The sequence below is a fragment of the Microvirga medicaginis genome, from assembly GCF_052658925.1.
Map to the genome: position 1 here is coordinate 54,550 of NZ_JBQWEL010000006.1, position 56,490 is coordinate 111,039.

53 protein-coding genes and 1 tRNA gene (2 of these 54 cut by a window edge) are annotated in these 56,490 nt (G+C 62.8%); 31 read left to right on the forward strand and 23 right to left on the reverse strand.

What is annotated here, in order from left to right; translation table 11 throughout:
• On the reverse strand, positions 1-306 hold the 5' portion of the coding sequence (locus ACUXUR_RS10115) for a methylated-DNA--[protein]-cysteine S-methyltransferase (RefSeq protein ID WP_445502372.1). 555 nt of this gene lie to the left of the window's left edge; only the first 306 of its 861 coding nucleotides appear in the window; the start codon lies at positions 304-306; its stop codon lies off the left edge, out of view.
• A 1,007-nt stretch (positions 307-1,313) separates the two neighbouring features.
• Positions 1,314-1,826 carry a DUF2244 domain-containing protein gene (locus tag ACUXUR_RS10120; RefSeq protein ID WP_445502373.1) on the reverse strand — a complete coding sequence of 171 codons (513 nt, stop codon included), beginning with the start codon at positions 1,824-1,826 and terminating at the stop codon, positions 1,314-1,316.
• A gap of 20 nt (positions 1,827-1,846) precedes the next feature.
• Between ACUXUR_RS10120 and nth the strand changes: the two genes are divergently transcribed.
• Complete coding sequence (nth, locus tag ACUXUR_RS10125; RefSeq protein WP_445502226.1) at positions 1,847-2,590, forward strand: endonuclease III; 744 nt, start codon at positions 1,847-1,849, stop codon at positions 2,588-2,590.
• Positions 2,591-2,638: 48 nt separating this feature from the next.
• Here nth and ACUXUR_RS10130 read toward each other — a convergent pair whose 3' ends face one another.
• A complete protein-coding gene (locus ACUXUR_RS10130) occupies positions 2,639-2,887 on the reverse strand; it encodes a hypothetical protein (RefSeq protein WP_445502227.1) in 249 nt (82 codons plus the stop codon).
• A 3-nt stretch (positions 2,888-2,890) separates the two neighbouring features.
• Positions 2,891-3,688 carry an undecaprenyl-diphosphate phosphatase gene (locus tag ACUXUR_RS10135; RefSeq protein WP_445502228.1) on the reverse strand — a complete coding sequence of 266 codons (798 nt, stop codon included), beginning with the start codon at positions 3,686-3,688 and terminating at the stop codon, positions 2,891-2,893.
• Between the two features lie 176 nt (positions 3,689-3,864).
• On the opposite strand from ACUXUR_RS10135, the gene ACUXUR_RS10140 reads away from it, so the two are divergent.
• Positions 3,865-4,557 (forward strand): glutathione S-transferase family protein, encoded by a 693-nt coding sequence (locus tag ACUXUR_RS10140; protein ID WP_445502229.1) that lies wholly within the window; start codon positions 3,865-3,867, stop codon positions 4,555-4,557.
• Positions 4,558-4,610: 53 nt separating this feature from the next.
• The gene (queG, locus tag ACUXUR_RS10145; protein ID WP_445502230.1) at positions 4,611-5,768 is read left to right on the forward strand and encodes a tRNA epoxyqueuosine(34) reductase QueG; all 1,158 of its coding nucleotides are present in this window, start codon (positions 4,611-4,613) and stop codon (positions 5,766-5,768) included.
• Here queG and olsB read toward each other — a convergent pair.
• Positions 5,765-6,691 carry a l-ornithine N(alpha)-acyltransferase gene (olsB, locus tag ACUXUR_RS10150; protein WP_445502231.1) on the reverse strand — a complete coding sequence of 309 codons (927 nt, stop codon included), beginning with the start codon at positions 6,689-6,691 and terminating at the stop codon, positions 5,765-5,767. The genes queG and olsB overlap by 4 nt on opposite strands.
• A gap of 132 nt (positions 6,692-6,823) precedes the next feature.
• On the reverse strand, positions 6,824-8,359 hold the full coding sequence (locus ACUXUR_RS10155; protein WP_445502232.1) for a YifB family Mg chelatase-like AAA ATPase: 1,536 nt from the start codon (positions 8,357-8,359) through the stop codon (positions 6,824-6,826).
• Positions 8,360-8,754: 395 nt separating this feature from the next.
• Between ACUXUR_RS10155 and ACUXUR_RS10160 the strand changes: the two genes are divergently transcribed.
• Complete coding sequence (locus tag ACUXUR_RS10160; protein ID WP_445502233.1) at positions 8,755-9,210, forward strand: response regulator; 456 nt, start codon at positions 8,755-8,757, stop codon at positions 9,208-9,210.
• Between the two features lie 9 nt (positions 9,211-9,219).
• Here the strand turns inward: ACUXUR_RS10160 and mutS are convergent, their stop codons facing one another.
• Positions 9,220-11,946 carry a DNA mismatch repair protein MutS gene (mutS, locus tag ACUXUR_RS10165; RefSeq protein WP_445502234.1) on the reverse strand — a complete coding sequence of 909 codons (2,727 nt, stop codon included), beginning with the start codon at positions 11,944-11,946 and terminating at the stop codon, positions 9,220-9,222.
• Between the two features lie 149 nt (positions 11,947-12,095).
• On the opposite strand from mutS, the gene ACUXUR_RS10170 reads away from it, so the two are divergent.
• The 3 genes from ACUXUR_RS10170 (at position 12,096) to hrpB (ending at position 17,741) form a co-directional block, all read left to right on the forward strand.
• Positions 12,096-14,387 (forward strand): NADP-dependent malic enzyme, encoded by a 2,292-nt coding sequence (locus ACUXUR_RS10170; RefSeq protein ID WP_445502235.1) that lies wholly within the window; start codon positions 12,096-12,098, stop codon positions 14,385-14,387.
• A 226-nt stretch (positions 14,388-14,613) separates the two neighbouring features.
• Positions 14,614-15,234: an HAD family hydrolase gene (locus ACUXUR_RS10175; RefSeq protein ID WP_445502236.1), complete on the forward strand. Its 621-nt coding sequence runs from the start codon at positions 14,614-14,616 to the stop codon at positions 15,232-15,234.
• 41 nt (positions 15,235-15,275) lie between these two features.
• Positions 15,276-17,741, forward strand: coding sequence for an ATP-dependent helicase HrpB (gene hrpB / locus ACUXUR_RS10180; RefSeq protein WP_445502237.1), 2,466 nt, complete (start codon positions 15,276-15,278; stop codon positions 17,739-17,741).
• A gap of 124 nt (positions 17,742-17,865) precedes the next feature.
• Here the strand turns inward: hrpB and ACUXUR_RS10185 are convergent, their stop codons facing one another.
• The 4 genes from ACUXUR_RS10185 to aroA form a co-directional block, all read right to left on the reverse strand.
• Complete coding sequence (locus ACUXUR_RS10185; protein WP_445502238.1) at positions 17,866-18,243, reverse strand: methylglyoxal synthase; 378 nt, start codon at positions 18,241-18,243, stop codon at positions 17,866-17,868.
• A gap of 9 nt (positions 18,244-18,252) precedes the next feature.
• Positions 18,253-19,056, reverse strand: coding sequence for a DUF1194 domain-containing protein (locus tag ACUXUR_RS10190; RefSeq protein WP_445502239.1), 804 nt, complete (start codon positions 19,054-19,056; stop codon positions 18,253-18,255).
• 77 nt (positions 19,057-19,133) lie between these two features.
• On the reverse strand, positions 19,134-19,757 hold the full coding sequence (gene cmk, locus ACUXUR_RS10195) for a (d)CMP kinase (RefSeq protein WP_445502240.1): 624 nt from the start codon (positions 19,755-19,757) through the stop codon (positions 19,134-19,136).
• Positions 19,758-19,764: 7 nt separating this feature from the next.
• Positions 19,765-21,111 carry a 3-phosphoshikimate 1-carboxyvinyltransferase gene (gene aroA / locus ACUXUR_RS10200; RefSeq protein ID WP_445502241.1) on the reverse strand — a complete coding sequence of 449 codons (1,347 nt, stop codon included), beginning with the start codon at positions 21,109-21,111 and terminating at the stop codon, positions 19,765-19,767.
• A 172-nt stretch (positions 21,112-21,283) separates the two neighbouring features.
• Between aroA and ACUXUR_RS10205 the strand changes: the two genes are divergently transcribed.
• The 3 genes from ACUXUR_RS10205 (at position 21,284) to ACUXUR_RS10215 (ending at position 24,182) form a co-directional block, all read left to right on the forward strand.
• Entirely contained in the window at positions 21,284-21,661 is a 378-nt protein-coding gene (locus ACUXUR_RS10205; RefSeq protein WP_445502242.1) for a TIGR02300 family protein, read from the forward strand.
• Between the two features lie 82 nt (positions 21,662-21,743).
• Positions 21,744-21,819: transfer RNA gene (locus ACUXUR_RS10210), tRNA-Ala, on the forward strand.
• A 161-nt stretch (positions 21,820-21,980) separates the two neighbouring features.
• On the forward strand, positions 21,981-24,182 hold the full coding sequence (locus ACUXUR_RS10215) for a malate synthase G (RefSeq protein ID WP_445502243.1): 2,202 nt from the start codon (positions 21,981-21,983) through the stop codon (positions 24,180-24,182).
• 35 nt (positions 24,183-24,217) lie between these two features.
• On the opposite strand, the gene ACUXUR_RS10220 is transcribed toward ACUXUR_RS10215, so the two are convergent.
• Together ACUXUR_RS10220 and pxpB are read right to left on the reverse strand one after the other, a co-directional pair.
• The gene (locus tag ACUXUR_RS10220) at positions 24,218-25,252 is read right to left on the reverse strand and encodes a 5-oxoprolinase subunit C family protein (RefSeq protein WP_445502244.1); all 1,035 of its coding nucleotides are present in this window, start codon (positions 25,250-25,252) and stop codon (positions 24,218-24,220) included.
• Entirely contained in the window at positions 25,249-25,971 is a 723-nt protein-coding gene (gene pxpB / locus ACUXUR_RS10225; protein WP_445502245.1) for a 5-oxoprolinase subunit PxpB, read from the reverse strand. Before pxpB ends, ACUXUR_RS10220 begins: the two co-directional genes overlap by 4 nt.
• Before the next feature lie 218 nt (positions 25,972-26,189).
• Between pxpB and ACUXUR_RS10230 the strand changes: the two genes are divergently transcribed.
• Positions 26,190-26,975, forward strand: coding sequence for a 3-hydroxybutyrate dehydrogenase (locus tag ACUXUR_RS10230; protein ID WP_445502246.1), 786 nt, complete (start codon positions 26,190-26,192; stop codon positions 26,973-26,975).
• Between the two features lie 142 nt (positions 26,976-27,117).
• Here the strand turns inward: ACUXUR_RS10230 and pip are convergent, their stop codons facing one another.
• Positions 27,118-28,062 (reverse strand): prolyl aminopeptidase, encoded by a 945-nt coding sequence (pip, locus tag ACUXUR_RS10235; protein ID WP_445502247.1) that lies wholly within the window; start codon positions 28,060-28,062, stop codon positions 27,118-27,120.
• A 168-nt stretch (positions 28,063-28,230) separates the two neighbouring features.
• Here pip and ACUXUR_RS10240 point away from each other — a divergent pair, with 168 nt between their 5' ends.
• From ACUXUR_RS10240 to ACUXUR_RS10255, 4 genes are all read left to right on the forward strand, one after another.
• Positions 28,231-29,304 carry an extracellular solute-binding protein gene (locus ACUXUR_RS10240; protein ID WP_445502248.1) on the forward strand — a complete coding sequence of 358 codons (1,074 nt, stop codon included), beginning with the start codon at positions 28,231-28,233 and terminating at the stop codon, positions 29,302-29,304.
• A 69-nt stretch (positions 29,305-29,373) separates the two neighbouring features.
• A complete protein-coding gene (locus ACUXUR_RS10245; RefSeq protein ID WP_445502249.1) occupies positions 29,374-30,459 on the forward strand; it encodes an ABC transporter ATP-binding protein in 1,086 nt (361 codons plus the stop codon).
• A complete protein-coding gene (locus ACUXUR_RS10250) occupies positions 30,456-31,325 on the forward strand; it encodes an ABC transporter permease (protein ID WP_445502250.1) in 870 nt (289 codons plus the stop codon). Before ACUXUR_RS10245 ends, ACUXUR_RS10250 begins: the two co-directional genes overlap by 4 nt.
• Before the next feature lie 6 nt (positions 31,326-31,331).
• Positions 31,332-32,171, forward strand: a complete 840-nt coding sequence (locus ACUXUR_RS10255; protein ID WP_445502251.1) for an ABC transporter permease — start codon at positions 31,332-31,334, stop codon at positions 32,169-32,171.
• A gap of 143 nt (positions 32,172-32,314) precedes the next feature.
• Here the strand turns inward: ACUXUR_RS10255 and ACUXUR_RS10260 are convergent, their stop codons facing one another.
• The 6 genes from ACUXUR_RS10260 to ACUXUR_RS10285 are packed head-to-tail and all read right to left on the reverse strand — an operon-like array spanning position 32,315 to position 38,619.
• Positions 32,315-33,382 (reverse strand): dipeptidase, encoded by a 1,068-nt coding sequence (locus tag ACUXUR_RS10260; RefSeq protein ID WP_445502252.1) that lies wholly within the window; start codon positions 33,380-33,382, stop codon positions 32,315-32,317.
• 34 nt (positions 33,383-33,416) lie between these two features.
• Entirely contained in the window at positions 33,417-34,193 is a 777-nt protein-coding gene (locus ACUXUR_RS10265) for an ABC transporter ATP-binding protein (RefSeq protein ID WP_445502253.1), read from the reverse strand.
• Between the two features lie 2 nt (positions 34,194-34,195).
• A complete protein-coding gene (locus ACUXUR_RS10270; RefSeq protein ID WP_445502254.1) occupies positions 34,196-35,032 on the reverse strand; it encodes an ABC transporter ATP-binding protein in 837 nt (278 codons plus the stop codon).
• Positions 35,029-35,961, reverse strand: a complete 933-nt coding sequence (locus ACUXUR_RS10275; RefSeq protein ID WP_445502255.1) for an ABC transporter permease — start codon at positions 35,959-35,961, stop codon at positions 35,029-35,031. The genes ACUXUR_RS10270 and ACUXUR_RS10275 overlap by 4 nt, the downstream gene beginning before the upstream one ends.
• The gene (locus ACUXUR_RS10280) at positions 35,961-37,001 is read right to left on the reverse strand and encodes an ABC transporter permease (protein WP_445502374.1); all 1,041 of its coding nucleotides are present in this window, start codon (positions 36,999-37,001) and stop codon (positions 35,961-35,963) included. The genes ACUXUR_RS10275 and ACUXUR_RS10280 overlap by 1 nt, the downstream gene beginning before the upstream one ends.
• 22 nt (positions 37,002-37,023) lie before the next feature.
• On the reverse strand, positions 37,024-38,619 hold the full coding sequence (locus ACUXUR_RS10285) for an ABC transporter substrate-binding protein (protein WP_445502256.1): 1,596 nt from the start codon (positions 38,617-38,619) through the stop codon (positions 37,024-37,026).
• A 205-nt stretch (positions 38,620-38,824) separates the two neighbouring features.
• On the opposite strand from ACUXUR_RS10285, the gene argH reads away from it, so the two are divergent.
• Entirely contained in the window at positions 38,825-40,225 is a 1,401-nt protein-coding gene (gene argH, locus ACUXUR_RS10290; RefSeq protein ID WP_445502257.1) for an argininosuccinate lyase, read from the forward strand.
• Between the two features lie 6 nt (positions 40,226-40,231).
• Here the strand turns inward: argH and ACUXUR_RS10295 are convergent, their stop codons facing one another.
• Positions 40,232-41,032 (reverse strand): class I SAM-dependent methyltransferase, encoded by an 801-nt coding sequence (locus tag ACUXUR_RS10295; RefSeq protein WP_445502258.1) that lies wholly within the window; start codon positions 41,030-41,032, stop codon positions 40,232-40,234.
• Between the two features lie 247 nt (positions 41,033-41,279).
• Between ACUXUR_RS10295 and ACUXUR_RS10300 the strand changes: the two genes are divergently transcribed.
• Positions 41,280-41,714 carry an Hsp20 family protein gene (locus ACUXUR_RS10300; RefSeq protein ID WP_047187701.1) on the forward strand — a complete coding sequence of 145 codons (435 nt, stop codon included), beginning with the start codon at positions 41,280-41,282 and terminating at the stop codon, positions 41,712-41,714.
• Positions 41,715-41,740: 26 nt separating this feature from the next.
• Positions 41,741-42,007: a BQ00720 family protein gene (locus ACUXUR_RS10305; RefSeq protein ID WP_445502259.1), complete on the forward strand. Its 267-nt coding sequence runs from the start codon at positions 41,741-41,743 to the stop codon at positions 42,005-42,007.
• A gap of 22 nt (positions 42,008-42,029) precedes the next feature.
• Here ACUXUR_RS10305 and ACUXUR_RS10310 read toward each other — a convergent pair whose 3' ends face one another.
• A complete protein-coding gene (locus ACUXUR_RS10310; protein WP_445502260.1) occupies positions 42,030-42,791 on the reverse strand; it encodes an alpha/beta hydrolase in 762 nt (253 codons plus the stop codon).
• Between the two features lie 78 nt (positions 42,792-42,869).
• Here ACUXUR_RS10310 and ACUXUR_RS10315 point away from each other — a divergent pair, with 78 nt between their 5' ends.
• The 6 genes from ACUXUR_RS10315 (at position 42,870) to pheT (ending at position 49,288) form a co-directional block, all read left to right on the forward strand.
• Positions 42,870-44,114, forward strand: coding sequence for a glycosyltransferase family 4 protein (locus ACUXUR_RS10315; protein ID WP_445502261.1), 1,245 nt, complete (start codon positions 42,870-42,872; stop codon positions 44,112-44,114).
• Positions 44,115-44,244: 130 nt separating this feature from the next.
• Positions 44,245-44,775: a translation initiation factor IF-3 gene (gene infC, locus ACUXUR_RS10320; protein WP_445502262.1), complete on the forward strand. Its 531-nt coding sequence runs from the start codon at positions 44,245-44,247 to the stop codon at positions 44,773-44,775.
• Positions 44,776-44,976: 201 nt separating this feature from the next.
• Positions 44,977-45,177 (forward strand): 50S ribosomal protein L35, encoded by a 201-nt coding sequence (rpmI, locus tag ACUXUR_RS10325; protein WP_009494553.1) that lies wholly within the window; start codon positions 44,977-44,979, stop codon positions 45,175-45,177.
• Positions 45,178-45,219: 42 nt separating this feature from the next.
• Positions 45,220-45,588, forward strand: a complete 369-nt coding sequence (rplT, locus tag ACUXUR_RS10330; protein WP_047187696.1) for a 50S ribosomal protein L20 — start codon at positions 45,220-45,222, stop codon at positions 45,586-45,588.
• A 178-nt stretch (positions 45,589-45,766) separates the two neighbouring features.
• Positions 45,767-46,849, forward strand: a complete 1,083-nt coding sequence (gene pheS / locus ACUXUR_RS10335; RefSeq protein ID WP_445502263.1) for a phenylalanine--tRNA ligase subunit alpha — start codon at positions 45,767-45,769, stop codon at positions 46,847-46,849.
• A 15-nt stretch (positions 46,850-46,864) separates the two neighbouring features.
• Positions 46,865-49,288, forward strand: coding sequence for a phenylalanine--tRNA ligase subunit beta (gene pheT / locus ACUXUR_RS10340; protein WP_445502264.1), 2,424 nt, complete (start codon positions 46,865-46,867; stop codon positions 49,286-49,288).
• A 195-nt stretch (positions 49,289-49,483) separates the two neighbouring features.
• Here pheT and ACUXUR_RS10345 read toward each other — a convergent pair whose 3' ends face one another.
• On the reverse strand, positions 49,484-50,278 hold the full coding sequence (locus tag ACUXUR_RS10345; protein ID WP_445502265.1) for a HesA/MoeB/ThiF family protein: 795 nt from the start codon (positions 50,276-50,278) through the stop codon (positions 49,484-49,486).
• A 155-nt stretch (positions 50,279-50,433) separates the two neighbouring features.
• Here ACUXUR_RS10345 and ACUXUR_RS10350 point away from each other — a divergent pair, with 155 nt between their 5' ends.
• From ACUXUR_RS10350 to ACUXUR_RS10380, 7 genes are all read left to right on the forward strand, one after another.
• Positions 50,434-51,438, forward strand: a complete 1,005-nt coding sequence (locus ACUXUR_RS10350) for a BMP family lipoprotein (RefSeq protein WP_445502266.1) — start codon at positions 50,434-50,436, stop codon at positions 51,436-51,438.
• 126 nt (positions 51,439-51,564) lie between these two features.
• Positions 51,565-53,088 carry an ABC transporter ATP-binding protein gene (locus ACUXUR_RS10355; protein ID WP_445502267.1) on the forward strand — a complete coding sequence of 508 codons (1,524 nt, stop codon included), beginning with the start codon at positions 51,565-51,567 and terminating at the stop codon, positions 53,086-53,088.
• The gene (locus ACUXUR_RS10360) at positions 53,088-53,522 is read left to right on the forward strand and encodes a VOC family protein (RefSeq protein WP_445502268.1); all 435 of its coding nucleotides are present in this window, start codon (positions 53,088-53,090) and stop codon (positions 53,520-53,522) included. The genes ACUXUR_RS10355 and ACUXUR_RS10360 overlap by 1 nt, the downstream gene beginning before the upstream one ends.
• Positions 53,519-54,622, forward strand: a complete 1,104-nt coding sequence (locus ACUXUR_RS10365; RefSeq protein ID WP_445502269.1) for an ABC transporter permease — start codon at positions 53,519-53,521, stop codon at positions 54,620-54,622. The genes ACUXUR_RS10360 and ACUXUR_RS10365 overlap by 4 nt, the downstream gene beginning before the upstream one ends.
• Before the next feature lie 2 nt (positions 54,623-54,624).
• Positions 54,625-55,530 (forward strand): ABC transporter permease, encoded by a 906-nt coding sequence (locus tag ACUXUR_RS10370; protein ID WP_445502270.1) that lies wholly within the window; start codon positions 54,625-54,627, stop codon positions 55,528-55,530.
• A 2-nt stretch (positions 55,531-55,532) separates the two neighbouring features.
• Positions 55,533-55,937, forward strand: a complete 405-nt coding sequence (locus tag ACUXUR_RS10375; RefSeq protein WP_445502271.1) for a cytidine deaminase — start codon at positions 55,533-55,535, stop codon at positions 55,935-55,937.
• 9 nt (positions 55,938-55,946) lie between these two features.
• On the forward strand, positions 55,947-56,490 hold the 5' portion of the coding sequence (locus ACUXUR_RS10380) for a purine-nucleoside phosphorylase (protein ID WP_445502272.1). It continues 263 nt past the right edge of the window; the window shows 544 of its 807 coding nt (coding positions 1-544); it begins with the start codon at positions 55,947-55,949; its stop codon lies beyond the right edge, outside the window.

Below are 56,490 nucleotides of genomic sequence, written 5' to 3' on the forward strand. Positions count from 1 at the left end.
CATGGCCTCATGGGTCACGAAAAGATCGTGCAGCCGGGCAGGACCTGAGAGCCCGACCTCGTAGGTGGCATCCAGCACGCTCGCGGAATCAGCCAGAAGCGCCTTGGCGTTGTCCAGGGTGATCGCCTGGAGAAAGGCTTTGGGGCTCAAACCCGCCCAGCGCCGGAAGAGATGATGCACATGGGTGGTGGATAGTCCCACATGATCCGCAATCGCTTCCAGCGAAGGCTGCTCCCGCCAGCGCTCGGAGATGAATGCAATGATCCGGCGCACCCGCTCGTAATCGGTTTGAGGCTCCTCCGGCATCGTGAGGTGGCCGGGTTCGATGGTGATGTCGCGCAAGGTGTCGAGCATGGCGTGTTTCCTCTTGGGTCGCACTCTAGGCGGTCTGAGGAAGAGGCGACACCCGATTTCTGTCGTCTTCACACCGCTGCTTGGCGAGGGCAGGCGGGTTCAGAAGAGCGCGCGGTTCTTGAGAGAGTGCGGCTTTCTCCAGAGAACTGGGGCAGCCCTCCCCAGGTGGAGGGCTGGGTGAGGGCCAGTGCAAACCGATTTAAGGTGCGCTCACAACCCCACCCCCCATCGCCTCCCCACCGCAAGTCGGGTGTTCCCGACTTGCGCAAGAGAAAGCCCATCTCGGGAACACCCGAGATGGGAAGTCGGGTGTTCCCGGCTTGCGCAGGAAAGAGCAGGCCTCGGGCAAGCCCGAAGCCTTTGGGGAGGGTTGCAGCGCCTCCCGGATCCCAAGTCGCGCAGCCGCTCTCCGCGTCACAGCTTACTCTTCCCGTCATGGCCGGGCGTGTCCCGGCCATCCCGATTGGAACAGCGCCGCACCGTAGCGGGATCCCCGGCCCACGGCCGGGGATGACGCGAGAGGCTGCGGCAGGCGGGAGGACGCAGCCGGAACGTGTTCTTACTTTGTTCTTGACTTTGGGCCTAATCTGAACTATGTTGCATCTGTCCTGACCTACCGGGGGCGCGCTCGCGAGGCGTCGTGACTGCGGGGTCGGGAGCGGTCCCGTGCGGGAGGTCAACGCAGCCTCCGGTGACGGGAGGCCCAGGCTGTGCAAGTCGGGCTCGGATCGGTCACAAGCCGCCCGCAGGTCGAGACGCGACCGCTGCGGTGTCCGCTTGCGGCGGTTGACGGAGCCGGTGCCGCCTGTCCGCCTAAAAGAACCGTGCGCGAGGAGCCGCCTGGCTCTTCACACACCTCACAGATCGAGCCGGACCGCTTCCTCGCGCCCCCTCGACTGCTCACCCTCGGAACGCCACCGGCCCCGAGGATGCTGCCGCTTGGCTCTTTGACATCCCGCTCAATAACCCCGCTTCACATCCGACAGGGCACGGCTGATGGCGTCGGCCAAGGTCTCGCGCTCCTCTGGAGAGAGATCGCGGGCGATCACCACGTGTTCGTTGCGGGATGTCAGCGCCAGCTTCTGCAGGCCGAATTCTTCATCCGTCTCCCGATCGAGGCGGGTCCAGAGCGGGTTGAATTGCCACTCGCGCGTCTCGCCCCGCTCGCTGACCTTGCGGAGGAGAAGGCGGATCGGGGTGAGTTCCAGAAGCTCGAAGGCCTGGGCTTGGCGGTAGCTGATGCGGAAGGCGATGTAGAGACCGAGGAAATCGAGGCCGAAGAAGCCCGCGACGGGCCAGAAACCCATGATCACGAAGGGCATGCTGGCGATGACGGTGGTCAGGCACACCAGCGTCATCACGATCTTGAACCCTTGAGGGTTCAAGGACCGGTGGGGGCGAATGACGGCCGAGAACACCGGCTTCTCGAGCCGGTCGGCTTCGTCATCAAATGTCGCCTTGCTGCCTGCCATGGTCCAGATATAACGCAGGAATGTCTGATCTGAAGCCGTCACCCCGCCGTACAACGAAGCCCAAATCAAGTCCCGCCGTTCCGGCCAAGGCCGTTGCCAAAGCGGTCCGCTCGCGGAGTCCCAAGCCTGTTGACCGGGCCACCATGATCGAGATCTTCCGGCGTCTCAAGGAGGCCAATCCGGAGCCGAAAGGCGAACTCGATTATACCAATTCCTATACGCTGCTCGTCGCCGTGGCGCTCTCGGCTCAGGCAACGGACGTCGGGGTCAACAAGGCGACGAAAGAGCTGTTTCGCGTTGCGGATACGCCGCAGAAGATGCTGGCGCTCGGCGAGGAGGGGCTTCGTCGGCACATCAAGACGCTGAACTTCTTCAACACGAAGGCGAAGAACGTCATGGCGATGTCGAAGCGCCTCGTCGAGGAGTTCGAAGGCAAGGTGCCGAACTCCGTCGAGATCCTGGAGACCCTGCCGGGCGTGGGGCGCAAGACCGCGAGCGTGGTGGTCAATATCGCCTATGGCGATCCGCGCATTGCCGTCGACACGCATATCTTCCGTGTCGCCAACCGCCTGCCGCTCGTGATCACCAAGACGCCCCTTGAGACGCAAGTCGCGCTGGAGAAGCTGATCCCGAAGGAATATCTGCTCCACGCCCATCACTGGCTGATCCTGCACGGGCGCTACATCTGCAAGGCGCGCAGGCCCGAGTGCTGGCGCTGCCCGGTCAACGACCTCTGCCGCTATCCGGATAAGACGATTCCGTAGGATTCTCTCCCGACGCGCACGACATCCCTCATGTCATAAAGAGGTTGGCTAAGGCTTGAGGCAGCGCGGCGCTTGGCGCACGCAGGCGATGCCGGGCGTCGAGCAGGCGAGACCCTGCGGGGTCCGGGCGCAGACGATGCAGCCATCGGTCCATTCGGAGCAGCTGGGCTCACGGACTGCGCCTTGTCCGGCCTCGGGCATCTCTGCGAAAGCGCCTGCGAGCACGGCTAGCATCGTTACGGCCAGAGCCACGAGGATGGCGAGCACAACGGCGAGAGCCTCGTCACGCGCCAGCATGGCTCACCCGAAGGCGATGAGGCCGGCCAATCCGGCCGCGCCAAGGATGATCCGCCACCAGGCGAAGGGCGTGAAGCCGTGGCGGGACACGTAATCCAGCAGCATCTTCACCACGATCACGGCCGCGATGAAGGCGGCGATGAAGCCCACGACGATGGTGACGGCGTCGTCTGCCGACAGGATCTTATAGTTCTTCAGGAGGTCATAGGCGAAGGCACCCGCCATGGTGGGCATGGCCAGGAAGAAGGAGAATTCCGCTGCCGCCCGCTTCGAAGCCCCCATCAGCATGGCGCCCACGATGGTGGCGCCCGAGCGGGACACGCCGGGAATCATCGCGAGGCACTGGAGAAAGCCGATCTTCAGGTACATGGGCAGAGGGAACCGGGTGGCATCGTCCCGGGTCGCTTCCAGAGGCATGCGGTCGACCAACAGGAGCACGAAGCCGCCCGCGATCAGGGTCATGCACACGATCCAGGGATCGAAGAGCACTTCCTTGATGAAGCCGTGCAGCACAGCGCCGATGAGGGCCGCCGGCAGGAAGGCCACCACGACGCCAATGACGAAGCGCCTGGCATCCGGATCGTAAGGCAGGGCCTTGGCGATGGTCCAAAGCTTATTGAAATAGACTGAGAGGATCGCAAGGATCGCGCCCAGCTGGATCAGGACCTCGAAGGTCTTGCCCGTGGATTCGAATCCTAAGAAATGTCCCAAGAGCAGAAGGTGCCCGGTGGAGGAGACCGGCAGGAATTCAGTCAGCCCCTCGACGAGACCGAGGAAGAGCGCCTCGATAATGTTTGCCATCGTTGAAAATCCTTAAGCCGGCGCCAGATGCAGGGCGCTCCCGCACGTGTCAAGAAAGCATTGCAAACGCAAGGCCGTCTTCATGCGTCTGGGGCATGAGATTCACCAAAATTCCTTACCGCCCGTTAACGAAGCAAGGCCTTATTCTCGCCGCTTGTTTCGCATCTGACATTTTCATGGCCACCCTGCATTCCTATCCCTTTTGCCCGCATTCGCGGTTCGCACGCCTGATCTTGGCGGAGACGAGCCTTGAGCCGGATCTCGTCGAGGAGAAGCCGTGGGATCGGCGCATCCCGTTCCTGGAGATCAACCCGGCCGGCACTCTCCCGTTACTGGTGGACGATAACGGCTTGGCCGTTCCGGGGGCGCGGGGAATTGCGGATTACCTGGACGACGTAAAGGGAGAGGCGCTGAAGGACCGCAGGCTTTTGCCGCAGGGTCTGGAGCAGCGGGTCGAGGTTCGCCGTCTGCTCGACTGGTTCCTGGGCAAGTTCCACGAGGAGGTCTCGGGCTACCTTGCCACAGAAAAGATCTACAAGCGGTTCATGCCCATCGAACTGGGCGGCGGTCCGCCGGACATGAGCGCGATTCGCGCTGCGCGGGCCAATGTGCGATATCACTTGAAATATATCGGTTTTCTGATTTCCAAGCGGAATTGGCTGGCCGGCGACCAGATGACCTATGCGGATCTGGCGGCGGCTGCCCATCTCTCGGTAGTGGATTATCTCGGCGACGTGCCATGGGAAGAGGACGAAACGGCGAAGCATTGGTACGCCCGGGTGAAATCCCGGCGGTCGTTTCGCGCGCTTCTGGCGGACCGGGTGCCGGGTATGGCGCCGGCGGATCATTACGACAACCTGGATTTCTAGAGTGTGATCAGAACAAGCAAGAGCCGGTGGTTCGTCCGGATCATGCAGCGAGCGTGAAAAGTAACGGCGAAGCCTTGAAGCGCGCGTTCGTCGAACGCGCCAAGCAGATCGGCTTCGATACGATCCGCATCGCGGCCCCGGATTCCATTCCACGCGCACCGGAGCGCCTGAAAGCGTGGCTGGAGGCGGGCCATCACGGTTCCATGGACTGGATGGTGGAAACGGCCGAACGCCGCGCCGATCCGCGCATGCTCTGGCCCGAGGTGCGCAGCATCATTCTGCTCGGCGTCAATTATGGTCCCACGAGCGATCCGCTGGCCGCACTTTCGCAGAAGGATTGCGGCTCGATCTCGATCTATGCCCGCAACCGTGACTATCACGATGTGATCAAAGGCAAGCTGAAGGAGATCGCAGGCTTCCTCGCCGCCAGGGCTTCATCCGACGTGAAGGTGTTCGTGGACACGGCGCCCGTGATGGAGAAGCCTCTGGCGGAAGCAGCAGGACTCGGCTTCCAGGGCAAGCATACGGTCATCGTCTCGCGTGAATTCGGCAACTGGCTGTTCTTGGGCGCCATCTTCACCACGGCGGAACTGCCTGTCGATGAGCCGGAACGCAACCATTGCGGCTCGTGCCGCCGCTGCCTCGACATCTGCCCAACCCATGCGTTTCCTGCACCGTTCCAGCTCGATGCACGACGCTGCATTTCGTATCTGACCATCGAGCATAAGGGGCACATTCCGGAGGAGCTGCGCCCCGGCATCGGCAATCGGATCTTCGGTTGCGACGATTGCCTTGCCGTCTGCCCCTGGAATAAGTTCGCCCAAGCAAGCCGCGAGGTGAAGCTGATGCAGCGCGACGATCTCGCGGTTCTGCCGCTTTCCGAGCTTGCACGTCTCGATGATCCGAGCTTCCGCACCCGCTTCTCAGGGACCCCGATCAAACGTACGGGACGCGATCGGTTCATCCGCAATGTGCTGATCGCCATCGGCAATTCCGGCGACCCTGCTCTGGCGGATGAAGCCGTACGGCTTCTCGACGATCCATCGCCGCTTGTACGCGCCATGGCGGTGTGGGCCATTGGCCGATTGCTCCCGGCTGAAATGGTTGCGTCTCTCAACTCGGGCCGCTTCGCGCAGGAAAGCGATCCGGACGTGCGCGAGGAATGGATGCGTGTTCTGAAGGCTGAGGTGCGCGAGAATGCCGTTCTTTAGGCAGCGTGACGGTTCGCAGTCGGGCCGAAATGGTCGATGTAGCGCGGGTTGATGGCGGAGACGGGCAGGATGACGAGAACATCCGTCGTGCCGAACTGCTTATCGATCACAGCGCCCGTACCGAATGTTGCCCCAAGGCGCAGATAGCCCTTGATCAGTGGCGGCAGTGCATGCAGCGCGGCCTTCGGGTCAACGGACTCCTTCGGCAGAAGGTCCATGCGCGTGAAGCGCTCCGGCAGCGCGCGTGCCTGCCATTCGGCGGGGGCAGCGGCGTAATGATGCAGAAAGCTCAGAGGCAGCGCGAGATCTTTCGGATTCGTGCCCTCAAGGCTCGCGCATCCGATCATCACGTCGATCTTGTAGTGCAGAACGTAAGTCCAGATGCCGTGCCACAGCAGTTCGACCGTGCGCTTGTTGCGATAGGGCTCGAGCACGCAGGAGCGGCCGAGTTCGAGGAAGCGCAAGGAGGAATGCGCCTTCAGCAGAGGTGCGATGTCGTATTCGCCACGGGAGTAGAAGCCCTGGTGGCGCTCCGCAATATCCTGGCGCAGCAGGCGATAGGTGCCCACCACCTTTGGCTTCGCGCTGCGCAGAGGCCCGGCCTTCGCAGCATGATCGAGCACGAGAAGATGATCGCAGATCCAATCGTACTCATCGACGTCGCGGCGCGAGAGTACGGCGGCTCCCTGCGGTGTGGCGGACATTTCTTCGTAAAAGACTTTGAAGCGCAGCTTCTGTGCTCGCCGGATTTCCTGAGCCGTCGTTGCAAGGCGCACTTCCAGGGAGCCTATCCGTCCGAGAACGGGATCGAGGCTGCCGTAATCGCGCACCGTCCGTCCCATCTTCTTGCCAAATCCCTTTAAGGCAGGAATCAGCGAAGGCTTCACGGGAGAGGCCGTTCCATTCAGCGGGGAAGAAGTCATCTTGGTCTCGCGGGCCGGTCTGCTGGTGGATGTGCCGGTCTTTCGCCGTGACATAGCCGTCATTTCAAACTGTTTTGTGACAAAGTATATCGCAGTTGCCGCGTAATTTCACAAGATTCGGCAGCTAAGTTTTCATGCCGCCGAGCGGCGATCCGTGTGGGCGCGATAAGAGAGTGCCTCGGCCACATGGATGCGCCGCACACGCTCTTCCCCATCGAGATCGGCAAGGGTCCGGCCCACTTTGAGAACCCGGTGGAAGCCCCGTGCGGAGAGGCGCATGGCATTGGCGGCATCGCGGATGAGCGACAACCCTTCCGAATCAGGCTGGGCCACTTCTTCCAGCAGGGCCGGCGGACAGGCTGCGTTGGTTGTGATGCCTCTTTCTTTCAGGGCAGCGTAGCGCTTCTCCTGCAGCTTCCGAGCCACGGCCACACGGCGGGCAACCTGGGCCGAGCCTTCTTCCGGTGGCGGCAGGATCAAGTCGGCAGCTGTTACGGCTGGCACTTCGATGGCGAGATCGATGCGATCGAGAAGCGGGCCTGAGAGCCGCGCCTGGTACTGCGCGATGCAGCGCTCGTTCGGCTGCCGGCGACAGACATAGCCGGGCTCCGTCGCCTGCCCGCAACGGCAGGGGTTCATCGCTGCAATAAGCTGAAAGCGCGCCGGATAGGTCACCCGGTGATTCGCCCGTGCGATCAGGATCTCCCCCGTCTCCAAGGGCTGGCGCAGTGAATCGAGCACCTGCGGCTGGAACTCGGGCAGTTCGTCGAGGAAGAGGACGCCATGATGGGCGAGCGAGGCCTCGCCGGGCCGGGCATTGAGGCCGCCGCCCACGAGGGCGGCCATGGACGCGGAATGGTGAGGGGCTCTGAAAGGCCGGCGGTTCGAGAGCGCGCCATCCGCCAGGAGACCTGCCACCGATTGGATCATGGAGACCTCCAGGAGCTCTCGGGGCGAGAGCGGCGGCAGGATGGAGGACAGGCGCTGGGCCAGCATCGACTTGCCTGCTCCGGGAGGCCCGCTCATCAGGAGGTTGTGGCCGCCAGCGGCTGCAATCTCCAGCGTTCGCTTGGCACTTTCCTGCCCCTTGATATCGCGCAGGTCCGGCAAGGAGCCGGAGGCGGGCATGATGGCCGGCTCCGGCCGGCCCATGACCTGCGTGCCCTTGAAATGGTTGGCGAGCTGAACGAGGGAGCGCGGGGCCAGGATCTCAAGCTCGCTGCTCGCCCAGGCGGCCTCGGAGCCGCACGATTGCGGGCAGACCAGCCCGTGTTGCCGCTCGACAGCTGCCATCGCGGCCGGCAGTACGCCCGCGACAGAGGTGATGGAGCCGTCGAGCGCCAGCTCGCCCAGCACTGTAAAGCCGTTGAGGGCATCGCCCGGAATCGCCCCGATGGCGGCCATGACGCCGAGCGCAATGGGGAGGTCATAATGACTGCCTTCCTTCGGCAGATCGGCAGGGGCCAGGTTGACGGTGATGCGCTTGGCCGGGAGCGCGAGCCCTGAGGCGATAAGGGCCGAGCGCACCCGCTCGCGGGATTCCGCGACGGCCTTGTCGGGAAGGCCGACGATCATGAAAGCGACCGTCCCGGGAGAAATCTGCACCTGCACGTCAACCGCGCGCGCTTCGATTCCCTCGAAGGCAACAGTGGAAACGCGCATGACCATCAGGCTCAACCTCCCGCAACAGGAAGACTTTAGCGCGCTCATGTGAAACATGATAGTGTTTGCGTCGGTCGGTTAACGCTGTTCAAAAACCTTTTGGGAAGCCGCGGAACCCTCCCGAACTTATGACGTTGAGTCCCACTATTCCGGCAAAGCGGGTGAAAGCCGGTTCAAGGGGATCATCATTTTTTGTGGTGGGACGACGATCATGGCGGGGACCGATGCCATCGACTGCGATGGCACTGAGCTTTCTCATGCCCCTATGACGATGGGGCGCTTCAGAAATTTCTTGTGGGATTTGCAGGTTCGGCGGGTGCTGGAGCTGTTGACTTGGCGCGCGAGGGGGCCAGGTAAAGCGGCTGGATTTCTCGCACTGGCAGTTGCCGAGGAGACACGAGTTGAGTGAGGTGAAGCCTTTGCGCATCCTCATCGTCGAAGATGAGTTCCTCATCGCGCTGGAGCTCGAGAGCCTGCTCCAGGATGCAGGGCACGATGTGGTGGGGATTGCGGCCTCGTCCGAGGAGGCCGTTGCGCTGGGCAGCGAGCTCTCGCCTGATCTCGCCTTCGTCGATATTCACCTGGCCGACGGTCTCACCGGCATCGATGTGGCTCGCAAACTCTCCGACCAGCATCACGTGACCGTGCTGTTCATGACTGCCAATGCCAAGCGCATTCCCGAGGATTTTGCAGGCGCGCGCGGCGTGATCGCCAAACCCTACACGGAGCGTGGCGTGAAGGAGGCGCTGGCCTATGTCACCGCCGAGCAGGAGCGGGAAGCTGCCAACGCGGACCGGTTGACGTTCATCCCTTTTGATGTGACGGGCGCTGAGGACAGCAGCTCCAAGCGCTCCTGACCCGGATCTTCAGCGCTGAGCCTTGAGACGATAAAGCGCATCGAGCGCCTCTCTCGGGGTCATCTGATCGGGATCGAGCGCATCGAGCGCTTCGCGCAAAGTGTCCTTCTGGGGGGCTTTGACCGGCTCCATCCGCACCGGAGCGGCGAAGAGCGGCAGGTCGTCGACAAGCGCCCGCTTCGGATGCTCCCGGTCCGACTTCTCCAGTTCGCTCAGGATCGTCTTGGCCCGATCGACAACAGCAGTGGGAAGTCCTGCGAGACGTGCGACCTGCAAACCGTAGGAACGGTCGGCCGCGCCTGGAACGACCTCGTGCAGGAAGACCACTTCGCCGTGCCACTCTGTGACCTTAAGGGTGGCATTGGCGATACGCGGCAGGCGTTCGGCAAGAGCCGTCAGTTCGTGGAAATGGGTGGCGAAAAGCGCACGGCAGCGATTGCTCTCGTGCAGGTGCTCGATGGCGGCCCAGGCAATGGACAGGCCATCGAAGGTCGACGTGCCGCGTCCGATCTCGTCGAGGATGACGAGGGAGCGTGCGGTTGCCTGATTGAGAATGGCAGCGGTTTCCACCATCTCGACCATGAAGGTCGAGCGGCCCCGCGCCAGATCGTCGGCTGCACCGACACGCGAGAAGAGACGGTCGACGACGCCGATATGCGCCTCTTTCGCGGGCACGAAGGAGCCCATCTGCGCGAGCACGACGATTAAGGCGTTCTGGCGCAGATAGGTCGATTTACCGCCCATGTTGGGGCCGGTGATCAGCAGAATGTGGCCCGCATCCTTGCCGGACAGATCGGAATCATTGGCGATGAAGGCTGTGCCTTCGCGCTTGAGGGCCGCTTCAACAACGGGATGGCGGCCTTCCTTCACGGTGAAGGTCAGACTCGTGTCGACGATGGGCCGCGTCCAGTCGAGGCGAACGGCGAGATCGGCGAGCGCTGCCGTCACGTCGATCACCGCAATTGCTTCGGCGGCGGATGCAACATCGCTCGACAGATCGAGCAGTTCCTGGGTCATCGCATCGAACAGGCCGAGCTCGATCTTCAAGGCGCGGTCTGCAGCCGATGCGATCTTCGATTCAAGCTCGCCCAGCTCCTGTGTCGAAAAGCGCATCGCGCCCGCCATGGTCTGGCGATGGATGAAGGTATCCTTGAAGGGCTCTTTGAGCAGATCCTCACCCACATTCTGCGGTACTTCCACGAAGTAGCCGATCATATGGTTGTGTTTCACGCGTAAGGTGCGGCAGCCGGTGTCGTTGGCGTAGCGGGATTGAAGGGCTGCGATGAAGCGGCGAGAATCCTGCTGCAGCTCGCGCAACTCATCGAGATTGGCGTCGTAGCCGGCACGAATGAAGCCGCCATCGCGCTTCAGAAGGGGGAGTTCATCCGCAAGTGCCGCCGCGAGTTTGTCGGCGACATCCGTGCGCAAGGACTGGAGCTTTTGCGCATTTGCCGAGAGCTCCCTCGGCAGATTGGGTGCAATGGCGAGTTCAAGACCGAGCTCGCGCGCTGCGAATAGCCCGTCACGCACGCAAGCCAAGTCACGCGGTCCGCCGCGCCCGAGGCTCAGGCGTGAGAGGGCGCGCGCCAGATCGGGCGAGCGTTTGAGAATGCGCCGCAGACGCTCGCGCAGATCCGTGTTGTCCACGAGGAATTCCACCGCATCCTGACGCTCGCGGATCATGCCCGGGTCGGTGAGGGGGCCTGCCAGACGCTCGGCGAGGCAGCGTGCCCCGCCGGGCGTGACGGTGCAGTCGATGGTGGCCAGCAGGCTGCCCGCGCGTTCGCCGGAGAGCGTGCGCGTGAGTTCGAGATTGGCGCGGGTTGCCGCGTCGATGGCCAGTGCTGCGCCTGCATTCTCCCGCGAGGGCGGGTTGAGAACCGGGCGGCTGTCGATCTGGGTCTTCTCGATATAGAACAGCACGCTGCCCGCCGCCGTGATCTCGGCGGGGCCGAAGGAGCCGAAAGCATCGAGCGTCGCGACGCCGAAATATTCCTTCAGCCGCCGCTCAGCAGAGGCCGGATCGAGACCTTCGCGGGACAGAGGCGTGATCGAGGCTCGCGTCTCGCGCCAGAAACCTGAAAGCTCCGGATCGTCATGAATGACATCCGGCACTAGGATCTCGCGGGGCTCGAAGCGGGCGATCTCCGCCGGCAAGCCTGTGGCATCCGTTTCGCTCACCACGAAATGGCCGGTCGAGATATCGATGGCGGCCAGGCCGTAGCACCATTGCGTGTCGGAGATGCGGCGGCGGGCCAGGCCAAGGAGGAAATTGGCGCGGCCCGGCTCCAACAGACGCTCTTCCGTGATGGTGCCGGGGGTGACGAGGCGCACCACGTCGCGGCGGACCACGGATTTGGCGCCTCGCTTCTTCGCCTCCGCCGGGTCCTCGGTCTGCTCGCAGACGGCGACCCGGTGGCCCAAGCCGATGAGGCGCTGGAGATAGTCGTCCGCCCGGTCCACGGGCACGCCGCACATGGGGATGTCCTGCCCCTGGTGCTTGCCGCGCTTGGTGAGCACGATGCCGAGGGCTTGGCTTGCGATCTCCGCATCCTCGAAGAACAGCTCGTAGAAATCCCCCATCCGGTAGAACAGCAGGCTGTCCGGATTGGCGGCCTTGATCTCGATATACTGCGCCATCATGGGCGTGACGCGGCTATCCAGGGCGGCTTTGATGCCGGCAGGGGAGGTTGGTTCGGGGCTCTCGGGGGCTTGGTACAGGGCTTGGGACGACATCCGCCTTATGTAGCAAAGCCCGCTTCCCCTTTCACCCGTATCATGGGTGTTGAAGAGGGGGTGTGCACAAGTCTTGAGGCGGAGTGTCCTAGGCCTTAAGGTCGCATCCCCTTCGAAAACGCGCCCCTGCGCCAAAACACGACAGTTCCATGACCGACGAAACGTCCTCGACACGCCGCAAACGCCCCACCTTCACTGACCAGGAGGCATTGCAGTTCCATTCCCAAGGCAGGCCCGGCAAGCTCGAGGTCGTGCCGACCAAGCCCATGGCGACCCAGCGGGACTTGTCGCTCGCCTATTCGCCGGGCGTCGCAGTGCCAGTACTGGCCATTGCGGAAAACCCATCGCTCGCCTTCGATTACACCACCCGCTCCAATATGGTGGCGGTGATCTCGAACGGTACGGCGATCCTCGGCCTCGGCAATCTGGGCGCCTTGGCCTCCAAACCCGTGATGGAAGGCAAGTCGGTTCTCTTCAAGCGCTTCGCGGATGTCGATTCCATCGACCTCGAGGTCGATACGGAAGATGCGGATGCCTTCATCAACTGCGTGCGCTATCTCGGCCCGTCTTTTGGCGGCATCAATCTCGAAGACATCAAGGCGCCCGAATGCTTCATCATCGAAGAGCGCCTGCGGGAGCTCATGGATATCCCCGTCTTCCATGACGACCAGCACGGCACCGCGATCATTGCGGCGGCAGGTCTCATCAACGCGCTGCATCTCACGGGGCGTGACATGGCCAAGACCAAGCTCGTGGTGAACGGCGCGGGTGCTGCGGGCATCGCCTGCACTGAGCTTCTGAAGGCCATGGGCTTTGCTCCCAACAACGTGATCCTCTGCGACACGAAGGGCGTGATCTACAAGGGTCGTACCGAGGGCATGAACCAGTGGAAATCCGCGCACGCTGCCGACACGGGTGCACGCACTTTGGCTGATGCCTTGAAGGGGGCAGACGCCGTGTTCGGCCTCTCCGCCAAGGGCGCGTTCACGGATGAGATGATCCGCTCCATGGCGCCCAATCCGATCATCTTCGCCATGGCCAATCCCGATCCGGAAATCACGCCGGAGGAAGTGGCGCGCATCCGTGACGACGTGATCATCGCCACGGGCCGCTCTGATTATCCGAATCAGGTCAACAACGTTCTGGGTTTCCCTTATATCTTCCGTGGCGCACTCGACGTGCAGGCCACCACCATCAACATGGAGATGAAGATCGCCGCCGCGCAGGCGATTGCGGAACTCGCGCGCGAGGATGTGCCGGACGAGGTCGCCGCGGCCTATCAGGGCGCACGTCCGCGCTTTGGCCGCGAATACATCATTCCCGTGCCGTTCGATCCGCGCCTGATCCACACCATCCCGACGGCGGTGGCGCGGGCAGCGATGGATACCGGCGTCGCACGCCGCCCCATCGTCGACATGAAGGCCTACAAGGCGCACCTTTCTGCCCGCCGCGATCCTGTGGCCGGCACGCTCAACCGCATTTTCGAGCGCGTGCGCAAGATGCCCAAGCGCGTGGTGTTCGCGGAGGGCGAGGAGGAGAAGGTCATCCGCGCGGCTATCTCCTTCGTCAACCAGGGGCTTGGCCGAGCCATCCTCGTCGGGCGCGAAGAGCGGATTTTCGAGACGGCGGCTCAGGCCGGCATCGATCTCGAAGGCCGCGAAGGCATCGAGATTCACAATGCGCGGCTGTCCCATCGCAACAGCACCTATGCGCAGTTCCTCTACGAGCGCCTGCAGCGCAAGGGCTATCTGTTCCGCGATTGCCAGCGCATGATCAATCAGGACCGTAACCATTTTGCCGCCTCCATGGTGGCCCTGGGCGATGCGGATGCCATGGTGACGGGGGCAACCCGCAATTATTCCACGGCGCTTGCGGACGTGCTGCATGTGATCGACCCCAAGCCCGGTCATCGCGTTATCGGCGTTTCGCTCTGCCTTGCGCGTGGCCGCACGGTTCTCGTGGCGGATACGGCCATTCACGAAATGCCGAGCGCGCAGGAGATCGCGGAAATCGCGATCGAATCCGCAGGCGTCGCCCGTCGTCTCGGCTATGAGCCGCGCGTGGCGCTTCTGTCGTTCTCCACCTTCGGCCATCCCCGTGCGGAGCGCGCAGAGAAAATACAGGAGGCCGTGCGGATCCTCGACGGCATGCGCGTCGATTTCGAATACGACGGCGAGATGTCAGCGGATGTGGCACTCAATCGCGAGCTGGTGGCGCAGTATCCATTCTGCCGCCTCACGGGGCCGGCGAACGTGCTGGTCATGCCCGCCTTCCACTCCGCATCGATCTCAACGAAGATGCTGCAGGAACTCGGCGGCGCCATGGTCATGGGGCCGCTGGTGGTGGGTCTCGACAAGCCGGTGCAGATCGTCTCGCTCGGGGCCACCGACAACGACATCGTCAACATGGCGGCCTTGGCTGCCTATAATATCGGCGGCTGATCGGCTTTACGGATCATGCGACGGATGACGGGCGGGGAGGAGTTCTCCCCGCCGGTCGGCGGTTGCATTTCTTATGATATCAGCGCTGACCTGCTCAAGCTTCAAGATTGGTTCATCGAGCACGTTATTTAGTCGCAATTTCCTTCCGATCACCGTGCCCATTTGATGAATGGCCTTGCGACGGCTGAAGGGATAAAGGCCTATCGACCAACCATGAGGGGCAATTGTGAGCATTCGCCAACCCACCACAGTCGTATTCGATATCGGCAATGTCCTGCTGCGCTGGGACCCACGCCATCTCTACCGTCGGATTTTCGAGGACGAGGCGGAGATGGAGTGGTTCTTGAGCCATGTCTGCACCCCCAGCTGGAACGTGGAGCAGGATCGCGGCCGGGATTGGGACGAGGCCGTGGCCCTTCTTGTGAAGGATCATCCGAAGCACGAGAGTGCAATCCGCGCCTTCCACGAGCGCTGGACGGAGACCGTGACGGGCGCGTACGAGCAGAATGTCGCCCTGTTGCTCCAGCTGCGGGAAGCCGGAGTGCCGAACTACTGCATCACGAACTTCTCGGGCCAGAAGTTTATCCTCGCAAAGCAGCGCTTTCCGTTCCTGGCTGAGTTTGACGGCATCATCGTCTCGGGAGACGAGCGGCTCCTGAAGCCGGACCCGGCCATCTATCACCTCCTCTTCGACCGCTATGCTCTTGAAGCGGCGGATTGCGTGTTCATCGACGACTCGCGAGCCAATATCGAGACGGCGCGCAATGTGGGTATGCACGCGATCCACTATCCTGACGAGCAGGTCGATCTCGCCGCCGAGCTTCGGCGTTACGGCTTCCCGGTCTGACGACCGCTTGCTCTTCGACCCGGCTTGAGCCATCAGGCGGCATGCGCGTTTTCGACACCTCCCTTCCCATCGATGCGGTTCTTGGCTCTCTCACGGCGAGTCTGGGCGTGCATGCCAATGCGGTGCTGGTTGCTCCGCCTGGTGCGGGCAAGACGACGCGCGTGCCGCTCGTGCTGCTCGATGAGCCCTGGGTTCAGGGCGGAAGGATTATCGTTCTGGAGCCCCGTCGCCTCGCGGCACGCGCCGCAGCCGAGCGCATGGCGCAGACGCTGGGCGAGCAGGTGGGCGAGACGGTGGGCCTTCGCGTGCGCCTCGGCTCCAAGATCAGCCGCAAGACGCGGATCGAGGTGGTGACCGAGGGGGTCTTCGCCCGCATGATCCTCGACGATCCGACCCTCGACGGCATTGCCGCCGTGCTCTTCGACGAATTCCACGAGCGTTCGCTCGATGCCGATCTCGGCCTTGCCCTCGCGCTCGATGCACAGGGCGGGTTGCGCGAGGATCTGCGCCTGCTCGTGATGTCAGCAACGCTCGATGGCGCACGCGTCGCAAGGCTGCTAGGCGATGCGCCGGTGATCGAATCGGAAGGTCGCGCCTATCCGGTCGAAACGCGTTATCTCGGGCGCGATCCCAATCGCCGCATCGAGGAGCAGGTAGCGGAAGCCGTCACGAGAGCCTTGCGCGCAGAGGGCGGATCGGTCCTCGTCTTTCTGCCGGGGCAGGGCGAAATCCGCCGTGTTGAAACGCTTCTGCGCGAGCGCATCAGCGATCCCGCCATCGATATCGCACCGCTCTATGGCGCCCTCGATCGTCGTGAACAGGACCTCGCCGTGAGCCCTGCAAAGCCGGGTCGCCGCAAGGTGGTGCTCGCCACATCCATTGCCGAGACCTCTCTCACCATCGAAGGCGTTCGCGTGGTGATCGATTCAGGTCTCGCGCGTGTGCCGGTCTATGAGCCGAATATCGGCCTCACACGGCTTGAAACCGTGCGCGTCTCGCGTGCCGCAGCGGATCAGCGCCGTGGTCGTGCGGGACGAACCGAGCCGGGCGTCTGCTACCGCTTGTGGGAAGAGGCGGCGACCGGGGCGCTCGAGCCCTTCGTGCGGCCGGAGATTCTCGCTGCCGATCTCGCGCCGCTGCTTCTCGATTGCGCGGCGTGGGGCGTCGCCGATCCTTCGACGCTCGCCTTCCTCGATCCTCCTCCGGTTCCTGCGATGAAGGAGGCACGCACTCTTCTGCAACAGCTCGAAGCGCTTGATGGCGAAGGCCGCATCACAGAGACGGGACGGCGCCTGCGCGATCTGCCCCTGCCGCCACGTCTGGCACGCATGGTGTTGATGGCAGGCGAAAGCGGGCAGGCGCGCGATGCGGCGGATCTGGCTGCCGTTCTCGTCGAGCGCGGTCTTGGCGGCGACATGGTGGATCTGACTGAGCGTATGGAGCGCTTCCGTCGCGATCGCTCGCGCCGTGCGGAGGATATGCGGCGCATGTCTGAAGGATGGGCGAAGACTCAGACGGGCTCCGCCAAAGGTGAGGCGCGTTCATTCGGTGCGCTGCTCACGCTCGCTTATCCGGACCGTCTTGCGAAAGCGCGCGGCAAGCCGGGTGATTATCTCATGGCCAATGGCCGCGGCGCATCGCTCGAAGCGCATGAGCGCTTGGCGAAGGAGCCTTATCTCGCCATTGCCGAGATTGCAGGGGGCGCTGCCTCCGCGCGCATTCTCGCGGCTGCTCCGATTGCAATGGAGGAGATCGAGTCCGTCTTCGGGGATCATATCGAGCAGACCGACGAGGTCACTTTTGATCGTCAGGCCAAGGCGCTTCGTGCGCGCGGCGTGCGCCGTCTCGGTGCGCTCGTGTTCAATGAGCGCCCTCTGAAAGTCCCGGCAACGGACGAGGCCGCGCGTGCGCTTGCCAAAGGTCTCGTGTCCTTGGGGCTCGATGCGCTGCCGTGGTCGAAGGCTTTGGCTCAGTGGCGCGAGCGCGTGATGTTCCTGCGCAAGGCTGAAGGCGAGGAATGGCCGGATCTCTCGGATGAGGCTTTGACGGAAACGGCGGAGGAATGGCTCGCACCGCACCTCGTCGGCAAGACGAGCCTCAACGATATCGGCCCCGATCTCTTGAGCGAGGCGTTGCGCAGCCTCCTGCCGTGGAACCTCCAGCGCCGTCTCGATGCCGAGGCGCCGACGCATATCGAGGTGCCGACAGGCTCGCAGATCCCCATCGATTATGGTGCTGAGGAAGGGCCGGTCCTCGCCGTGCGTGTGCAGGAACTGTTCGGCCTCGACAGGCATCCCACCATCGCGGCGGGGCGCGTGCCGCTGATCCTCCATCTTCTCTCGCCCGCACAGCGCCCCATTCAGATCACGCGGGATCTGCCTGGTTTCTGGCGCGGCTCATGGGCGGCGGTGCGCGCCGATATGCGCGGGCAATACCCAAAGCATCCCTGGCCGGACGATCCGCTCACCGCGCCGCCCACGCGACGCGCGAAGCCGCGGGGGACTTAGAAACACAGCCCTCATCCTGAGGAGCAGCCGTCAGGCTGCGTCTCGAAGGAGGGTCCAGAGCCCACTGGAAACGCCTCGCTCTTCGAGACGCTTCGCTCCTCAGGGTGAGGCTTTGTGAGAGTACTTATTCCCGAAAGGATTCGATCAGCCGCTCCGCCGTGGCGCGGTTGAGCGCCATCGGGATGTTGTAGACGAGGGCGAGGCGCATCAGCGCCTTCACGTCCACGTCGTGCGGATGAGGCGAGAGCGGATCGACGAAGAAGAACAGGGCGTCGATTCTTCCTTCCGCGATCATCGCGCCGATCTGCTGGTCACCGCCGAGCGGGCCGCTCTTCAGGCGCGTGATGGAAAGAGAGGGGCAGCGCTCCATCACGCGTCCGCCGGTGGTGCCGGTGGCAAACAGCGTGAAGGGGCGAATATCGTTCTCGTACATGGCGACGAAATCGGCCATGTCATTTTTCTTGGCGTCGTGGGCCACGAGCGCCAGGGTCAGCTTCGTCATGAGTGAGGCTCAGTTGCTCCAGCGGTCACGCCACTGCATCTCGCCGGCCAGGCAGTTCGTGGGAGACGCGCTTTGAACGCGGTTGATACGGGGAGGCCGCTCGGGCATGAGGTTGGCGATCTCAAGCAGGATCTTGGTCTTGATAGCCTCGATGAACTGTTCGCGTTCTCGAACGGGAACCGTGAAGGCCCCTTGGCCGCCGATCACGCAGTCCTTGTAATAGACATCAAGCTCGGGGATGTCGAGATAGCCGGGCTTGCGCAGCATGATCGGAAGCCCATTGATGGTGATCCCCTTGGCCAGCGCCTCATCGCGTGCCTGGACCACGCCCCGCCCCTGGTTGTTGGGGCCGTCGCCTGACACGTCGATCACCTGCCGGGCGGCTTGAATGTCGCTTCCCTCGAGCAGCTTTACCCCGAAATCGATGGCGCTGGAAATCGAGGTGCGCTGCGCGCGCCGCAGCGGGGTCGAGGAGATCTTGTCCGCGAAGGCCATGAGGCTCTCGGGATTGTCGAGGATCGTCCAGGGCACGATCACCTTCTGATCCGGAGATCCGGCCCATTCCATGTAGGTCACTGCGATCTTGCCTAGCATGCCGCTGCGGATGGCATCGTGAACCTGCGGGGAGCGGAAGGCTTGTGCAAAGCCCTCCCGCTGCAGAGCCTGCTCATCCGTGTCCATGGAGAAGGAGATATCGACGGCAATCACGAGAGCAAGGTCGACCTCGCTCTCGGCCCGAGCCGGGAGAGAAAGACCACAGGTCCACAGCAATGCGAGTCCTGCTGCCAGATGGGTAAGCCTTGAGCGAACCATCGAATTCTCCTTGAGCGGAGGCGGACTGGTTCGCTCAGTGTGCCAGCTTCTGAAGCTGAAGCAAGCTCACGTTATGGTTACGCAACCTTGGCTTTGACGAGATCGAGCGCTGCCTGGAAAGCCGCCTCGGCGTCGAGATGCGTCGTATCGAGGGTGATCGCATCTGCCGCGGGCTTCAGAGGAGCCGTCGCCCGGTTCATGTCACGCTCGTCGCGACGGCGAATATCCCCGAGAATGGTCTCGTACTCCGTCCGCTCGCCGCGCTTCTGGAACTCGATATGACGGCGGCGGGCGCGCTCCTCGGGAGTCGCCGTAATGAAGAGCTTCACGTCTGCGTGAGGGCAGACCACGGTGCCGATATCCCGCCCGTCGAGCACGGCTCCCGGGGGCTGCTCGGCAAACTGGCGCTGGAAGGCAAGGAGCGCATCGCGAACGGGCTGATAGCCGGAAATCACGGAAGCGGCTTCGCCCATCTGGGCGCCTCGCAGGCGCGGATCGTCGAGGTGGGTCACATCGAGATTGAGCGCCACCTCATGGGCTGCATCCTGGTCAGTCAGGGCGATCTCCCGGTCGAGCATCACGCGGGCGACGGCTCGGTAGAGCAGGCCGGTGTCGAGATGCGCGAAGCCGAAATGCTCCGAGAGGCGCTTGCCCAGGGTTCCCTTGCCCGAAGCGGCGGGGCCATCGATTGCGATGATCATGGGCGGCTCAGTCCTGGATCGTGGCGCCGAGTTCGCGCATGAGCGGGATGAAGGTGGGGAAGCTGGTCATGATCATGGCGCCATCGTCCACCGTCACGGGCTCCTGCGTGGCCAGACCCATCACGAGGAAGGACATGGCGATGCGGTGATCAAGATGGGTCGCAACCGGGTTGCCGCCGCCGCGAACCGTTCTGGAACCATGGACGATCAGGTCGTCGCCTTGAATCTCATGCTCGACGCCAGCCTCGGCGAGGCCTGCCGCCACGGCGGCCAAGCGGTCCGATTCCTTCACGCGCAGCTCGTGCAGGCCCTGCATGCGGGTGGTGCCTTCCGCGAAGGAGGCTGCGACCGCCAGGATCGGGTATTCGTCGATCATCGCCGGGGCCCGGCCATGAGGAACCGTGACGCCGGCAAGCTTGCTGTGGCGCACGCGCAGGTCTGCCACCGTCTCACCGCCCTCATCGCGCTCGTTCAGGCGCTCGATCGAGGCGCCCATTTCCAGAAGGGTGGTGATGAGACCCGTGCGGAGCGGGTTCATCATCACGCCTTCAAGGACGATGTCCGAGCCGGGAGTGATGAGCGCCGCCACCAGCGGGAAGGCGGCAGAGGAGGGGTCGGTGGGCACAACGATATCCGTGCCGCGAAGCTCGGGCTGGCCCTGGAGGGTGATGGCGCGGCCATCGGCGCCGTGGAGCGCGACCTCGACCGTTGCGCCGAAATGGCGCAGCATCCGCTCCGTGTGATCACGGGTCGCCTCGCGCTCGATCACCGTGGTTCGACCGGGGGAGTTGAGACCCGCCAGCAGAATGGCCGATTTGATCTGGGCCGAGGCTGCCGGAGTCTCATAGGTGATCGGAATCGTTTCCTTGGGCCCGCGCAGGGTCAGGGGAACGCGGCCGCCCTCGGCCTCGCTCACCACCGTCACTCCCATCTGCACGAGCGGATCGAGGATGCGGCGCATGGGGCGCTTGCGGAGAGAAGCGTCGCCATCGAACCTAGTGGTGATGGGATGGCTTCCGGCGACGCCCATCATGAGGCGGGAGCCGGTGCCTGCATTGCCGAAATCGAGGATTCCCTTGGGCTCGACGAGGCCGCCGATGCCTACGCCCTTTATCCGCCAACGGCCCAGAGCCTCCCGGGTAATGGTGGCGCCGAGCGCCCGGCAAGCTTCCGCCGTGCGCAGCACGTCATCACCTTCCAGAAGCCCTTCGACACGGGTCTCGCCAATGGAAAGAAGCCCAAAAATCATGGAGCGGTGGGAAATGGACTTGTCGCCGGGAACGCGGATACGCCCTTTCAGGGCATTACCAGACCTGCTGGAGACGGGGGAGGCAGGGCCATGCGCGTGCGACATTGTCTTAATTCCTTGAGCCTTCTCTTTGAGGCGGGCTCTAACACGGGTATTTCGCGCCGTCACGTCCAAGGTGGACGAGGCTGACCCCTTCTATGCAATTTCCTATTTGACAAGGCCTCCCCTCATGACTAACGGGAGCGTTCCCAACCATCCACTCTAGAGGCAATCACCCGTGGCCAAACCGGAACTCGGCTTGAAGCGCCAGTGCATGAGCTGCGGCGCGAAATTCTACGATCTCAACAGGGACCCGGCGGTCTGTCCGAAGTGCGGCACCGTCTTCCAGGCTGTGGCCCTGAGCCGTGCCGCTGCGCCTGCAGTCGCCCGCTCCACCGATGACGACGAGGATACCGAACTCGAAGCCGCCGGTCCGGAGATGGTCTCCCTCGATGAGGTCGAGGCTGGCGAGAACGAGAAGGACATCCCGGTCGATGACGATATCGACGTGGGCGATGACGACACCGACGACACCTTCCTCGAGGACGAGGAAGAGGGCGACGATGACGTGTCTGATCTGATCGATAGTGATCTGGAAGACGACGAAGAGGCTTGAACCTCAGCCCAGACACGACTATAGAGACGCCGCTGCATCTCGCAGCGACCTGCCGCGGTGCCCCAAGCACCGCGGTTCAAGTGGGGCCATAGCTCAGCTGGGAGAGCGCTTGCATGGCATGCAAGAGGTCGGCGGTTCGATCCCGCCTGGCTCCACCAAATCTCTCAAAACAGCCGCCTCTCGGGCGGCTTTTTGTTGCTGGGCCACAAAATTGCTCTTCGGCTCAGCCCTTTGTCTCATGGAAAGAGCGTTCATCTTCATTTTTAGTCGCTGCGCCTTAAGCTAAGGCAAGGATGTTCACTCCACGAAAGCGGGAACAATGACGCGCGTCCAGACGAACGGCCTCCAGGTTGCACCGGTCCTCCATGATTTCATCGGGCGGGAGGCCCTGAACGGCACAGGCGTATCGGCGGAAGCCTTCTGGAAGGGGCTGGCCGGGCTCGTCAAAGAATTCGCTCCGCGCGACCGCGAGCTTCTCGCCGTTCGCGACAGGATCCAGGCGCAGATCGACGATTACCACCGCGCCCAGGCCGGCAAGGCCTTCGACCATACCGATTATGAGCGTTTCCTGCGCGATATCGGCTATGTGCTGCCAGAGCCCGAAGATTTTGCCGTCAAGACGCAGAACGTCGATGACGAGATCGCCCGCATCGCCGGTCCCCAGCTCGTGGTGCCGGTCTCCAACGCCCGCTATGCGCTCAATGCCGCCAATGCGCGGTGGGGCAGCCTCTACGATGCCCTCTACGGCACGGATGCGATCCCGGAGGAGGGCGGGGCTGCGCGCTCCGGCGGCTACAACAAGGTGCGTGGCGCCAAGGTGGTGGCCCGCGCCCGCGAGCTGCTCGACCAGGCGGCTCCGCTCGCCAAGGGCAGCCACAAGGATGCCATTGCCTATGCGCTTCAGGGCGGCGCTCTCGTCGTCAAGCTCCAGGATGGCAGCGAGACGGGGCTGAAGGATGCAGCCCAGCTGGCCGGTTACCAGGGCGACGCGGAAAACCCCTCCGCCGTGCTGTTCTCCCACAATAACCTGCATATCGAGATCAAGATCGATCGTTCGAACCCGATCGGCGCGGACGATCCGGCGGGTGTGGCGGATCTCGTGATCGAATCGGCCGTGTCCACCATCATGGACCTGGAGGACAGCGTCGCGGCGGTGGATGCGGAGGACAAGGTGCAAGTCTATCGCACCTGGCTCGGTCTGATGAAGGGTGACCTCGTCGAGAGCTTCGAGAAGGGCGGCCGCACCATTGAGCGCAAGCTGAACCCTGATCGCGTCTATGCCGCGCCAAATGGCGGCGAGGTTCGCCTGCATGGCCGCAGCCTCATGCTGGTGCGCAATGTAGGCCACCACATGTTCACCGATGCGGTGCTGGACGAGGCGGGCAAGGAAATTCCTGAGACGATTCTCGACGCCGCCGTCACGTCGCTGATCGCCATCCACGACCTCAAGAACAAGGGACCCGTCCGCAACAGCCGCACGGGTTCGGTCTATATCGTGAAGCCCAAGATGCACGGGCCGGACGAGGTGGTCTTCGCCAGCGATCTGTTCGCTGCCGTGGAGGACATGTTGGGTCTCCAGCGCAATACGCTCAAGATGGGCATCATGGACGAGGAGCGCCGCACGACGGTCAACCTCAAGGCCTGCATCAAGTCTGCCGCCGAGCGCATCGTGTTCATCAACACAGGCTTCCTCGATCGCACGGGCGACGAGATCCACACCTCGATGGAAGCGGGTCCCATGATCCGCAAGAACGACATGAAGTCGACGGCCTGGATCAAGGCCTACGAGGACAACAACGTGGATGTGGGCCTGCTCTGCGGCCTTCCGGGCCACGCGCAGATCGGCAAGGGCATGTGGGCCGCGCCCGACAAGATGGCGGATATGCTGGCGCAGAAGATCGGCCATCCGCAGGCGGGCGCGAACACCGCCTGGGTGCCGTCACCGACCGCCGCGACGCTCCACGCGCTGCACTATCATCAGGTGAACGTGCAGGAGCGACAGGCCGAGCTGAAGTCGCGCCCGCGCGCAAAGCTCTCGGATATCCTCACCATTCCAGTGTCGCAATCCAACTGGGCGCCGGATGCCGTGCAGCAGGAACTCGACAACAATTGCCAGGGCATCCTCGGCTACGTGGTGCGCTGGATCGACCAAGGCGTCGGCTGCTCGAAGGTGCCGGACATTCACGATGTGGGCCTGATGGAAGATCGCGCGACTTTGCGCATTTCCAGCCAGCACCTCGCCAACTGGCTGCGCCACGGCATCGTCACGCAGGACCAGGTGATGCAGACCCTGCGCCGCATGGCTCAAGTTGTGGATCGGCAGAATGCCGGCGATCCGCTCTACAAGCCCATGGCGCCGGGCTTCAACGGTCCTGCCTTCCAGGCAGCCTGCGACCTGATCTTCAAAGGCGTGGAGCAGCCCAACGGCTACACCGAGTGGGTTCTTCACGCGCGCCGTCGTGAGGCGAAAGCCTCGGGCGCGGCGGATCGCTCGGATGAGAGCGGCGTGAAAACGAAGTAAGAATGAGCGGGGCACCTCTGGTGCCCCGAACTTTTTCAAGAAGAGTGATCGGATGCCTTGTGAGACAACGCATCCACCATGCCGCCGATCAGGTTCGTACCCAAAAGATGCTCCGTCGTGAGCTCGAAGCGCAGCGGCACGAGAGCGGAGGGAAGCGCGGCCAGCCATTCCTTCATCTGACGCGCGGCCGCGACCGCTTCCGCACGGGACACGGCACGGAAACGTACAGGCGTGCCGGGGCGCATCTGCGCAAAGCGTGCGAGGTCGGCGCTGATGATGGTGGCGATCTTCGGATAGCCGCCAGCCGTCTGCCGGTCACGCATGAGCACGATGGGGAGGCCGCTGCCCGGCACCTGGATATGACCGTCCACGATGCCATCCGAGACGATATTGAAACCCTTTGCATGGTCGAGCTGAGGACCGTTCAGCTGAAAGCCCATGCGGTCGGCCTGAGGGCTGACGGCGAACTGGGCATTCAGGAAAGTGCGGATCGCATCTTCGGTGAAATAATCGTCCTGCGGTCCCATCATCACGCGGATGGGGCCAGCCTCTTCCAACGGATCGAGGGGCAGGTGCATCGCTGCGCGATCTTGCTGATCCGCCTTGCAGGGAAGGCGGTCGCCTGCCTTCAGCGGCGCACCCTCCAACCCACCAAGACGCGAACGCGGATGGAAGGACAAGCTGCCGAGCTGCGGAGCGATGAGGAAGCTGCCTGCGACGGCGAGATAGGCGAAAGTGCCGGTGCGTGCATGGCTGACCCGCAGCGTATCGCCTTCGTTGAGAACGATAGTCGTGTTGGGCCCGACGGACGCATCGTTGACGCTGGCGGTGCAGCCTGCACCCACGAGTGCCAGACGCAATGCGCCTCCCTCGCAAGTAAAGTTGCCGCCGAGATTCATGAACTCGATGGCCGCTGCTTCCGGCCCATTGCCGACGAGCGCATTCGCCATGGCAAGGCACCGGCGATCCATCGCGCCGGACGGCGAGACGCCGAAACGCTGATAGCCGATGCGCCCCCAATCCTGCAGGCTCGTCATCGGGCCGCAGCTTTCCACGACGAGGCCCGTCATTCTTGCACCCGCTCGGCAACAGGCTCGCCGGCCAAGGCTGCTTTCTCAAGCACATCCCAACGCGAAGGATCGATGGGCTCGAACACGATCTCGTCACCGGTCGTGAAGAGAAAGACGGGATCACGTTCGGGTGCGTAGCTCAACACCGGCGTGCGTCCCAGAAGATGCCAGCCGCTCGGCATCTCCATGGGCACGATGCCCGCCTGCTCGCCGCCGATCATGATCGAGCCGCTTGGAACCTTCAGGCGCGGCTGAGTGCGGCGCGATGTGGCAAGGCGCGGATCGAGACCGCCGAGATAGGCGAATCCCGGCAGAAAGCCGATCATGTAGATCCGATAGACGGCGCTCGAATGGATCTCGACGACTTGGGATGGTGTCAGACCGTGGTGCTGCGCCACATTCTCCAGATCGACCCCGTATTCGCCGCCATAGACCACCGGTACGCGCCAGCGCGTGCCGGTCGAACTTTGCGGTGACAGATCGCGTGCGGCCCCTTCGATCTGGCGAATGAGCGCTTCGAAATCCGTCACCGTGGGATCGAATTGCAATGTGAGGGAACGATAGGTGGGGACGGTCTCGATGAGACCCGCAGGCGGGCTCGCCTTCAACAGGGCGTCGAGCGCGAGCACCTTGCCGTTGAGTTCAGGATCGATCGCGCTTCCGAACTCAACCGTCAAGGCGGTATCGCCGCAGGGAAGGAACCGTGGTGTCTGCACCATTCACCCATTCAATCTTCACCCCAAACCTCTCTCACATTGGACGAGGGGCGACAATGGCAAGGGTGATGCTGCGCCATGCAGCGGATGCAGATGGGAGCGGCCCCTGCCGCTCGGCAGGGCATGCTCCTTTTTGCTAGACTCAACTCCACTTTCCCCTTCGTGCTATGTGAACCCTCACCCAAGGGCCCTGAGGCCTTAAAGCCCATGCGGAGTAGATTATGACCTTGAAATCGAAGAACGCCGTCATCACCGGTTCCACCAGCGGTATCGGCCTGGCCGTTGCCCGGGCGCTTGCCAAGGAAGGCGCGAACGTGGTCATCAATGGCCTCGGCGATGCGGCCGAGATCGAGAAGACCCGCGCCGCCATCGAGAGCGAGTTCGGCGTGAAGGCCGTCTATTCGCCCGCCAACATGCTGAAAAGCGATGAGATCGCCGACATGATCCATCAGGCCGAGAAGACGCTAGGCAGCGTCGATATTCTCGTCAACAACGCAGGAATCCAGTTCGTCTCGCCGGTCGAGGAGTTCCCCATCGAGAAGTGGGATCAGATCCTCGCGATCAATCTCTCCTCCGCCTTCCATGCCATCCGCGCTGCGGTTCCTGGCATGAAGGCGCGCAAGTGGGGGCGCATCATCAACACGGCGTCTGCCCATTCCCTCGTGGCCTCGCCCTTCAAGTCTGCCTATGTGGCGGCCAAGCACGGTATCGCGGGCCTGACCAAGACCGTGGCGCTGGAAGTGGCGACCCATGGCATCACCGTCAACTGCATCAGCCCCGGTTATGTCTGGACGCCTCTCGTCGAGAACCAGATCCCCGATACCATGAAGGCGCGCAGCCTCACCAAGGAGCAGGTCATCAACGACGTTCTGCTCGAAGCCCAGCCCACCAAGCAGTTCGTGACCGTCGATCAGGTGGCGGCTCTCGCCGTGTTCCTCTGCTCGGATGCAGCGAGCCAGATGACAGGCTCCAACCTCTCCATGGACGGCGGCTGGACCGCGAAGTAAGCCAACCGAGAGTCACCCTACCTGCCCCTCCTCTCTCGTCATGGCCGGGCTTGTCCCGGCCATCCACGTCTTGAGGAACCGCTGTGCGATAAAGGCGTGGATCCCCGGCACATGGCCGGGGATGACGGTGAGCCGATAACCGTCACCCCTGCGCGAAAGCGTCCGTCGCCTCGATGAGGTGATGGGTGATGCCGGGCTCGCTCACCGCATGGCCCGCATCCGGCACCATGATGAACTTCGCCTCGGGCCAAGCCTTGTGCAGGTCCCATGCGGTCTTGGCCGGCGTGGCGATGTCGTAGCGGCCCTGGATGATGACGCCGGGAATGCCTTTGAGCTTAGAGGCATCGCGGATCAGCTGCCCCTCCTCGAACCAACCTTCATTGACGAAGTAGTGGTTCTCGATGCGCGCAAACGCGATGGCATAGTGCGGATCACCGAACTGGTCGCTGAAATCCTGATTGTGGAGAAGAGTGATGGTCTCACCTTCCCACAGGCTCCAGGCTCTCGCGGCCTCTGCCTGCACGGCGGGATCAGGGTTCGTCAGGCGCTTGCGATAGGCCGCCATCATGTCCCCGCGCTCCTCGGGCGGAATTGGGGCAAGATAATGCTCCCACTTGTCCGGAAAGATCCAGGAAGCTCCCTCTTGATAATACCAGAGCAGTTCTGAGCGTCGCAGCGTGAAGATGCCCCGCAACACGAGTTCCGTGACATGCTCGGGATGTGTTTGCGCATAGGCAAGGGCGAGCGTCGAGCCCCAGGAACCACCGAAGACCATCCACTTGTCCACACCGATCATCTCGCGCAGGCGCTCGATATCGGCAACCAGATGCCATGTGGTATTGGCCTCAAGGCTTGCATAGGGCGTCGAGCGCCCGCACCCGCGCTGATCGAAAAGCAGGATCTTGTATTTCTCCGGGTTGAACAGCCGGCGCTGAACCGGCGTGCAGCCGCCACCGGGCCCGCCATGGAGGAAAACCACCGGCTTTCCGTTGGGGTTGCCGCATAATTCCCAATAGACCCGGTGCCCGTCGCCGACATCGAGCATGCCGTGATCGTAGGGTTCGATTTCGGGATAGAAGGTGCGCATGGCGAAAAAGGCTCCGGAAAACAGAGCTTATCCATAAAGGTGGGGCAGGAGGCTGTCACCTCCGAAGGGTTAGTGAGCCGGCTTCGGACCCCCTAGCGTGTCGTTGCACTGTCATATAACTTTGCAACTGGGGAACAGGGTAATAGCCCGACCACACTGGAGGAAGACATGTTGACCAAGCGCGCCAGCCTGAAACTGGCTACGGCTTTCGCCGCTCTGATGATCGCCGGTACGGCACAGGCGGCCGAGAAGCTCCGGCTCCTGACCTGGGCGGATTACGCTCCGAAAGAGGTCGTGGACCAGTTCACGAAGGAAACCGGCATCGAAGTCGAGATCACGCTCTCGAACAACGAGGAAATGATCTCCAAGCTGCGCGCAACGCAAGGCGCCGGCTTTGATCTGGTTCAGCCGAGCCAGGACCGTATCGCCGGCCCGCAGACGGAGTTCGGCATCTACAAGCCGCTCGATCTCTCCAAGCTCAAGTCCGACCTTTTCATCGCCTCCATGCTCGAGGCCACCAAGAAGAACACCACCGTCGACGGCAAGGTCTACGGCGTTCCGCACATCTGGGGCACCGACGGTCTCATCGTGAACACGAAGGCCGCTCCGAAGGTCGCCGATTACAATGATCTCTGCGATCCGTCGCTCGCCGGAAAGACCAGCTTCCGTGCGAAGCGTCCGGCTCTCATCGCCTTCGCATTCGCCAACGGCATGGATCCTTTCGCCGCTTACGGCGATGCCAAGGCCTATACCGCGATGATGGAGAAGGTCGGTGCCAAGCTCGCCGAGTGCAAGAAGAGCGTGAAGTTCTTCTGGGACGGCAAGGATCAGCTCCTCAACGCGCTGCGCTCCGGTGAAGTCGTCGCTGCCATGGCGTGGGATACGGGCGGCTGGAAGCTGAACTCCGAAAACGCGGACATCAAGTTCATCGCTCCCAAGTCGGGCGCGCTGGGCTGGGTCGACACCTTCGCCATTCCGGCCAAGGGCCGCAATGACGATGCCGCCTACAAGTGGATCAACTTCAACATGCGCCCTGAGATTGCTGCGAAGGTCGCCGCCTCCGCCGGCAACTTCACGGCCTCCAACGGCGCCGACAAGCTCATGCAGGGCAAGCTGAAGGATCAGTTCGCCGAGAGCTTCCCGAAAGCCGCAATCGACAACATCAAGTGGTATCCGGCCGTGCCGGCCGGTCTCGAGGAGATCGAGGGCAAGATCCTCGACCGTCTGAAGGCCGGTTCGTAACATCCGCTTCCTGACGATTAATCCTCCCCCGGTGTCGTACCGGGGGAGGACCTTTTCTGGCACGCGTCCATGGCACATTCCACCGATCTCGATCTCGTCAACATCATCAAGCGTTTCGGCTCTCATGCGGCCGTCAATGACGTGAGCTTCAGCGTCGCTCCCGGCGAGTTCTTCTCCATTCTGGGGCCGTCCGGCTGCGGCAAGACAACCTTGATGCGCATGATTGCGGGCTTTGAGGATCCGACGTCCGGCGATATCCGCATCCGGGCTCAGTCGATGATCGGCGTTCCGGCCAACAGGCGCCCGGTGAATATGGTTTTCCAGAGCCTTGCGCTCTTCCCGATGATGAGCGTGGGCGAGAATGTTGCCTATGGCCTGACCTGTCGCGGTGCGTCCCGCGCGGAGGCCGAAGAACGTGCCAACCGCATGCTGGAGCGCGTGGGCCTCAAAGGATTCGGCGAGCGCCGCGTGACTGCTCTCTCCGGCGGCCAGCGTCAGCGTGTGGCGATTGCCCGCTGCCTTGTTCTCGAGCCGACGCTCGTGCTCCTCGACGAGCCGCTCGGTGCTCTCGATCTCAAGCTGCGTGAGCATATGAAGATCGAACTCAAGCAGCTGCAGGCCACCTTCAACACCACCTTCGTTTACATCACGCACGATCAGTCCGAAGCGCTGGTCATGTCTGATCGCATTGCGGTGATGAACCAGGGCCGGTTCGAGCAGGTGGGAAGCCCGCGCGAGCTTTATCATGATCCCGCAACGCCATTTGTCGCGAGCTTCGTCGGTGAGACGAACAAGTGGCAGGGCGAAGTGGCTTCCGCCTCCAACGGCTCCGTTGCCGTTCGCCTGCCCTCCGGCACGGTGATCGAGGGACAGGGCAAGGTGGCGGATAAAACGACGCTGGCCTTTGTGCGGCCCGAGGCGATTGCGTTGGCGCAGGACTCGTTCGCGTTGAGCGGCCTGCCCAACAGGTTTGAGGGCCATGTCTCGGCGGTTCTGTTCGATGGCGCGAATTCGAGCCTGCTCATCGACACCGCCGGTTTCGAGCAGCCCGTCCGCGCGGTGCTGCCGCAGGCTGGTCCGCTTGCCGGCATCGAGGTCGGCGCGCCGATCCATGTGGGTTGGACGGCGGATGCCATGAAGGTCTTTGCCGCATGAGCAGGAAACCGGCCCAGAGCCTGACGCTCTTTCTGCTCCTCGCTCCGGCCGTTCTGTGGCTGGGATTGCTCATCGTGCTCCCGCATGTGGAGATCCTCATTCTCTCCTTCAGCGAGAGGGTGGCGCCGCGAGTCTATGCCTTCGGCTTCGGCAATTATCTCGAGTTCTTCACTGAGCCGCTCTATTGGCGCACCTTCGCGCGCACGGCGATCATGTCGGTCATCGTCACGGCGCTCACCCTCGTGCTCGCCTTCCCGATCGCGCTCTACATCGCCCGTGTGGCGCAGGGTCGCCTGAAGGCGATGTTGCTGCTGCTCTGCCTTCTGCCCTTCTGGGTGTCGGAACTCGTCCGCACGCTCGGCTGGATGATGCTGCTGCGAGAGACCGGCGTGATTTCTTACATGCTCCAGGCCATCGGGGTGACGGAGCAGAGGACCGAGTTTCTCTACAATGATGGCGCGGTGATCCTCGGCCTCGTCTATGGCGGCCTGCTCTTCATGATCGTGCCGCTTGCCAATGCCCTTGAGAGCCTGGAGCCGTCCGTCGTCGAGGCCGGTTTCGATCTCGGCGGCAGCCGCTGGACGGTACTGCGCCGCATCGTCATTCCGCACGCGATGCCGGGCATCGTAGCGGGCTCGATCATCGTGTTCATGCTCACGGTCGGCAATTTCGCAACGCCGGTGCTGCTTGGCGGCAAGAACGGCCTGTGGTTCACGGAGCAGATCTACGCGCAGTTCATCACGCGCTTCAACTGGCCGCAGGGTGCCGCCTTCGGCATGCTCCTGCTCATGCTGTCCTCCGCGATCGTCTGGGCAGGGCTTCGCCTCACCGGGCAGAGCCTGGGCACCACCTTGAAGCAGGCTTGAGAAGTCATGAACCGTCCGACCCTTGCCTGGAAACTCTACATCGCGGCGTTCTACATCTTCCTGTTTGCACCGCTTCTCGTCGTTGCGATCTTCGCCTTCAACGCAAGCCCGTTCCCGTCCCCGCCGTGGAAGGGCTTTACGCTCGAATGGTTCATCGGCTCAGGCAGCACCTTCGGCAAACCCGGTGTGCTGGCCGATCCGATCTGGCTCGATACGATCGCCAACAGCTTCAAGGTCGCGGTGCCTGTGGCGCTGCTTGCCGTGGTGATCGGCACCGTGAATGCCTGGGTGCTGGAGCGCGCCGAGTTCCCTGGAAAGGCCTTCCTGTCGATGATGATGCTCTGGCCCCTCGTCATTCCCGGCGTGGTGCTCGGCATCTCGATCCTCGCCTTCTTCTCGCGCGTGGCGAACGGCCTGGAGGAATGGCTTCAGACGGATCTCGATTTCCTGCGCCCCGGATTGCCACTCGTAGTGCTGGGCCAGCTGTCGTTCATCCTGACGATTTCCACGCTCATTATCGCGGCGCGCCTGCGCAAGTTCGACCGGTCGTTGGAGGAGGCGGCTTTCGATCTCGGGGCCAGCCGCGTGCGCGTGCTGCGCACGGTCACGCTGCCTTTCCTAAGTCCGGCGCTGATCGGCGCAGGACTCGTGGCGCTTCTCATGTCGTTCGAGAACTTCAATACGACCCTGATGCTCGTCGGATCCGAGCCGCCGCTGCCGATCACGATGTACGGTCAGATGCGCGAGGGCGCGACGCCCGCGATCAATGCTGTCAGCCTGTTGCTGATGCTGGGCGTGGGAGGTATCGTGAGCATCTTCGCGCTGACGGCTAAGGCGGAGCGTTAAGCCCACTCACAAGCACTCCTCGTCATCCCCGGCCTTGTGCCGGGGATCCACGTCTTTGGCGTGTTGTGGTTCCAAAGACGTGGATGGCCGGGACGGGCCCGGCCATGACGAGAGTAAGAAGCAAATCCCGGTAAGGACCTGGATCACCGTCCCCAGGTGCGCTCCAGGACGTTGATCCAGTTCTCGTAGCAGAGCTTGCGCAATGTCGCTTCATCATAGCCGTGCCGGCGCATGGCGTCGACGAGGCGGGGCAGGCCGCGCACGTCACCGATTTCGGCAGGAATCGTCGCGCCGTCGAAGTCGGAGCCGAGACCGACGCCATCCACGCCCACATGCTCGATCAGATGATCCATGTGGCGGATCATCTCTTCCAGCGGCGTGTCATCGCTGCGCTGGCCGTCGGGGCGGATGAACGAGGTGGCGAAATTCACGCCCACCATGCCGCGGCTCTCGCGGATTGCGGCGAGCTGCTTGTCCGTCAGGTTGCGCGAATGCGGGCACACCACATGGGCGTTCGAATGCGTGGCGACGAGGGGCGCATCGGAAAGCCTGACGACGTCCCAGAAGCCCTTCTCGTTGAGATGCGAGAGATCAACCATGATCTTCAGGCGATTGCACGCCTTCACCAGCTCGCGCCCGCGCTCGGTGAGCCCGGGGCCGGTGTCCGGCGTCGAGGGATAGCGGAACGGTACGCCGTGGCCGAAGATGTTCGGGCGGCTCCAGACCGGGCCGATGGAGCGCAGGCCGCTCTCGTAGAGAACGTCGAGCATGTAGAGATCCGGATCGATGCCCTCGGCACCTTCGATGTGCAGGATCGCGGCAAGCTTGCCGTTGTCCAGGCAATACCGGAGATCGGCCGCCGAACGGCAGATCTTCACCTCGCCCTTGGAGGCGCGCTCGATGCGCATGAGGATCGAGGCCATGTGCACCGTCACCTGCTGGCTGGGTGCGAGGTCCAGCACAGGCGGCAGCGGCACATCGTATTCCGTGTGGGTCATGAGCGCATCGACATCGAGACCCATGTCCGGGGAGGGCACGTAAACCGCGAAGAAACCGCCGAAGAAGCCGCCCTGCCTCATGCGGGGCAAGTCGAGATGCCCGATATTGTCACCTTCGAGGAACGCCTTCTCCGGCTGCATCTTCCCGCGCATGAGGCGCAGGAGAACGTCGTTGTGGCCATCGAAGACAGGCATCAAGGGAGAATGTGACATGGGTTTTCAGCCAATCCAATCAGACAGAAATTCTTTAGCCGGCGATAGCGGCTGCTTGAGGGGATGTACGCGTGAAGCCCTGGCTCGCCTGAATCAGGGACTGTGTATATTCGTTCGCTGCCTTGCCGGAGCGTAATGCTTCGGCCGTCGTTTCCTCGACCGCCTCGCCATGACGCATGACGAGCAGGCGCTCGCACAGATGCGCCACCACAGCGAGATCGTGGCTCACCAGGATATAGGTCAGCCCCATCTTGCGGCGCAGATCGTCCAGAAGGTTCAGGATCTCCGCCTGTACGGAGGCATCGAGCGCGGAGGTCGGCTCGTCGAGCAGCAGAACCTTCGGGCGCAGGATGAGGGCACGGGCAATGGCGATGCGCTGGCGCTGACCGCCGGAGAGCTGATGCGGATAGCGGAAGCGGAAGGAGGGGCCGAGACCCACTTCCTTGAGTGCCTGGAGAATGCGCACTTCCGCATTCTTCTCACCATGGATGGCGAGCGGCTCTGAGAGCGTGCGGTCTACGGTGTGGCGCGGATGGAGCGAGGCGTAGGGATCCTGGAAAACCATCTGCACCGTGCGATAGAATGTCCTGTCACGCGGCGTGGTGACTTCCCTGCCGTCGACCAGCACATGTCCGCCGGAGATCGGCGCAAGACCGCAGATGGCGCGCAGCACTGTGGACTTGCCCGAGCCGGACTCGCCGACGAGACCGTAGGCCTCGCCTTGCTTGACGGTAAAGCTCACGTTCTTGACCGCGTCGACCCTGAGTCGGCCCGTACCGAAAACGACGTTGAGGTTCTGAATATCGAGCATGATCAGAGCGCCCAGGAAGGATCGCGGTTCAAGGTCGGGAGCGGGCGAACGTCATTCACCAATGTCGGCAGGCAACGCATGAGGCCTTGCGTGTAAGGGTGCTTCGCCTCACGCAGGTTCCTGGCTTCCAGCTCCTCCACCACGCGGCCCGCATACATCACGAGCACGCGGTCGCAGAAGGACGAGACGAGCTTCAGGTCGTGCGAGATGAAGATGAGGCCCATGCCGCGCTCCGAAACGAGCTCGTCGAGGATGCGCAGGACTTCCATCGACACCGTCACGTCGAGCGCCGAAGTCGGCTCGTCGGCGATGAGCAGATCGGGATCGGTGACGAGCATCATGGCAATCATCGCGCGCTGGCCCATGCCGCCCGAGACCTCGTGCGGATAGAGCGAGAAGACGCGCTGCGGATCGCGCATCTTCACGGCTTCCAGCATCGCAAGCGCCTTGTCGCGCGCTTCCGCGCGGCCTGCTTTCGCATGGGCCTGATAGGCCTCGATGATCTGCTCGCCGATCGTCATGACGGGATTCAGCGAATATTTGGGATCCTGCATCACCATGCTGATGCGCCCGCCGCGCAGCTCGCGGAGCTTGCGCTTCGATGCGGTGAGAAGATCGGTTCCGTCGAAGTTCAGGCGCTTGGCCGTGACCTCGCCGGGAGGAGGCGTGAGGCCGAGAATGGCGCGACCGGTCTGGGACTTGCCCGAGCCGGACTCGCCGACGATGCCGAGCCGCTCGCGGCCAAGCTGGAACGATACGCCACGCACCGCCTCGACGATGCCTGTGCGCAGGTGAAAACGGACGCGGAGGTCTTCGACTTCGAGAAGCGGCTTCGTCATTTGGCGGCCTTCGGATCGAGAACGTCACGCAGGCCGTCGCCCAAAAGGTTGAAGCCGAGGCTCACCACGAAGATGGCAAGGCCCGGCATGGCGGCGACCCACCATTGATCGATGAGATAGTTGCGGCCCGTCGCCACCATGGCGCCCCATTCGGGCATGGGCGGCTGCGCGCCGAGGCCGAGGAAGCCGAGGCCCGCGGCGGTCAGGATGATGCCCGCCATGTCAAGCGTCACGCGCACGACCAGCGACGAGATGCACAGCGGCACCACATGGCCGAGAATGATGCGCGGGGTGGACGCGCCCTGCAGCTTCACGGCCGCGATGAAATCGCTGTTGCGAATCATCAGCGTCTCTGCGCGGGCGATGCGCGCATAAGGAGGCCAGGAGGTGATCGCGATGGCGATGACCGCATTCTCGATGCCCGGGCCCAACGCCGCCACGAAGGCCAGCGCGAGGACGAGACGCGGGAAGGCGAGGAAGATGTCGGTGATGCGCATCAGCACCGTATCGATCCAGCCGCCGAGATAACCGGACATGGTGCCGACCAGAAGGCCGATGGGCGTCGCGATGATCGACACCAGGACGACGACGAAGAGCGTGATGCGCGAGCCATAGATGATGCGGGACAGGATATCGCGCGCCTGATCGTCCGTGCCGAGCCAGAAGGTCTCGCTCGGCGGCAGAAGGCGCTGCGTGCGCAGGTCGCCGCCGACGATCGGAGAATAGGGTGCAATGACATCGGCGAGCAGGGCGACGGCGATCAGCAGCACCACGATGCAGAGACCCAGCACCGCAAGCGGGTTCCTGGCAAAGGAGCGCCAGCCGAGATAGAAGCGGCCGAGTCGCGCCTGCCAGCGGGAGGTCGGCTCAGGCGACAGAAGCCAGGCCCGCAAGCCTGTTGATGGAGAGAGAGCAGGGGATCCAGCCATCAGCGGGTCCTCGGATCAAGCAGGCGATAGAGCAGGTCGGAGACGAGATTGAGCAGCACGAAGACCGCGCCGATCACGAGGGTTCCACCCAGCACTGCATTCATATCGGCGTTCTGCAGGGAATTGGTGATGTACTGGCCAAGCCCGGGCCACGCGAAAACCGTCTCGGTGAGCACGGAGCCTTCGAGCAGGTTCGCGTAGGACAGGGCGATCACGGTGACCAGCGGCACGGCGGCATTGCGCAGGGCGTGGCGCCAGATCACACGCATTTCGGACAGGCCCTTCACGCGCGCCGCGATCACATATTCCTGCGCCAGCTCATTGAGCATGAAGGAGCGCGTCATGCGGCTGATATAGGCGAGCGAGAAGTAGCCGAGCAGGCACGCAGGCAGGATGATGTGCGAAACCGCGTCCCAGAACGCATCCCATTGGCCCTGCATGGCGGTATCGACCAGAACGATGCCCGTGACGGGGGTGTAGAGATAGGAATAGGTCACGTCGATGCGTCCTGGGCCCGCGACCCAGCCGAGTTTGGCGTAGAACAGGAGCAGGCCCATGAGGCCGAGCCAGAAGATCGGAATCGAATAACCGGCGAGCCCGAGGAAACGCACGACCTGATCGATCAGGCTGCCGCGCTTCACCGCAGCGAGAACGCCGAGCGGAATGCCGAGGACCGAGCCGATGATGGTGCCGAGCGTTGCAAGTTCGAAGGTTGCCGGGAACGTATTCGCGATGTCGGTCATCACCGGATTGGTGGTGAGAACCGAATTGCCGAAGTCACCGGTGACGGCCTTCTTCAGATAGATCCAGAACTGCTCGATGAGCGGCAGATCCAGGCCGAGTTCCTGCCGGACGCGAGCGTAAACCTGCGGAGGTGCGCGATCGCCGACAATGGCGAGAACCGGATCGATGGGAACGATGCGGCCGATGAAGAAGGTGACGGCAACAAGCCCGAGAAGGGTCGTCGCCAGCACGAGAACAAATTGAGCGGTCTTTGTAAGGTAGAAGCGGAGGGCGCCATGCCCTCCGCCTCCGTTCATGGTTGCAGATGCCATTGAGAAATTAGTTCTTCTTGGCTTGTGCTACGCTGTTGGTGTCGAAGGACGGTCCCATGACGAAGCCGTCGACATTCTTGCGCTCCGCGGCAACTTCGATCTGCTGCAGGAACACGATGAAGGGGCCGTCATCCAGCACAGCCTGCTGCAGCTCCTTGTACATCTGAGCGCGCTTCTCGGCGTCCCGCTCCATCACGGCCGCGCGGGTCTTGGCGGTCAGCGGGCCCGGATCCCAGGCATTGCGCCATGCCAGCGGCTTTGCCTTGGCATTGTCCGAGTTGTCGTCGTTCGCAGCAAAGGTGTCGGCGTTGGAGTTCGGATCCTGATAGTCCGAGCCCCACTGACCGATATAGATATCGTGCTGACGGGCGCGATACCTGGTCAGGGTCTGCTTGTTGTCGCCAGGAATGAGCTCGAGCTTCACACCGGCTTGAGCGAAGGTCGACTGGATGGCCTGGGCGATACCCGTAACATCGGGGGTGGAGCGGGTATCCATCGTGACCGTGAAGCCGTCCTTCAGGCCAGCCTTTTCAAGCAATTCCTTCGCCTTGGCGACATCGAGCTTGTAAGGGTTGTCGTTGATAGCCCCCAGATAGCCCTTGGGCAGGAAGGCCTGGTGGACTTCGCCCTTGCTCTTCATGATGGTGTCGGCGATGGCCGAGTAATCGACGAGATACTTCAGAGCCTTGCGGACTTCGGGCTTGGCCAGGTTCGGGTTCTTCTGATTGAGGCCGAGATAGTAGACCGTTCCCTTGGGAGCGGAATCGATCTTGATGTCCGGGTTCTTGGACACAGCCGTGAGCTCTTCCGGGTTCAGGTTGCGGGCGATATCGACATCACCTTTCTCGAGCAGCAGGCGCTGCGTCGCCGTCTCCTTGATGTGGCGGTAGATCACGCGCGCGAGCGGAGCCTTCTTGTCGTAATTCGGATTGCGCTCCAGAACGACGACTTCGTTCGCCTTCCAGTCGCGGATGCTGAACGGGCCCGAACCGGCGTAATGCGTCTTGAGCCAGTTATAGCCGAGATCTCCATCCTTCTCGTTCTGCAGCACGAGCTTCTTGTCGACGACGGAAGCGACGGTGGAGGTCAGGCAGTAGAGGACGAAAGTCGGAGCATAGGGCTTATCGACTTCCATCGTGAGTTCGTAAGGACCGGTCTGCTTGATCTTGTCCTTTACGTTGTTCTTGTCGAAACCGAACTGGCCGAGGATGAAGGCGGGCGACTTGTCGAGGAGGACGGCGCGCTGCAGCGAGAATACCACGTCCTCGGCCGTGACCGGGTTGCCCGAGGCGAACTTCTTGTTCTGGCGGATCTTGAAGGTGTAGGTCTTGCCGTCGTCGGAGACGGTCCAGGACTCGGCCACCTCGCCGTAGATCTTCGAGACGTCCTTAACGTCGTAATTGATCAGGCGCTCATAGGTGTTGCCCGCGAGCTCCGAGGCGCTGAACTCGAAGATTTCCGCAGGGTCGAGCGAGATGATGTCGTCGATCTGCCAAGCCTGGACCAGGGTGTCCGGAGGCGTTGCGGCCTGAACGGCGCTGAACGAGGTGGCCATCGTGGCGACCAGGGCAGCGGATAGGAGGAATTTCGGTAGCATTTTCATGGGCCAGTTCCCTTGCAGCGCTCAAATGCGCTCTTGTGCAGCCGTATGAATGCAAATCACACAGGCTCTGTCGAGTCTACCAACTGGTTTTAAACTGGCAAACATTGCGCAATGTGCTTAATGCACATGCATCATCGTTGCGGCTTTGCCTTGGCGCGTGACCTATGGCAAAGGCTTGCAGACCTCAAATTCTGGGTGAAGCACAGTGTCCGAAGAAGCCAAGAAGTCCGGTGCCAATACCATGTGGGGCGGGCGGTTCTCGTCCTCCCCGAGCGCTCTCATGGAAGCGATCAACGCCTCCATCGACTTCGACAAGCGCCTGTATGCCCAGGATATCCAGGGCTCCATCGCCCATAGCGCCATGCTGGCCAAGCAGGGCATCATCGCGGAGAGCGACCGGGATGCCATCCATCAGGGCCTACAGCGGGTCCTGGGCGAGATCGAAACCGGCAACTTCACTTTTTCTACGGCGCTGGAAGACATCCACATGAACGTGGAGAGCAGGCTTCGCGAGATCGTCGGCGATCCGGCGGCGCGCCTCCATACAGCCCGCAGCCGCAACGACCAGGTCGCCACCGATACCCGCCTCTGGGTGCGGGAGGCCCATGACCGGACTGACGAGCAGCTCACCAACCTGATCAAGGCGCTGCTCGACAAGGCGGAGGCCCATGTGGCTACCGTGATGCCGGGCTTTACCCATCTGCAGAGCGCCCAGCCGGTAACCTTCGGTCATCATCTCATGGCCTATGTGGAAATGTTTGGCCGGGACCGCAGCCGTTTCCGCGATTCCCGCAAGCGCCTGAACGAATGCCCGCTGGGTGCAGGTGCGCTTGCCGGCACGTCCTTCCCTATCGACAGGCATATGACGGCGAAAGCGCTGGGATTCGACGGTCCGACCCGCAACTCTCTCGACACCGTGTCCGACCGTGACAGCCTGCTGGAATTCATGGCTGCCGCCTCGATCTGCGCCATGCACCTGTCGCGGCTTGCGGAAGAGATCATCATCTGGATGTCGGCGCCCTTCGGCTTCGTGAAGCTCCCCGACCGCTGGACCACCGGCTCCAGCATGATGCCGCAGAAGCGGAATCCTGATGCGGCGGAGCTCGTGCGCGGTAAGACCGGCCGCGTGATCGGCTCGCTCGTTTCGCTGCTCACCGTCATGAAGGGCCTGCCGCTCGCCTATGCGAAGGACACGCAGGAGGACAAGGAGCCGCTCTTCGACGCCGCCGACACCCTCGAGATCGTGCTCGCCGCCACCACCGGGATGATCCAGGATCTGGAACCCGTGCCGGAACGGATGGCGGCGGTGGCCGGAGCCGGGTTCTCCACGGCCACGGACCTCGCCGACTGGCTCGTGCGCAGCCTCAACATTCCTTTCCGCGACGCCCACCATGTCACGGGCCGCATCGTTTCCGAGGCTGAAAAGCGCGGCTGCAGCCTCGAAGAGCTGCCGCTCGAGGTGATGCAGGCGGTTGAACCGAAGATCCACAAGGGCATCTATGACGTGCTGAGTGTCGAGAATTCCGTCCGCTCCCGCACGAGCTTCGGCGGCACCTCTCCGGTTCGCGTGGCCGAGCAGGTCGCCTGGTGGCGCAGCCAAGTCTGAGGCCAACTAGCGTTTGCGGCCCCTCGCCGCCCAGGCACGGGCCGTAAGGTGAATACTGCCATCCGGCTGCGTGGGAAGGGTTTCGCGCAGCCTTTCCCGTAAGCTGGAGCGGTCCTCTTCGGTGAGCGACATGCAATAGGCCGGCGCCGGCGACTGGCCTCCAAGAAACGGGGTCCAGTAATCGTCGAAATCGCGGAAGATTGTCGGCACGTCGATGGCGCGGACCTCGATGTGGCTCAAACCCACCTTTTCCAGAAGCTGGTAGAGCGGCTCCGGCTGGCAGAACGCTGCATGCCAGTTTTCCTGCAGTTCACGGGCCTGCGGGTTCAGATCTGCCGCCGCATCCCAGAACCGGCGCATCATCTCCATGCCGCCGGTATAGTCCCAGACATAAAGCGCCACCTCGCCGCCAGATCGCGCCACGCGCTCCATCTCTGCTCCCGCGCGCTCCTTGTCCGGAACGAAGTTCAGCATGAGGCCGGAGACGATGCGGTCGAACGCGGAATCCGGGAAAGGCAGGCTCTGCGCATCGCCCTGCCGCAGCTCGACAGGATGATCCCGCAACCGCTGGCGGGCGGAATCAAGAAAGCCCTCGGAGGCATCGATCCCGGTCAGGTGTTTGGGAGCCCATCGTGCGGCAATCGCTTCCGTCAGGGCGCCGGTTCCGCAGCCCACATCGAGCCAGCCGAGACCGGGCGGGGCATTCAGCCAGGCAAGGAATTCCCGGGCCACCAATCGGCTCCAGCGTCCGACATAGGGCTCATACAGATTGGCACTGGCCCAGCGGGGCTTCACGGATTCGGTCATGCCGGCGCTCCTATCAGGCGGTGGCCCAGATCATAAGCGAGAATGGGCAACCGAATGACGTATCTTGCGGGGTAGGGCCGGAGGCTGTTTACCCTTCTGGCGTTCCCCGCCGAGGGGGCTTGGCAGGGGTCTTGATCCGTCTGGGAACCATATCCATATTGCTGACAGCGGCCCTCAACGGGCTGCGTGAGTGCCGCATGAGCGGGCTTACAATCAACCGAAGTGCCTCTAACCTTGGGCTTCGACCATGTCGCGTCAGTCGCCGTTCGGGCATCCGTTTCTCTTGGGCTTCGACGAGATCGAGCAGGCGCTCGACCGAGTCGCGAAAGCAGCCGGAGATGGATACCCTCCCTATAATATCGAGCGTTTGCCTCGCACCGAGCGCGCTCCCGAGCGTCTGCGCATCACCCTGGCTGTCGCTGGCTTTACCCAGGATCAGCTGGAAGTGACCCTGGAAGAGAACCAACTCGTCATCCGGGGACGTCAGTCCGACGACAAGACCAGGCACTTCCTTCATCGCGGCATCGCCGCCCGTCAGTTCCAGCGCACCTTCCTCCTTGTCGACGGCATGGAGGTTCTGGGCGCCGATCTGTCCAATGGCCTGTTGTCGATCGATCTGGTCCGGCCCGAGCCGGAGCGGATCGTCCGCAAGATCAACATCATCGCCTCGGACAAGGTGTGACGGCATTCCGCATCAAGGAGATGGCCATGAACCACAATGCTAACAATCATGCCGGTCGACCTCTGGATGTGGCCGAGCTGGCTAATCTGGGCCTCGGCGAGATGGCCTATGTGAAGCCGCTGCGTTCCGACGATGTGGCGCGGCTCTTCCCGCAGGCTCCGAAGCTGCAGCCTGGGGTGGATCTCTTCGCCCTTCTGTCCGCCAGCGGTGAGCCCATCGTGCTGACCGATTCCCGCGATGCGGCGGTCGCCAATGCCTGGGCGCATGATCTGACCACGGTGAGCCTGCATTAAGGCTCACCTCAGTCTCCCATCTTCAGGCAATCGTCTCGATTGCCGCGATCAACCGCTCCAGATCCTCGTCCCGCGACAGGCGATGATCCCCATCCTTGATGAGGGTCAGCGAGACATTGTCGCCGGGCAGGTGCTCCACGAGTTCGAGTGCGTGGCTCCACGGCACGTCCGGGTCTTCCATGCCCTGCAGGATATGGACCGGGCAGCCGGTCTGGATCGGCTTGTCGAGAAGAAGGTGGCGGCGTCCGTCCTCGATTAGCTTCCTGGTGATCGGGTAGGGATCCTCCGAGTAGGCCGAGGGGCGGTAATAGACCCCGGTCTCTTCGACCGTCCGCCGGATGTCCGCCGGGAAACGGCTCCACATCAGCTTTTCCGTCATGTCGGTGGCAGGTGCGATGAGAACGATGCCCACCGGTGCGAGGGAAGGGCGCTTTTCCAGCAGGTGGCGCGCTGCGAGGAGGGAAATCCATCCTCCCATCGAGGAGCCCACCAGGATGGGGCGCTTCTTGAGGAACCGTCCCATGACGGCGAGCGCCTCCTCCAGCCACCGGGAGATGGTGCCCTGTTCGAAGTCACCCCCGGATTCGCCATGGCCGCTATAGTCGAAGCGCAGGAACGCGCGACCTTTCCGCTCGGCCCAGGAATCGATGGCCGTCGCCTTGGTCGCCCGCATGTCGGACTTGAAACCGCCGATCCAGACCACCGGCGGGCCCATGCCCTCCCGATGGAGCACGGCGACCCTGCGTTCATCGGCGCCTTCTCCGACTGTGACGCTTTGCTGCATGGTTAACCTGTCCTCAACTGCTTTGAAGCAAGGGTTTGAAACGATTCTGTCATCCTATTCGAGAAGGCTCTTACATCGGTGAGTTTTTCAGCGCGACCCGGCGGAGGAGCAGCTTTCCCGTCATCCAACATTCATCCCCTCGCAGGCCGGACCATCCTGCAGATCGTCCCGGAGCTTGAGGCCGGCGGTGCGGAGCGTACCACGGTGGACATCGCCGAGGGCCTCGTCCATGCAGGCGCGCGGGCGCTGGTGGCGACCGAGGGCGGACGCCTTGTGGGCGAGCTTCAGGCCAAGGGCGGGATCTGGATTCCTTTTCCGGCAGCGACGAAGAATCCCTTCTCCATGCTGCTCAATGTACGCAAGCTCGCCCGGATCTGTCACAGGGAGGGCGTGTCCCTGATCCATGCCCGGTCCCGAGCCCCGGCCTGGGTGGCGCTCGGCGCCGCCCGCAGCCTCCATATTCCGTTCGTCACCACCTATCACGGCAGTTATTCCGGCCGCTCTTCGGTGAAGGTGCTCTACAACTCGGTCATGGCGCGGGGTGACGTGGTCATCGCGAATTCGCAATACACGAGCAACCTGATCCGCTCGCAATATCCTCATACCGCCGACCGGATCGGAGTGATCTACCGGGGAACGGATTTCCTGAAGTTTTCGCCCTCGGCCGTAGCGCCCGAGCGAATCGAGGCTTTAAGACAGGCCTGGGATGTCGCCCTCCATGAGCGTGTGGTGCTGCTCGCTGCCCGCCTGACGGGCTGGAAGGGCCAGAAGGTCCTGATCGAGGCCGCCGCCAAGCTGCGCGATAGAGGCGTGACGGACGTCGCCTATATCCTCGCAGGCGATCCGCAGGGGCGTGATTCCTACATGAAGGAACTCGATGGCCTGATCGAGGCCAAGCGCCTCAAGGGGATCGTGCGCCGGGTCGGTCATTGTACTGACATGCCGGCGGCCTTCCTGGCGGCTGCCGTGGTCACGGTGCCTTCGACCGAGCCCGAGGCCTTCGGCCGCTCGGCGGTGGAGGCCCAGGCCATGGGCACGCCGGTGGTGGTCTCAGATCTCGGAGCCGTGCCGGAGACGGTTCTGGCGCCCCCCGCCGTCCAGCCGCAGGAGCGGACGGGCTGGCGGGTGCCGGCAGGCGATGCCGATGCCCTGGCGGAAGCCGTCGGGGCCGCTTTGAACCTGGGTGCCAGCGCCAGAATCGCTCTGGGTACCCGGGCGAGAGCCCATGTGGAGCGGCATTTTTCGCTCGAACGCATGGTTTCGAGCACCCTCAATGTGTATTCCGCGCTTCTGGATAGCTGGTCAGCCAACAGAACAAGTTGACTTCCCGCTGTTTTGCGCGAAATGTCAGTTCATTCTCGGTAATGTTGAGCATGATGCAGAGGCTTTTGGAAAAAGGTCTCCCTCCCTCAACTGAGCCCTCAAACAGGAGATAAGAGCCATTCGCCGTCCCATGAGACCGTTGCCGGTGCCGCAAAAAGAAGGCCCGCGCGCCAACCGAGACATTCGCGGAGTTCGCGAAGTTCAGCTGATCGATGATACCGGACAGAACCGGGGTGTGATGCCCTTCTTCGATGCGTTGCGCATCGCGGAGGATGCTGGCCTCGACCTGGTGGAAATCTCGCCGAACGCGTCTCCCCCGGTCTGCAAGATCCTCGATTACGGCAAATTCCGCTTCCTGGAACAGAAGAAGGCCGCCGAGGCGCGCAAGAAGCAGAAGACCGTCGAGGTCAAGGAAATCAAGCTGCGTCCGGGCATCGACGACCACGATTACGACGTCAAGATGAAAGCCATGAAGGGCTTCTTCGAGGAAGGCAACAAGGTGAAGATCACCCTGCGCTTCCGCGGCCGCGAGATGGCGCACCAGGATCTGGGCCTTAAAGTGCTCGAGCGCGTGAAGGCCGATGTGGGCGATCTCGCCAAGGTCGAGCAGGAGCCCAACTTCGAGGGCCGCCAGGTCGTCATGGTACTCGCGCCGCGCTAAGGGATTCCTTTCCAAGCGAAATTCGTGGCCGTCGGAGTTCCGGCGGCCATTGCTTTTTGGGTGGGCTTCTGTCATAAGCCGCCCTTCATCGAACCGCCCGGCTGTTAGGGCTGCCGTGGCGGTTCGTTTTGCTCACAGCAGCAAGACTGGGCCTGAAGGCGGTCTCAAGCCGCTCCAAAGGCCTGACCAAAGGAGAGCCAAATGCCCAAGCTGAAGACGAAATCGGGCGCTAAGAAGCGCTTCAAGATCACTGGCACCGGCAAGGTCGTTTACGCCCAGGCCGGCAAGCGCCACGGGATGATCAAGCGGACCAAGAAGCAGATCCGCAATCTGCGCGGCACCACGACGCTGTTCGAGGGCGATGCCTATAACGTGAAGAAGTACTTCCTGCCGAACGGCTAAGGCGGTCTTCCACCACATCCCTGATTTTGAAGGAGTTTTCCCATGGCCCGCGTCAAACGGGGCGTTACCGCCCACGCCAAGCACAAGAAGGTTTTTAAGGCTGCCAAAGGCTTCTACGGTCGCCGCAAGAACACGATCCGCATCGCCAAGCAGGCGGTCGAGAAGAGCATGCAATATGCCACTCGCGACCGTCGCAACAAGAAGCGCACGTTCCGCGCTCTCTGGATCCAGCGCCTCAACGCTGCGGTCCGCCTGCATGGCCTGACCTATTCCCGATTTATCGACGGTCTCGGCAAGGCTGGGATCGAGGTCGATCGCAAGGTCCTGTCCGAACTGGCCATCCACGAGCCGGCTGCTTTCGCGGCTTACGTGGAGCGCGCCAAGGCCGCCCTGCCGCAGCAGGCCGCCTAAGACAGACTTCGGCATCGGTGCGGCTGGCGTGTTCAGCCGCACCGCCTTTACCCGCTTCTCCGAGACCATCCGCGCTGACGGCTTGATCTAAGCTGTCGGTTGCCATCACGCGGCTCGGACGACTTGACGGTTCCCGCGCCGCGCCTCACTCAAAGCGCTTGCATCTGGCAAGGGACCGATGACCGATCTCAATCAACTCGAACATGACCTGATCTCTCAGGTCGAAGCCGCCGGCGACGAAGCGGCTCTCGAAGCCGTGCGCGTCTCCGCCCTCGGCAAGAAGGGCTCCGTCTCCGAACTTTTAAAAACCCTCGGCGCCATGACGCCCGAGGAGCGCAAGGAGCGTGGCCCGCTCATCAACGGCCTGCGCGACAAGGTGCAGTCCGCAATCACCGCGAAGAAGGAAACGCTCGCCGAGGCCGCCCTCGAGGCGCGTCTTGCCGCCGAGCGCATCGACGTGACGCTGCCCGTGCCTGAAGCGCCGGAAACGCGCGGCCGCATCCATCCGATCAGCCAAGTCATCGAGGAACTGACGGCGATCTTCGCCGATATGGGTTTCTCCGTCGCCGAGGGGCCGGATATCGAGACAGATTATCTCAACTTCACGGCGCTCAACTTCCCCGAAGGCCACCCGGCCCGCGAGATGCACGACACCTTCTTCCTCGCCCCCGACGAGAAGGGCGAGCGCAAGGTGCTGCGCACGCATACCTCGCCGGTGCAGATCCGCACGATGACGGGGCAGAAGCCGCCGATCCGCGTGATCATTCCGGGCCGTACCTATCGTCACGACTCGGACCAGACCCACACGCCGATGTTCCACCAGGTCGAAGGCCTCGTCATCGACAAGCAGGCCAACATCGCGCACCTGAAGTGGATTCTCGAGGAGTTCTGCAAGGCCTTCTTCGAGGTCGAGCAGGTGAAGATGCGCTTCCGCCCATCCTTCTTCCCCTTCACGGAGCCGTCCGCCGAGGTCGACATCCAGTGCTCGCGCAAGGGCGGCGAGATCCGCTTTGGCGAGGGCGACGATTGGCTCGAAATTCTCGGCTGCGGCATGGTCCATCCGAACGTGCTTCGCAATTGCGGGCTCGATCCGGACGAGTATCAGGGTTTCGCCTGGGGCATGGGCATCGACCGCATTGCGATGCTGAAATACGGCATGCCGGATCTGCGTCCGTTCTTCGAGGCGGATGTGCGCTGGCTGAATCATTACGGTTTCCGCCCGCTCGACATCCCGTCCCTCGTCAGCGGCCTGACTGCGTAAAGGAGGAGAGCACCCATGAAATTCACCCTCTCCTGGCTCAAGGATCATCTCGACACCACGGCGTCTCTCGACGAGATCGTGGAAACGCTCACGCGCATCGGCCTCGAGGTCGAAGGCGTGGAGGACAAGGCGAAGACGCTGGCGCCCTACACGATCGCCTATGTGATCTCCGCCGAGCAGCACCCGAATGCGGACAGGCTGCGCGTGTGCATGGTCGATACGGGCGAAGGCAAGCCGATCCAGGTCGTCTGCGGCGCGCCGAATGCCCGCACCGGCATGAAGAGCGTGTTCGCGCCCCCCGGCACCTACATTCCGGGCAAGAACATCACGCTCGGAATCGGCACCATTCGCGGCGTTGAGAGCGCGGGCATGCTGTGTTCGGCGGCGGAGCTCGAGATCTCCGACGATCACGACGGCATCATCGAGCTTCCCGCTGATGCACCGGTGGGCGTGGCTTACGCCACCTATGAAGGCCTCGACGATCCGGTGATCGAGATCAATCTCACGCCCAACCGGCCCGATTGCACCTCGATCTTCGGCATCGCCCGCGATCTCGCGGCCGCTGGTCTCGGCACGCTGAAGGGCGGTGATGTCCCCGCCATTCAGGGCAAAGGCGCGTGCCCGGTTTCCGTGACGCTCGATTTCTCGCCTGAGGATGCGCATCTCTGCCCGACCTTCGCGCTTCGCCTCGTGCGCGGTGTGAAGAACGGTCCGTCGCCGGAATGGATACAGCGTCGTCTGCTCTCCATCGGGCTGCGCCCGATCAACGCGCTCGTCGACATCACCAATTACATCACCTTCGATCGTGGCCGTCCGCTGCACGTGTTCGACGCCAAGAAGGTGAAGGGCAATCTCACCGTGCGCCGCGCGAAGGATGGCGAGGAGGTGCTGGCGCTCGACGGCCGCACCTACAAGCTCGATCCCGGCATCGTGGTGATCGCCGATGAGGACGGTGTCGAATCCATCGCCGGCATCATGGGTGGCGAGCATTCCGGCTCGGATGAAGGCACCACCGACGTGCTGATCGAATCCGCGCTCTGGGATCCGCTGAACATCGCGCAGACAGGCCGCCGCTTAAGCATCATCACCGATGCGCGCTATCGTTTCGAGCGCGGCGTTGATCCGGCCTTCACGGTGCCGGGTCTCGATCTCGCGACCAGGATGGTCATCGATCTCTGCGGCGGCGAGGCGACGGAGGCTGTCATTGCGGGTCAGGTTCCGGACACCACGCGCGTCATCGCGTTCCCGTGGTCGGAGGTGCCGCGTTTGTCGGGCCTTGATGTGAAGCCTTCAGAATCCGAGTCAATCCTGAAGAAGCTCGGATTCCAGGTTCAGGGTTCGGGCGAGCGCGTGAATGTCACGCCGCCATCCTGGCGCCCCGATGTCGAGGGCAAGGCGGATCTGGTCGAGGAAGTCATCCGCATTGCCGGTGTCGACCGCATCGAGCCGCAGCCGCTGCCGCGCCTCGAAGCTGCTGTCGCAAAGCCGATCCTCACGCTCATCCAGAAGCGCACGCGTCTGGCGCGTCGTGCGCTCGCCGTGCGCGGCTTGGTGGAGGCTGTCACCTGGTCCTTCATCTCGAAGCAAGAAGCCGAGCTCTTCGGCGGTGGTGATGCGCGTCTTGCGCTCGCCAACCCGATTGCGGCGGAGCTTTCCGACATGCGTCCGAGCCTGCTGCCGGGCCTGCTGAAGGCAGCCCAGCGCAATGCGGATCGCGGGTTCAGTGATGTGGCGCTCTTCGAGGTCGGCCAGACCTTCGCGTCTGACGAGCCTGAAGGCCAGTCGATCAAGGCCGCCGCCGTGCGTCGCGGCACGGCCCGCGCCGAAGGTGTCGGCCGTCACTGGGATGGCGGCGCGCAGAGCGTCGATGCCTTCGACGCCAAGGCGGATGTGCTGGCGCTGCTCGCGGCTCTCGGCATCCCGGCCGGCGGTCTGCAGATCGTCCCCGGTGGCCCGGCCTGGTTCCATCCCGGTCGTTCCGGCACGCTGCAATTCGGTCCGAAGAACATCGTCGGCGCTTTCGGCGAGGTTCACCCGAAGATCCTGAAGGCTCTCGACCTGAAGGGCCCGCTGGTAGCCTTCGAGCTCAATCTCAATGCGCTTGTGCCGCCGAAGGCCAAGCCCACCAAGATGAAGCCGAAGCTGAGCCTGCCCGACTTCCAGCCGCTTACCCGCGACTTCGCCTTCGTGGTCGGCCGCGACGTGGCGGCAGGCGATATCCTGAAGGCGGCTCAAGGTGCCGAGCGTCAGCTGATCGTGGGTGTCGACGTGTTCGACATCTACGAGGGCACCGGCATCGATCCGGACAAGAAGTCCGTGGCCATCGCCGTCACCCTGCAGCCGACGGAAAAAACCCTGACCGATGTGGAGATCGAAGCCGTTTCGGCCAAGATCGTCGCCGAGGTGTCGAAGAAAACCGGCGCGGTGCTGCGGTCATAAGTGATGGTCATCCCGGGCAAGCGTAGCGAAACCCGGGATCGCCCTCAGAACACGGTGCGAAAACTCTTCCGTCATGGCCGGGCTTGACCCGGCCATCACGTCTTGAGAGCCGTCGCGCTTCAAAAGCGTGGATACCCGGCACAAGGCCGGGCATGACGAAGCGGGTCTCTCATCCAGTTCGCGCTTCGGATTGATTCAGGCCGTCCGGAATGACACCGCCTCGGAGCCGTTCAGCGGGTTGTTCTCATCCCAGCCGTAACGAATGGTGTCGAAACGCATCGAGCGTGCATCGACCATCAGGAGCCGACCGACGAGGCTCTCTCCGAAGCCCACGATCTCCCGGATCACCTCCATCGCCATCAGACTGCCCATCACGCCTGCCAGCGCTCCGAGCACGCCTGCTTCCGCGCAGGTGGGAATGGTGCCCGGCGGGGGCGAGGAGGGGAACAGGCAGCGATAGGTGGGGTTGGGTTTGCCGTCAGGGCCGGTTTCATGCGCTCTGATCGTCGTCAGCGAGCCGTCGAACTGGCCAAGCGCCGCCGTGACCAGCGGCTTCCTCTCGAAAAAGCAGGCATCCGACACCGCATAGCGTGTTTCGAAATTGTCCGAGCCCTCGGCGACGATGTCATAGCGGCGGATCAGGTCACGGGCATTCTCAGCGGTCAGCCGCAGGTCATGAGGCTCTGCCGTAACGTGAGGATTAAGACGCAGGATGGCCTTGGCCGCGCTCTCAACCTTGAGAGTCCCGATATCGGGCGTTCCATGGATTACCTGCCGCTGCAGGTTGGAGAGGGATACCGCGTCACTGTCCACAAGTCCGATGGTACCGATTCCGGCGGCGGCCAGATATTGGATCAGAGGCGCTCCAAGGCCTCCGGCTCCGATCACGAGCACACGGGCACCTTTGAGCTTCAGCTGCCCGGGGCCTCCCATGTCCCGAAGGACCAGGTGACGGGCATAGCGGTCGATTTCGTCTGGGGTCAGGGGCATGGAGTGACCTTAACGTCAGGCCTCAAGCTATCAACCATTCCCTGAAGGAAAATAACATCTCGGCTTGACAGATACCTTGGCGTTGTGACCCTTCCCGTGCCATCGTCAAGGGGCAACCGGACACTCAATCCGGAGTCAGACAGGGAACAATGCCGATGACAGTTACCAAGCTCGGCCTCGCACTCGCGGGCCTCGCCTTCTCCGCCACGGCTGCCTTTGCGCAGCAGGCGGCCTTCAAGCCCGCCGTCGTCTACGATCTGGGCGGCAAGTTCGACAAATCCTTCAACGAAGGCGTTCATACGGGTGCCGAGAAGTTCAAGAAGGACACGGGCACCGATTACCGCGATTTCGAGCCGCAGAACGACGCTCAGCGCGAGCAGGCCCTGCGCCGCTTCGCCCGTGACGGCTTCTCGCCGATCGTGGCCGTCGGCTTCAGCCAGGAATCCGCCCTGAAGAAGGTCGCCGAGGAATTCCCGAACACCAAATTCGCCATCATCGATGCCGTCGTCGAGAAGCCGAACGTGCAGTCCATCGTGTTCAAGGAGCATGAAGGCTCGTTCCTGGTGGGTCTCCTGGCCGCCAAGGCTTCGAAGACCGGCAAGGTCGGCTTCGTCGGTGGCATGGACATCCCGCTCATCCGCAAGTTCGCCTGCGGCTACGTCCAGGGCGTCAAGTACGCCAACAAGGACGCCGAGGTCTTCCAGAACATGACCGGCACCACGGGCGCCGCCTGGAACGATCCGGTGAAGGGCGGCGAGCTCGCCAAGGGCCAGATCTCCCGCGGCGCGGACGTGATCTATCATGCGGCCGGCGGTACGGGCGTGGGCGTGCTGCGTGCTGCGGCTGACGCCGGCAAGCTCGGCATTGGCGTCGACTCCAACCAGAACGCCCTGCATCCGGGCAAGGTGCTGACCTCCATGGTCAAGCGCGTGGATGTCGCCACCTACAATGCCTTCGATCAGGCCAAGAAGGGCACCTTCAAGGGCGGCCTTTCGGTTCTCGGTCTTGCCGAGGACGGCGTGGCGTGGGCGCTCGACGACAACAACAAGTCGCTCGTGACCGCCGACATGAAGGCCGCAGCCGACAAAGCCGCAGCCGACATCAAGTCCGGCGCCATCAAGGTCCACGACTACATGTCGGACTCCAAGTGCCCGATGTAAGCTGACGCATCGATCCGGCCGCAGGCTTTTCTTAAAGAGGGCCTGCGGCCGTTTCCGTTTTTAGGTTTGTGCTTTTTCCGATAAGATCCGCGGGCTTTTTCCTTGCTGGATAACCCCTAGAGGCCAATGTCTCCCGCCATTGAACTCATCGCCATCAACAAGAGCTTCGGCACCGTTCAGGCCAACAAGGACGTGAATCTGTCCGTCGAGCGTGGCACGATCCATGGCATCGTCGGCGAGAACGGTGCGGGCAAGTCGACGCTCATGTCGATCCTCTACGGCTTCTATGAAGCGGATTCAGGCGATATCCGCGTCAATGGCGCGCCCACCCGGATCCGCTCCTCCAACGATGCCATCGCAGCCGGGATCGGCATGGTTCACCAGCACTTCATGCTGGTCGAGCCGCTGACCGTCGTCGAGAACGTGATGCTCGGTGCCGAAGGCGGCGCCATGCTGCGTGCGGGCGAGGCCAAGGTACGTAAGGAACTCGCGCGTCTTGCCACCGATTACGGCCTGGAAATCGACGTGAACGCCACCGTTGGCGAGTTGTCCGTCGGCCTCCAGCAACGGGTAGAAATTCTCAAGGCCCTCTATCGCGGCGCGGACATTCTCATTCTCGATGAACCCACCGCCGTGCTCACTCCCGCTGAAGCGGATGCGTTGTTCGAACTGCTTCGCTCGCTGAAACAGCAGAGCAAGACCGTCGTTCTCATCACGCATAAGCTGCGCGAGATCATGGCGATCACGGATCGCGTCTCGGTCATGCGCCGTGGCGAGATGGTGGCCACCGTCGAGACGGCGAAGACTTCGCCGCCCGAGCTTGCGGAATTGATGGTCGGCCGCCGCGTGCTGCTGCGGGTGGAAAAAACCGAGAAGGCGCCCGGCGCTCCCGTGCTCGAAGTCGATAATCTCTCCGTTGTCGATGGCCGTGGCGTGCTGCGTGTCGCCAATGCGTCCCTCACCGTTCGTGCAGGCGAGATTGTCGGCATCGCAGGCGTTGCGGGTAACGGCCAGAGCGAGCTTCTGGAAGCGATCGCCGGCATGCGTCAGCCTGTGCTCGGCTCCATCAGGTTTGAGGGGCAGGATATTCACTTCTCGGAGCACAATCCGCATCGCATGCGCGAGCTTGGCCTGCTGCACGTGCCGGAGGATCGTCTGCGCATGGGACTCGTGCCCGCTTTTCCTGCTTTCGAGAGCGCCGTTCTCGGCTTCTCGCACGAGCCGCAGCTTGGGCGGGGTCCGCTTCTCGATCATGACCGTCTCATCGCGGATCTCGCGAAGAAGATGGAGCAGTACGATGTCCGCCCGCCTGCACCGCGCCTGAAGACATCGAACTTCTCCGGTGGCAATCAGCAGAAGATCGTGCTGGCGCGCGAGATCGAACGCAACCCGAAAGTCCTCCTCGTGGGCCAGCCGACGCGTGGCGTCGATATCGGCGCCATCGAGTTCATCCACCGACGTCTCATTGCGTTGCGCGATGCCGGAGTGGGCATTCTGCTCGTGTCGGTGGAGCTCGATGAGATCATGCATCTGTCCGACCGTATCCTCACCATGTGCGGCGGCAGGATTACCGGCGAGCGTAAGCCTGATCAGACGAACGAGCAGGATCTGGGCTTGCTCATGGCCGGCGTCACCGACGAGGCTGCCTGATGCAGCCGAGATTGACCCTCGTTACGCTCGGCGTTGCGGATCTCGCAAAATCCCGCGCCTTCTATGAAGCATGGGGCTGGAAGGCATCTTCTGCCAGCCAGCCGAGTGTCGCCTTTTTCCAGGCGAACGGCCTTGCGCTGGCACTCTTCGGACGGGCTGATCTTGCCAAGGATGCAGGCGTCGAGGACAAGCCCACCGGCTTTGCCGCCATCTCGCTCGCCTATAACGCGCATTCCAAGCAGGAGGCCGATGAGGTCTATGCCCGCGCCATCGCTGCCGGCGCTCGCGCCGTGAAGCCGCTGCAGGACGTGTTCTGGGGCGGCTATTCAGGCTACTTCGCCGATCCTGACGGGCATCTCTGGGAGGTGGCCTGGAATCCTTTCTTCCCTCTCGACGAACAGGGCCACCTGTTCCTGCCGGATCATCAGACGTGAGTGCTCCTATCGACATGCCCAAATGGGCCGACACGTTTCTCGTGCCTGCCATCTCCGTCGTGGCGGCATTCCTGATCGCGGGCCTCGTGGTGCTCAGCATCGGCGAGAATCCGCTGACGGCCACGCGCTACCTGCTGCAGGGAAGTCTCGGCACGGGTGAGGGCCTGGGATTCACCCTGTTCTATGCCACCGATTTCATTTTCGTGGGGCTGGCGGTCGCTGTTGCCTATCATGCAGGCCTGTTCAACATCGGAGGCGAGGGCCAGGCGACGCTGGCGGGATTGGGCATTGCGCTTGCGCTCAATCATCTCACTTTCCTGCCCGGCTTCCTTCTTATTCCCATAGGCATCATCGCCGCTGCCGCCTTTGGCGCAGCCTGGGCAGCGGTGCCGGGCTATCTGCAGGCGAAGCGCGGCAGCCACATCGTGATCACCACGATCATGTTCAATTGGCTCGCGAGCGTCCTGATCGTGTATCTCCTCGTGAATGTGCTGCGCGAGCCGCAATCGATGAATCCGGAAACGCGCGCCTTCCCGGAAGGTTCGTATATTCCGTTCATGCATGAGGTGTTCGCCGCATTCGGCATCGATATTCCGGCGTCGCAGCTCAACCTCACCCTCGTGCTGGCGCTGATTTCGGCCTATCTCATCTGGCTCCTCATCTACCGCTCTCGCCTCGGCTATGCGATCCGCGTTGTGGGCTCCAATCCCACCGCCGCGATCTATGCCGGTATCTCTCCTGCGCGCATCACGATCATTGCCATGGTGCTGTCCGGCGCGCTTGCAGGCGGTCTCGCGGTGAATGAGCTGATGGGCTATCAGCACCGGCTCCTGCTGGAATTCACTTCCGGCTACGGCTTCGTCGGCATTGCCGTCGCGCTCATGGGGCGCGCGCATCCGGTCGGCATCATTCTCGCCTCGCTCCTGTTCGGCATTCTCTATCAGGGCGGCGCGGAGCTGGCTTTCGAGCAGCCCGCCATCACCCGCGACATGGTTGTGGTGATCGGCGGCATCATCATTCTGTTTGCCGGTGCGCTTGATGGTCTCTTCCGGCGTCTCGTGGCGCAGCTGCTGTCACGTCCTAAACTGGCCGGAGTGTGAGTATGGATTTCGGCATCATCGTCACGATCCTCGACTCGGCGTTGCGTCTCTCCATTCCGCTCCTGGCCGCGTGCCTGGCTGGTCTCTGGTCCGAGCGCTCGGGCGTTGTCGATATCGGCCTCGAAGGCAAGATGCTTGCGGCTGCCTTTGCTGCCGCAGCCGCTGCCTATGTTTTCGGCTCGGCTTGGATCGGGCTTGTCTTCGGTATCTTTGCATCGGTGGTCTTCGGCCTCATTCACGGCTTTGCGTCCATCAGCCAGCGCGGCAACCAGATCGTGTCCGGCGTCGCCATCAACATGCTGGCGGCTGGCCTCACCGCTATCGTCGGCAATGCCTGGTACGGGCAGGGCGGACGCACGCCGCCGCTGGAAGGGGATCAGCGTTTCGACGGCATCCTCTTCGGACATTCGGCGCTCGTCTATGTGGTTCTGCTCGCCGTGCCGCTCACCTGGTTCATCATGGGCCGCACCCGTTTCGGGCTTCGCCTGCGCGCAGTTGGTGAGAATCCGGCTGCGGTGGATACGGCGGGCATCTCCGTGACAGGCCTACGCTACTCGGCCGTCGTGATCGGCGGAATCTTCTGCGGCATCGGCGGCACTTATCTCTCTGTCGGACAGGCGGCGGGCTTCCTGCCCAACATGACTGCAGGCCGCGGCTTCATTGCGCTCGCTGCGCTCATCTTCGCCAAGTGGCGCGCATGGCCTGCGTTGGGAGCCTGCTTCCTCTTCGGGCTCCTTGATGCCGTCGCCAACCAGCTTCAGGGGCTTTTCATTTCCGGCATCGGCGAGGTGCCGGTGCAGGCCATTCAGGCGCTGCCTTATCTGATGACGGTCATTCTGCTCGCTGGCGTGATCGGCAAGGCCATTCCGCCGCGTGCGGCCGGCGTACCCTATGTGAAGGAGCGTTGATCATGGCTTCTCTCGACACGCTTTTCGAAGCGGCCAGGGCGATCCAGGCGAAGGCCTATGCGCCTTATTCCCGCTTCAAGGTGGGTGCTGCCATTGCCACGCCTGAAGGGCAGGTGTTTACCGGCTGCAACGTGGAGAACGCGGCTTATCCGGTGGGCTCCTGCGCGGAAGCGGGCGCCATCTCGGCGATGATCGCAGGCGGTGGACATCGCATCGGCGAAATCGTGGTGATGGGCGAGGGCGAGCATCTCGTCACGCCCTGCGGCGGCTGCCGCCAGCGCATTCGCGAATTCGCGGCGCCCGATACGAGGATTCATATCGCGGGCCCTGAAGGCGTCCGCAAAAGTTTCACCCTGGATGAGCTGTTGCCCTTCTCGTTCGGGCCCGACAACCTGACGGACAGATAAGAGGCGATCATGCAGCAGAACGCTCAAGAGGCCGCCGAATTCGTGCGTGCTCGCGGCTTCGATGGCCGCTTCGATGTCGCCTTCGTGCTCGGCACCGGTCTCGGCACTCTGGTTGACGAGGTGAGTGATGCGGTGAGCCTCGCTTATGCCGACATTCCGCATTTTCCGAGGAGCGGCGTGTCGGGACATGCTGGCAAGCTCGTGGCAGGTCAACTCGAGGGCAAGCGCGTTCTCCTGTTCCAGGGCCGCGCGCATTACTACGAGACGGGTGATGCAGGTGCGATGCGCTTAGCCGTAGCCTTCGTGAAGGAGCTTGGAATTCCGGTTCTGGTCGCGACCAACGCCGCAGGTTCCGTGCGGGCTTCGATCCGTCCCGGCAGCCTCGTCGCCATCAATGATCATCTCAATCTCTCGGGCGCAAATCCCCTCCTGCGCGATCACACGGAAGGCCGTTTCGTCTCGTTGACGGACGCTTACGATCCCCAATTGCGTGCGGTTCTTCAGCGTGCCGCGAAGAAGACCGGCATTGATCTGCCGGAGGGCGTTTACGCAT

Coding starts and splice junctions, on each gene's coding strand:
- ACUXUR_RS10270 (WP_445502254.1), bottom strand. CDS start 35,032: ATGACGAAGCCGCTTCTCGAAGTCGAAGACCTCCGCGTCCGTTTTCAC.
- ACUXUR_RS10220 (WP_445502244.1), bottom strand. CDS start 25,252: ATGACGGGCCTCGTCGTGGAAAGCTGCGGCCCGATGACGAGCCTGCAG.
- pip (WP_445502247.1), bottom strand. CDS start 28,062: ATGCGCACCTTCTATCCCGAAATCGAACCCTACGATCACGGCATGCTC.
- ACUXUR_RS10295 (WP_445502258.1), bottom strand. CDS start 41,032: ATGACCGAATCCGTGAAGCCCCGCTGGGCCAGTGCCAATCTGTATGAG.
- cmk (WP_445502240.1), bottom strand. CDS start 19,757: ATGATCATCGCAATCGATGGCCCCGCCGCTTCGGGCAAGGGAACCCTG.
- ACUXUR_RS10375 (WP_445502271.1), top strand. CDS start 55,533: ATGGCTTCTCTCGACACGCTTTTCGAAGCGGCCAGGGCGATCCAGGCG.
- ACUXUR_RS10275 (WP_445502255.1), bottom strand. CDS start 35,961: ATGGCTGGATCCCCTGCTCTCTCTCCATCAACAGGCTTGCGGGCCTGG.
- ACUXUR_RS10215 (WP_445502243.1), top strand. CDS start 21,981: ATGACGCGCGTCCAGACGAACGGCCTCCAGGTTGCACCGGTCCTCCAT.
- ACUXUR_RS10190 (WP_445502239.1), bottom strand. CDS start 19,056: ATGGTTCGCTCAAGGCTTACCCATCTGGCAGCAGGACTCGCATTGCTG.
- ACUXUR_RS10185 (WP_445502238.1), bottom strand. CDS start 18,243: ATGACGAAGCTGACCCTGGCGCTCGTGGCCCACGACGCCAAGAAAAAT.
- ACUXUR_RS10135 (WP_445502228.1), bottom strand. CDS start 3,688: ATGGCAAACATTATCGAGGCGCTCTTCCTCGGTCTCGTCGAGGGGCTG.
- ACUXUR_RS10155 (WP_445502232.1), bottom strand. CDS start 8,359: ATGGTCATGCGCGTTTCCACTGTTGCCTTCGAGGGAATCGAAGCGCGC.
- ACUXUR_RS10305 (WP_445502259.1), top strand. CDS start 41,741: ATGAACCACAATGCTAACAATCATGCCGGTCGACCTCTGGATGTGGCC.
- ACUXUR_RS10170 (WP_445502235.1), top strand. CDS start 12,096: ATGACCGACGAAACGTCCTCGACACGCCGCAAACGCCCCACCTTCACT.
- ACUXUR_RS10355 (WP_445502267.1), top strand. CDS start 51,565: ATGTCTCCCGCCATTGAACTCATCGCCATCAACAAGAGCTTCGGCACC.
- pheT (WP_445502264.1), top strand. CDS start 46,865: ATGAAATTCACCCTCTCCTGGCTCAAGGATCATCTCGACACCACGGCG.
- pxpB (WP_445502245.1), bottom strand. CDS start 25,971: ATGGTGCAGACACCACGGTTCCTTCCCTGCGGCGATACCGCCTTGACG.
- ACUXUR_RS10310 (WP_445502260.1), bottom strand. CDS start 42,791: ATGCAGCAAAGCGTCACAGTCGGAGAAGGCGCCGATGAACGCAGGGTC.
- rplT (WP_047187696.1), top strand. CDS start 45,220: ATGGCCCGCGTCAAACGGGGCGTTACCGCCCACGCCAAGCACAAGAAG.
- ACUXUR_RS10250 (WP_445502250.1), top strand. CDS start 30,456: ATGAGCAGGAAACCGGCCCAGAGCCTGACGCTCTTTCTGCTCCTCGCT.
- ACUXUR_RS10120 (WP_445502373.1), bottom strand. CDS start 1,826: ATGGCAGGCAGCAAGGCGACATTTGATGACGAAGCCGACCGGCTCGAG.
- aroA (WP_445502241.1), bottom strand. CDS start 21,111: ATGTCGCACGCGCATGGCCCTGCCTCCCCCGTCTCCAGCAGGTCTGGT.
- ACUXUR_RS10230 (WP_445502246.1), top strand. CDS start 26,190: ATGACCTTGAAATCGAAGAACGCCGTCATCACCGGTTCCACCAGCGGT.
- nth (WP_445502226.1), top strand. CDS start 1,847: ATGTCTGATCTGAAGCCGTCACCCCGCCGTACAACGAAGCCCAAATCA.
- hrpB (WP_445502237.1), top strand. CDS start 15,276: ATGCGCGTTTTCGACACCTCCCTTCCCATCGATGCGGTTCTTGGCTCT.
- ACUXUR_RS10345 (WP_445502265.1), bottom strand. CDS start 50,278: ATGCCCCTGACCCCAGACGAAATCGACCGCTATGCCCGTCACCTGGTC.
- ACUXUR_RS10140 (WP_445502229.1), top strand. CDS start 3,865: ATGGCCACCCTGCATTCCTATCCCTTTTGCCCGCATTCGCGGTTCGCA.
- ACUXUR_RS10255 (WP_445502251.1), top strand. CDS start 31,332: ATGAACCGTCCGACCCTTGCCTGGAAACTCTACATCGCGGCGTTCTAC.
- ACUXUR_RS10350 (WP_445502266.1), top strand. CDS start 50,434: ATGACAGTTACCAAGCTCGGCCTCGCACTCGCGGGCCTCGCCTTCTCC.
- mutS (WP_445502234.1), bottom strand. CDS start 11,946: ATGTCGTCCCAAGCCCTGTACCAAGCCCCCGAGAGCCCCGAACCAACC.
- ACUXUR_RS10265 (WP_445502253.1), bottom strand. CDS start 34,193: ATGCTCGATATTCAGAACCTCAACGTCGTTTTCGGTACGGGCCGACTC.
- ACUXUR_RS10285 (WP_445502256.1), bottom strand. CDS start 38,619: ATGAAAATGCTACCGAAATTCCTCCTATCCGCTGCCCTGGTCGCCACG.
- ACUXUR_RS10280 (WP_445502374.1), bottom strand. CDS start 37,001: ATGAACGGAGGCGGAGGGCATGGCGCCCTCCGCTTCTACCTTACAAAG.
- ACUXUR_RS10300 (WP_047187701.1), top strand. CDS start 41,280: ATGTCGCGTCAGTCGCCGTTCGGGCATCCGTTTCTCTTGGGCTTCGAC.
- rpmI (WP_009494553.1), top strand. CDS start 44,977: ATGCCCAAGCTGAAGACGAAATCGGGCGCTAAGAAGCGCTTCAAGATC.
- infC (WP_445502262.1), top strand. CDS start 44,245: ATGAGACCGTTGCCGGTGCCGCAAAAAGAAGGCCCGCGCGCCAACCGA.
- ACUXUR_RS10240 (WP_445502248.1), top strand. CDS start 28,231: ATGTTGACCAAGCGCGCCAGCCTGAAACTGGCTACGGCTTTCGCCGCT.
- pheS (WP_445502263.1), top strand. CDS start 45,767: ATGACCGATCTCAATCAACTCGAACATGACCTGATCTCTCAGGTCGAA.
- ACUXUR_RS10245 (WP_445502249.1), top strand. CDS start 29,374: ATGGCACATTCCACCGATCTCGATCTCGTCAACATCATCAAGCGTTTC.
- ACUXUR_RS10260 (WP_445502252.1), bottom strand. CDS start 33,382: ATGTCACATTCTCCCTTGATGCCTGTCTTCGATGGCCACAACGACGTT.
- olsB (WP_445502231.1), bottom strand. CDS start 6,691: ATGACTTCTTCCCCGCTGAATGGAACGGCCTCTCCCGTGAAGCCTTCG.
- ACUXUR_RS10370 (WP_445502270.1), top strand. CDS start 54,625: ATGGATTTCGGCATCATCGTCACGATCCTCGACTCGGCGTTGCGTCTC.
- ACUXUR_RS10360 (WP_445502268.1), top strand. CDS start 53,088: ATGCAGCCGAGATTGACCCTCGTTACGCTCGGCGTTGCGGATCTCGCA.
- ACUXUR_RS10130 (WP_445502227.1), bottom strand. CDS start 2,887: ATGCTGGCGCGTGACGAGGCTCTCGCCGTTGTGCTCGCCATCCTCGTG.